Source organism: Leifsonia aquatica H1aii (genome assembly GCF_000633535.1).
GTDB lineage: Bacteria > Actinomycetota > Actinomycetes > Actinomycetales > Microbacteriaceae > Leifsonia > Leifsonia aquatica_A.
The window spans coordinates 1-57,671 of the sequence record NZ_AYMR01000022.1 but is presented as its reverse complement, the minus strand read 5'-3'; the positions used below and the strand labels follow the sequence as shown (position 1 = coordinate 57,671).

39 protein-coding genes (1 of these 39 running past the window's edge) are annotated in these 57,671 nt (G+C 71.9%); 32 read left to right on the top strand and 7 right to left on the bottom strand.

The features are described 5' to 3' along the window. The 3 genes in view from U870_RS23310 to U870_RS0118550 are tightly spaced (at most 60 nt apart) and all read right to left on the bottom strand, a layout consistent with a single transcriptional unit that may run on beyond the window. On the bottom strand, positions 1–1,338 hold the 5' portion of the coding sequence (locus U870_RS23310) for a PQQ-binding-like beta-propeller repeat protein (RefSeq protein ID WP_025158876.1). The gene continues 276 nt to the left of window position 1, outside the view; only the first 1,338 of its 1,614 coding nucleotides appear in the window; its start codon is at positions 1,336–1,338; its stop codon lies off the left edge, out of view. Then, entirely contained in the window at positions 1,335–1,934 is a 600-nt protein-coding gene (locus tag U870_RS0118555) for an RNA polymerase sigma factor (protein ID WP_025158875.1), read from the bottom strand. Before U870_RS0118555 ends, U870_RS23310 begins: the two co-directional genes overlap by 4 nt. Positions 1,935–1,994: 60 nt before the next feature. Next, positions 1,995–3,050 (bottom strand): LacI family DNA-binding transcriptional regulator, encoded by a 1,056-nt coding sequence (locus tag U870_RS0118550; protein WP_025158874.1) that lies wholly within the window; start codon positions 3,048–3,050, stop codon positions 1,995–1,997. A gap of 107 nt (positions 3,051–3,157) precedes the next feature. Between U870_RS0118550 and U870_RS0118545 the strand changes: the two genes are divergently transcribed. Further along, a complete protein-coding gene (locus U870_RS0118545) occupies positions 3,158–4,330 on the top strand; it encodes a serine hydrolase domain-containing protein (protein WP_025158873.1) in 1,173 nt (390 codons plus the stop codon). A gap of 84 nt (positions 4,331–4,414) precedes the next feature. Here the strand turns inward: U870_RS0118545 and U870_RS0118540 are convergent, their stop codons facing one another. Next, positions 4,415–7,642, bottom strand: coding sequence for a GH92 family glycosyl hydrolase (locus tag U870_RS0118540; protein ID WP_025158872.1), 3,228 nt, complete (start codon positions 7,640–7,642; stop codon positions 4,415–4,417). Positions 7,643–7,794: 152 nt separating this feature from the next. On the opposite strand from U870_RS0118540, the gene U870_RS0118535 reads away from it, so the two are divergent. From U870_RS0118535 to U870_RS0118460, 16 genes are all read left to right on the top strand, one after another. Further along, the gene (locus U870_RS0118535) at positions 7,795–9,156 is read left to right on the top strand and encodes an extracellular solute-binding protein (RefSeq protein WP_025158871.1); all 1,362 of its coding nucleotides are present in this window, start codon (positions 7,795–7,797) and stop codon (positions 9,154–9,156) included. 95 nt (positions 9,157–9,251) lie between these two features. After that, positions 9,252–10,229 carry a carbohydrate ABC transporter permease gene (locus U870_RS0118530; RefSeq protein ID WP_081815345.1) on the top strand — a complete coding sequence of 326 codons (978 nt, stop codon included), beginning with the start codon at positions 9,252–9,254 and terminating at the stop codon, positions 10,227–10,229. Next, positions 10,229–11,158: a carbohydrate ABC transporter permease gene (locus tag U870_RS0118525; protein WP_025158869.1), complete on the top strand. Its 930-nt coding sequence runs from the start codon at positions 10,229–10,231 to the stop codon at positions 11,156–11,158. The genes U870_RS0118530 and U870_RS0118525 overlap by 1 nt, the downstream gene beginning before the upstream one ends. Before the next feature lie 83 nt (positions 11,159–11,241). Next, entirely contained in the window at positions 11,242–13,269 is a 2,028-nt protein-coding gene (locus U870_RS0118520) for a right-handed parallel beta-helix repeat-containing protein (protein WP_162819188.1), read from the top strand. After that, the gene (locus tag U870_RS0118515) at positions 13,266–14,576 is read left to right on the top strand and encodes a GDSL-type esterase/lipase family protein (protein WP_052357822.1); all 1,311 of its coding nucleotides are present in this window, start codon (positions 13,266–13,268) and stop codon (positions 14,574–14,576) included. Before U870_RS0118520 ends, U870_RS0118515 begins: the two co-directional genes overlap by 4 nt. Positions 14,577–14,584: 8 nt before the next feature. Continuing rightward, positions 14,585–15,325 carry a sugar phosphate isomerase/epimerase family protein gene (locus U870_RS0118510; RefSeq protein ID WP_025158866.1) on the top strand — a complete coding sequence of 247 codons (741 nt, stop codon included), beginning with the start codon at positions 14,585–14,587 and terminating at the stop codon, positions 15,323–15,325. Further along, positions 15,322–16,431, top strand: coding sequence for a Gfo/Idh/MocA family protein (locus U870_RS0118505; RefSeq protein ID WP_430623528.1), 1,110 nt, complete (start codon positions 15,322–15,324; stop codon positions 16,429–16,431). The genes U870_RS0118510 and U870_RS0118505 overlap by 4 nt, the downstream gene beginning before the upstream one ends. 101 nt (positions 16,432–16,532) lie before the next feature. Beyond that, entirely contained in the window at positions 16,533–18,221 is a 1,689-nt protein-coding gene (locus tag U870_RS0118500; protein WP_025158864.1) for a D-alanyl-D-alanine carboxypeptidase/D-alanyl-D-alanine-endopeptidase, read from the top strand. A 58-nt stretch (positions 18,222–18,279) separates the two neighbouring features. Beyond that, positions 18,280–18,858 carry an isochorismatase family protein gene (locus tag U870_RS0118495; RefSeq protein WP_025158863.1) on the top strand — a complete coding sequence of 193 codons (579 nt, stop codon included), beginning with the start codon at positions 18,280–18,282 and terminating at the stop codon, positions 18,856–18,858. A gap of 98 nt (positions 18,859–18,956) precedes the next feature. Further along, positions 18,957–21,185, top strand: coding sequence for an efflux RND transporter permease subunit (locus U870_RS0118490; RefSeq protein ID WP_025158862.1), 2,229 nt, complete (start codon positions 18,957–18,959; stop codon positions 21,183–21,185). 68 nt (positions 21,186–21,253) lie between these two features. Further along, on the top strand, positions 21,254–22,027 hold the full coding sequence (locus U870_RS0118485) for a thiamine pyrophosphate-dependent enzyme (RefSeq protein ID WP_162819187.1): 774 nt from the start codon (positions 21,254–21,256) through the stop codon (positions 22,025–22,027). A 63-nt stretch (positions 22,028–22,090) separates the two neighbouring features. Further along, positions 22,091–22,843 carry an alpha/beta fold hydrolase gene (locus U870_RS0118480; protein WP_240183756.1) on the top strand — a complete coding sequence of 251 codons (753 nt, stop codon included), beginning with the start codon at positions 22,091–22,093 and terminating at the stop codon, positions 22,841–22,843. A gap of 48 nt (positions 22,844–22,891) precedes the next feature. Continuing rightward, positions 22,892–23,386 (top strand): Lrp/AsnC family transcriptional regulator, encoded by a 495-nt coding sequence (locus U870_RS0118475; protein ID WP_025158859.1) that lies wholly within the window; start codon positions 22,892–22,894, stop codon positions 23,384–23,386. Continuing rightward, positions 23,379–24,842, top strand: coding sequence for an NAD-dependent succinate-semialdehyde dehydrogenase (locus U870_RS0118470; RefSeq protein ID WP_025158858.1), 1,464 nt, complete (start codon positions 23,379–23,381; stop codon positions 24,840–24,842). Before U870_RS0118475 ends, U870_RS0118470 begins: the two co-directional genes overlap by 8 nt. 1 nt (position 24,843) lies before the next feature. Then, positions 24,844–26,034 (top strand): thiolase family protein, encoded by a 1,191-nt coding sequence (locus U870_RS0118465; protein WP_025158857.1) that lies wholly within the window; start codon positions 24,844–24,846, stop codon positions 26,032–26,034. Between the two features lie 19 nt (positions 26,035–26,053). Then, positions 26,054–26,827 (top strand): 3-hydroxyacyl-CoA dehydrogenase, encoded by a 774-nt coding sequence (locus U870_RS0118460; protein ID WP_025158856.1) that lies wholly within the window; start codon positions 26,054–26,056, stop codon positions 26,825–26,827. 36 nt (positions 26,828–26,863) lie between these two features. Here the strand turns inward: U870_RS0118460 and U870_RS0118455 are convergent, their stop codons facing one another. Continuing rightward, complete coding sequence (locus U870_RS0118455; RefSeq protein WP_029947832.1) at positions 26,864–28,318, bottom strand: helix-turn-helix transcriptional regulator; 1,455 nt, start codon at positions 28,316–28,318, stop codon at positions 26,864–26,866. 116 nt (positions 28,319–28,434) lie between these two features. On the opposite strand from U870_RS0118455, the gene U870_RS0118450 reads away from it, so the two are divergent. After that, a complete protein-coding gene (locus U870_RS0118450; RefSeq protein ID WP_025158854.1) occupies positions 28,435–30,318 on the top strand; it encodes a phosphoenolpyruvate carboxykinase (GTP) in 1,884 nt (627 codons plus the stop codon). Between the two features lie 110 nt (positions 30,319–30,428). On the opposite strand, the gene U870_RS0118445 is transcribed toward U870_RS0118450, so the two are convergent. Continuing rightward, entirely contained in the window at positions 30,429–32,441 is a 2,013-nt protein-coding gene (locus U870_RS0118445) for an ABC transporter ATP-binding protein (protein ID WP_025158853.1), read from the bottom strand. 57 nt (positions 32,442–32,498) lie between these two features. Continuing rightward, positions 32,499–32,714 (bottom strand): hypothetical protein, encoded by a 216-nt coding sequence (locus tag U870_RS0118440; RefSeq protein ID WP_025158852.1) that lies wholly within the window; start codon positions 32,712–32,714, stop codon positions 32,499–32,501. Between the two features lie 98 nt (positions 32,715–32,812). On the opposite strand from U870_RS0118440, the gene U870_RS0118435 reads away from it, so the two are divergent. The 14 genes from U870_RS0118435 to U870_RS0118370 all read left to right on the top strand — a co-directional run. Next, complete coding sequence (locus U870_RS0118435; RefSeq protein ID WP_025158851.1) at positions 32,813–33,739, top strand: ABC transporter ATP-binding protein; 927 nt, start codon at positions 32,813–32,815, stop codon at positions 33,737–33,739. Beyond that, positions 33,736–34,587 (top strand): ABC transporter permease, encoded by an 852-nt coding sequence (locus U870_RS0118430; protein ID WP_025158850.1) that lies wholly within the window; start codon positions 33,736–33,738, stop codon positions 34,585–34,587. Before U870_RS0118435 ends, U870_RS0118430 begins: the two co-directional genes overlap by 4 nt. A gap of 17 nt (positions 34,588–34,604) precedes the next feature. After that, the gene (locus U870_RS0118425; protein WP_029947831.1) at positions 34,605–35,414 is read left to right on the top strand and encodes an ABC transporter permease; all 810 of its coding nucleotides are present in this window, start codon (positions 34,605–34,607) and stop codon (positions 35,412–35,414) included. A 156-nt stretch (positions 35,415–35,570) separates the two neighbouring features. Beyond that, positions 35,571–36,833 (top strand): S8 family peptidase, encoded by a 1,263-nt coding sequence (locus U870_RS0118420; protein ID WP_025158848.1) that lies wholly within the window; start codon positions 35,571–35,573, stop codon positions 36,831–36,833. Beyond that, on the top strand, positions 36,830–38,149 hold the full coding sequence (locus U870_RS0118415; protein ID WP_025158847.1) for a hypothetical protein: 1,320 nt from the start codon (positions 36,830–36,832) through the stop codon (positions 38,147–38,149). Before U870_RS0118420 ends, U870_RS0118415 begins: the two co-directional genes overlap by 4 nt. Before the next feature lie 80 nt (positions 38,150–38,229). After that, positions 38,230–39,666 carry a hypothetical protein gene (locus tag U870_RS0118410; protein ID WP_162819186.1) on the top strand — a complete coding sequence of 479 codons (1,437 nt, stop codon included), beginning with the start codon at positions 38,230–38,232 and terminating at the stop codon, positions 39,664–39,666. After that, positions 39,666–40,955, top strand: coding sequence for an RDD family protein (locus tag U870_RS0118405; RefSeq protein ID WP_025158845.1), 1,290 nt, complete (start codon positions 39,666–39,668; stop codon positions 40,953–40,955). Before U870_RS0118410 ends, U870_RS0118405 begins: the two co-directional genes overlap by 1 nt. Next, positions 40,952–44,920 carry a type VII secretion protein EccC gene (locus U870_RS0118400; RefSeq protein ID WP_025158844.1) on the top strand — a complete coding sequence of 1,323 codons (3,969 nt, stop codon included), beginning with the start codon at positions 40,952–40,954 and terminating at the stop codon, positions 44,918–44,920. Before U870_RS0118405 ends, U870_RS0118400 begins: the two co-directional genes overlap by 4 nt. Positions 44,921–45,056: 136 nt before the next feature. Then, positions 45,057–46,193, top strand: coding sequence for a serine/threonine-protein kinase (locus U870_RS0118395; RefSeq protein ID WP_025158843.1), 1,137 nt, complete (start codon positions 45,057–45,059; stop codon positions 46,191–46,193). Further along, positions 46,190–52,240 carry an Ig-like domain-containing protein gene (locus U870_RS0118390; RefSeq protein WP_025158842.1) on the top strand — a complete coding sequence of 2,017 codons (6,051 nt, stop codon included), beginning with the start codon at positions 46,190–46,192 and terminating at the stop codon, positions 52,238–52,240. Before U870_RS0118395 ends, U870_RS0118390 begins: the two co-directional genes overlap by 4 nt. Before the next feature lie 49 nt (positions 52,241–52,289). After that, positions 52,290–53,255 carry an AAA family ATPase gene (locus tag U870_RS0118385; protein ID WP_025158841.1) on the top strand — a complete coding sequence of 322 codons (966 nt, stop codon included), beginning with the start codon at positions 52,290–52,292 and terminating at the stop codon, positions 53,253–53,255. Between the two features lie 5 nt (positions 53,256–53,260). Next, a complete protein-coding gene (locus U870_RS0118380; RefSeq protein WP_025158840.1) occupies positions 53,261–54,634 on the top strand; it encodes a DUF58 domain-containing protein in 1,374 nt (457 codons plus the stop codon). Next, on the top strand, positions 54,631–57,174 hold the full coding sequence (locus tag U870_RS0118375) for a transglutaminase domain-containing protein (RefSeq protein WP_025158839.1): 2,544 nt from the start codon (positions 54,631–54,633) through the stop codon (positions 57,172–57,174). Before U870_RS0118380 ends, U870_RS0118375 begins: the two co-directional genes overlap by 4 nt. Continuing rightward, positions 57,171–57,671: DUF5684 domain-containing protein (locus U870_RS0118370; protein WP_025158838.1), on the top strand; the 501-nt coding region annotated here is incomplete at its 3' end. The genes U870_RS0118375 and U870_RS0118370, both read left to right, overlap by 4 nt.

Here is a 57,671-nt window from a genome sequence, read left to right as displayed (position 1 = left end):
CCTGACCACCCCCGTGTATGCGGTCGGGACACCCAGGAAGTCGACCGGATCGCATCCCGCGAGCGGCGCGGTCCACACGCTGTCGCCGGTGGTCTGGTCGACCAGGGTGACGGAGGATCGGTCGATGACGGCGAGCCTGTCCGTCCCCACCCCGAGCGTGAAGGAACCACCCGCTCGCGATCCCGGCGACGTCACCGCGACGAGATACGAGCGTGCCACGGTCGTCCGCGACCAGACTGTTCGGCCGACGTCGTCCACCGCGATGATGCTCCGGGTGCCGTCAGCCGCCGGTGCGCGCCAGAGGGTCATCGCCCCGAGGGTGGAGTCGAACTCCCACCCTTCGGGGAGGTGGGTGAGGTCACCCGTCTCGAGATCGATCAGCGCCGACGGATACGTTGTCCCACCCGGTGCCCAGGAGGTGACGATGGCCGAACTGCTGTCACGTGCGCCGCCTCCGACGGAGACATTCTCGGTCTCCACCGTGGTCGTCCAGCGCGGATGCGCCGGATCCCGGGGATCGATACGGGAGATCGTCCCGGTGCGATCAGTCCGCGTGTCGACGGGATTCGTCGCCACGAGGAGGTCGCCGGAGTCGCCGGGCACGGGGACGCCGTAGATCAGCGCCGGCTCGATGGTGGCGACGGTGCTGCCGTCGGTCAGATCGATGACGTCGTGAACTCCGTTGATGTCGTCGGACGAGACGAGCATCGCGCGACCGGAGGTGCCGAGGAAGTGGAGCTGAGTGATCTGCGTGTCGTGGGACGGGTCGGAGACGTAGTCCCAGGTCCGTTGCCAGACGATCCGGCCATCGGTCGTATCGACCAGGGTGAGACCGATCCGCTCCTCCGGGCTGCTCTCGACGCACGGGCCGCCTTCGTACTCCTTCGGGCGCATGCCGGAGAGGAAGACGGCGAGACCGTCGTTCAGGTCGTACGACTGCGGGGACATGCGGCAGCCGTCGTCGATGCCGGGAAGATCCAGCGACCACCGTGCGGTCGCGGGGATCGAATCCACGTCGTGCGGCCGGATCACACCGGACGTCACCTGGACCCGCGGCGTCGTCGGAGTCGGTGTGGGCGTGGGAGTCGGCGTCGGCGTGACGCTCGGGGTGGGCGTCGTCGGCACGGGAGCCGGCGCCGGCCCACCGAAGTGCAGGGCTCCGGTGAGGGCGAGCGCGGCGGTTCCTCCGGCGAGGAGCACGGCGGCGCCGATGAGTCCGCCGAGGATGGCGAAACGGGTGCGCGAGGCGCGGGCGGGCGCGGTTGCGACGGTCTCGTGGAGGATGTCGCGGAGGGCGGCGCTGCGCGCCGGGTCGAAGACGGGGCCTGCGGTGGTCATTCTGCACCTCCTTCGAGGACGGGCTGGGCCGGTTCGGCCAGGGATTCGAGGGCGAGGTCGCCGAGACGGCGCTTCGCGCGGGAGAGGCGGGACTTCACGGTTCCGACGGGGACACCGAGCGTCAGCGCGGCTTCGGCGAGCGGGAGCTCCTCCAGCACGCAGAGCGTGATCACGTTCTGATCGGCGGTGGACAGGTTTCCGAACGCGTCCCGGATGCGGCGGTCGCGCTCCTGGTTGTCGAGTCCGTCGGCGACGTCGTCGGCGTGGTCCGGCTGGTGCGCGGGTTCGGGCATCCGGGCGAGCGCCTCGCGGTGGCGGCGCTTGCTCCGATCGAGGTTGTGGACGGTGTTGTTCGCCGTGACCAGCAGCCAGGCGATGATCGAGCCGTCCACCACCCGCACGGCGTCGCGGCGTCGCCAGGCCTCCAGGAAGACCATGGCGGTGACATCCTCGGCGTCGTGCGGCTGCCGCACGAGGCGCAGTGCGTGGCCGAAGACGCGGTCGCGATGCGCGTCGAAGAGTGACGTGAACGCGTCCGGATCCCCGTTCCGCGCCCGAGACCAGGCGTCGGCCTCGTCCGTTCCAGCGTTGTTCATATCTCCTAGTGTCCGATCGGCCGAAAAGGTTCCATCCGGTCGGTCGGCCCCTGCGACAGGCTAGGCCAGCAGCTGCTCCAGGACGAGCGAGCGCGGTGTCGGCAGGCCGCCGACCGTCGAGCGGCCGGTGACGAGCGTGCACTCGACGGCGGGGACGATGGCGGACGCGTCCTGGTCGTCCTCCAGCTGGGCCACGAGCCATTCGACGGCGCGCGACCCGACGGCGGCGAGCTGCGGGTCGATGGACGTCAGGAAGAGTTCGCGCTCGCCCGCCTGGCCGGCGGTGTTGTCGAAGCCGACGATCGCGAGGTCGTCGGGGACGCTCCTCCCGGCCGCTTGCAACTCGGCCGCCAGACCCACGGCGATGGCGTCGTTGCCCGCGAAGATGCCGTCGAACTCCGCGCCCGCGTCGATCAGCCGGCGTGCGGCGTAGAAGCCGGACTCGCGCGAGAAGGTGCCGTAGATCGGCTCGTGGGCCGCCTCGAGGCCGTGCGCTTCGAGTGCGGAGGCGAAGCCGTGGGCGCGTCCGGCGACGGTGGCGAGCTCGGCCTCCGCGGTGACGTGGACGAGCCGGCGCCGGCCGAGGCCGATGAGGTGCTCGGCGGCGAGGCGGCCGGCCTGCTCGTCGTCGGGGAGGAAGACCGCGTCGGCGGGGTCGCTCGACTTGCCGAAGGCGTACGCGACCGGCCCGGCGAACTCCTGGGTGATCGACTGGCTGACGCCGTCGGCGCCGTCGCCGATGACGACGATGCCGTCGACCTGGCGGGCCTGCAGCTCGCGGAAGTGCGCGTGCCGCAGGTCGACGCTGTGCGCCGCGTCGTAGAGCACGCTGGCGAGGTTGAACCGGCTGAGCGTGCGGTTGGTGCCGACCAGGACCGGCATACAGAAGGCGCCCGAGGCGTTCTCGGCCAGGATGCCGATCGTGCGGCTGCGACCGGAGGCGGTGGCCCTGGCCAGCGCGTTGGGCCGGTAGTCGAGGCGCTCGGCGGCGTCGTGCACCCGCTGACGGGTGGCGTCGGCGATCCGGCCGGAGTTATTCATGACCTGGGAGGCGGTCGCCAGCGAGACGCCGGCGGCCCGGGCGATGTCGACGAGTCTGACCGGTTTGGACTCCACGGATCGGCCCCCTTTCCTGCACTGGATCTCAGCGCATCCTATCCAGGCGCGGGTTGCGCCACCACTCGATGATAAAGCGCTTTGGCGATTTCTTGTAGAGTGACCGCATGGTCGATGGATTCGTAGCGCCCGGGTGGCGCGAAGTGCGGGACGCGTTCGCCGAGTCGTTCGGCGGTGAGCCGGACGAGGGCGGGAGCCTGAGCATCCGCCGGCACGGCGAGGTCGTCGTCGACCTCTGGGGCGGCACCGACCCGCTGTCGGGGCGGCCATGGCAGCGGGATTCCGTGACGATCGGCTTCTCGATCACCAAGGGCGCCGTGACGATCCTCCTGCTGCAGCTCGTCGACCGGGGGCTCGTCGACCTCGACGCACCGGTCGCGACCTACTGGCCGGAGTTCGCCGCCGCGGGCAAGGAGTCTCTGACGGTGCGGGACGTGCTGACGCACCGCGTCGGACTCCCCGCGATCGACCTCGACCCGATCACGCGGGCGACCGACTGGGAGGCCGTGACCTCCGCGCTGGCCGCCCAGCCGAGCCAGTACGCGCCGCGCGAGTTCGTGGTCTATCACGCGCTGAGCTTCGGGTTCCTGGTGGGGGAGATCGTCCGTCGCGTCTCCGGAATTCCGGTGGGGGAATACTTCGACCGCCAGGTCGCCGGCCCGCTCGGCGTCGACTTCTGGATGGGGCAGCCGGAGTCCGCGGACCCCCGCTTCCTGCCCGGTCTGACCCGTCTCGTGGAGGCGCCGCCGCGACCTCCCGCGCCGGTGAGCGACGTCTGCGAGGCGGCGTGGCGTTCCGCGGCGCAGCTCACCCCGATCTTCGCGCGGGTCGACGACCGTCTGGGGACCGAGCCGTTCAACCAGACCGGGTTCCGGCGGGCGACGATCCCCGCCGGCAACGGGGTCACCAACGGGCGCGGGCTCGCGGCGATGTACGCCGCGACCATCGGCGAGGTGGAGGGCGTGCGCCTGCTGTCGGAGGGCATCGTGCGGGAGGCGTCGCTCAACCAGGCCGCCGACGCGTTCCTGCCCGACTGCGTCGGCGGCAAGCCGCAGCGGGCGGTCTGGGGCCTCGGCTTCGAGATCAGCAACCCGCTCAACCCGATGATCGGGCCCGGTTCGTTCGGACACTCCGGCATGGGAGGGCGCCTCGGCTTCGCGCATCCCGAGACCGGCATCGCCTTCGGGTTCGCCAGCCAGCGGATGCTCTACCCGGAGGGCGAGCTCGACCCGCGCTGGGTCCCGATCCTCGCCGCCGTCACCGCCGTCGCCGGCCTCTGACCGCCGAGGATTTGGACCGAATGTCGTGAAAGGCGGCGCCTTTCGCGACATTCGGTCCAAATCGGCAGGGCTCAGTGGGGAGACTCAGCGGGGCGAGGCGGTGGGGGTGAGGAGTTCGAGCTGGGTGGCGGGGAGTGCGGTGAGCGCGGTGAGGCGCCACCAGGGGGCCGGAGGGGCGGACGTGCCCGGCGCCGACGCGGCCGTCGGGGAGAAGACGCGCAGCTGGTGGGCCCAGCGGTACTCCTCGTCGCGCTCGTCGGCGATGGCCCACTCCCGTCCGTCGGTCGACTTCTCGAGACGCCAGGCGTAGCGGCCGGGCTCGGAGAGGGTGAGCGTCACGAGTTCGGGAGCGACCGGAGCGCGCAGCTCCCACGTCACGGCGTCCCCGGCCGCGAGCGCCACCACGGTCGCACCGAGATCGTCGGTGAGCGCCCGCGCCCCGGCGACGGTCGAGGACGCGACGCGGGCGTCGAGCAGCGCATCGTCCAGAAGCGGCAGATCGAGGTCGCTCAGGGACGACGGCCGCGCCTGCGGCGAGGCGCCCCACGAGGACGGCTCCGGACCCATCGTGAACACGAGCCGTGCATCCCGGGCCACGACGGCGTGCGGGATCGCCAGGCGTTCCCACGGCTCGCCGTCGACGGTGAGGGACTGCACGTAGACGTTCTCGGGGGAGTGGTTCTCTGCCACGATGTCGAGCGTCCCGGCCCCCGGGATGTCGATCGTCATGCGCGGGAAGAGGGGCGAGCCGATGACGTACTCCCCGGAGCCCGGCGAGAGCGGGTACAACCCCATCGCCGAGAACAGCCACCAGGCCGACAGCTCGCCGTTGTCCTCGTCGCCGGGGTAGCCCTGGCCGATCTCGGACCCGGTGAAGAGGCGGGCGAGCGACTCCCGCACCACGGCCTGCAACCGGTGCGGCGCCCCTGCGAACGCGTACATCCAGGGGACGTGGTGAGCCGGCTGGTTCGACAGCCCGAACATGCCCATACGGATGTCCCGGGCCTCCGTCATCTCGTGGATGACGGACGGGTAGGTCCCGCGCAGCTCCTCCCGGGCGGTCTCGGGGGTCGAGAAGTAGCGGTCGAGCAGGCGGGCCAGACCGTGCGGGCCGCCGTGCAGGTGTGCGAGGCCGGCGCCGTCGTGCGGCGCGCTCACGGCCATGCCCCACGCGTTCGTCTCGGTGTATCCGCCGCCCCAGGCGGCCGGGTCGAAGGGCTCCTCCCACGCTCCGTCTGGCGTGCGGGAGCGGAGGAACCCCGTCGCCGGGTCGAACATCCTGCGGTAGGCGAGCGCCCGGGAGTGGAAGTAGCGGGCCTCGGCCTCCACGCGCGCGCGCTGCGCTCCACCCGCCGGCGCGGTCCGGGCGAGCGCTGTCGCCTGAACGTGCAGCCCGAAGTCGTTGATCGCCCCCTCGATCGTCCAGGACAGGCCTTCCTCGAGGTCGTTCGCGACGTAGCCGCGGTAGAGCGCCGACCGCAGGCCTTTCCGGCCGGTCGCGCGATCGGCCGAGTGCGCTGTGGCGTTACGCAGTGCGGCGTCGTAGGCGGTCGCCGCGTCGAATCCGGCGGCGTGCGTGGCGACGGCGGCGGCCGAGACGATGTCGAAGCTGGTGCCGACCATCGCATCGAGATAACCGGGGGCACTCCAGCGCGCCGTCCACCCTCCGTCGCGATAGTGCTGGAGGAAGCCGTCGAGCAGGTCGCCCACGCGGTCCGGCGCGAGCAGGAGATAGGCCGGCCACGAGGTGCGGTAGGTGTCCCAGAACCCGTTGTTCGCGTACATCCGGCCGGGGAGGACCGCGGACCGGCTGCGCAGCGGGCCGTCCTCCTCGGTGACGTCGACGAACGGGCTCGCGTAGCGCTCGTCGGCTCCTGCACCCTCGGTGAGGGATGTCGGGTAGAGGAACAACCGGTACAGGTTGGAGGTGAGCGTGATGAGCTGCTCGTCCGTCGCCCCCTCGACACGCACGCGCGAGAGGAGGGCGTTCCAGGCGCGCTTCGCGCTCGTCGCCACGTCGTCGAGACTGCGCGACGGCGGGAGCTCGGACTCCCGCGCGGCGCGGGCCTCCTCCGCGCCGATCCAGGAGGTGCCGACGCGCACCACGACCGTGCCCTCGGCGTCCGGTCGCACCCGCAGCTCGGCGCGATCGGGCACGCCGTCAGCGCCCCGGAGCACGGCGGCCGCCTCGACGCGCGCGTCCACGACGGCGTCGAAGTACATCCGGGGCACGCGGTCGGTGTGCGTGCTGCGGCCGTCGACGAAGCCGCGGACCGTCTGCGGCGCGGCCGGGTCGAGCACGTATGCTCCGCCGTCGAGTCGTTCGAGCAGCAGGCGCGCCTCGCTCCGCCCGGACCCGAGGCGGAACCGGAAGATCGCGGCGTGCTCGGTCGCGGCGACCTCGGCCTCGGTGCCGTCGGCCAGGCGCACGCCGTAGCGGTGCGGATGTGCCCGCTCGTCGTCGTGGTCGAAAGCGGCGCCGTGCGGGTCGGGCCCGTCCGCCCCGGCGGAGGCGGAGAGCAGCAGGACGCCGCGGTCGCCGACCCAGAGGCTCGGCGTGTGCGAGATGGCGAGTCCGCGCAACCGGGGCAGCCTCCCCTGCTCGGAATGCTGGTTCCACGCGTAGTTCCAGTGCACATTCGCGGTGTCGGTCATCGGGGTCACCAGGGTGAAGCCGTGCGGGAGGCCGGCGAAGGGCATCGTGTTGCCGCGGGAGGCGAGGGGGGAGGAGTGCGTTCCCCGGCTGGTGAGGACCAGATCGGCGGGGGTCGCGTCCGCGGCCGGGCGCACCGCCGGCCGGATCGCGATGCCGTCGAGCCAGGCGTTCAGCTCCGCCGATGCCGATGCCGAGGCCGATGCCCTGGGCGCGGGGGTGTCGACCACGACCTCGACGGCGACCACGCGGCGACCCGCGTGCGGGGCGAGCCGGACGCGGCGGACGTTCCACTGGTCGGGAGTGAGCGCGGCGCGGTCGAGTGACGGGCGCGCGGCGGCCGGGAGGCCGTACTGGTCGACAGGCGCGGCATCCAGCAGCCGGGTGCCGTCGTCGAACAGCAGATCGACGGCGATCGCGCCGGCCCGGAAGGCGTCCGTGATCCCCGCCGCGGGGTCGAAAGCGGGGAAGACCGCGTAGCGCAGCTCGTCGTCGTCGCCGAGCAGGCTGTCCTCCGCACGCAGCAGGATGCGTTCGGCGACGGCGCCGTCTGCGGGCCAGGACGCGCGCAGCGGGGCATCCGTGAACAGCCCGGCGCGGGAGGCCGCCGCGGGCGCGTGATCGGGGCCGGGCGTCGGCGAGAGGGTCACACGGGTCATCGGCGGCTGCTCCTTCGGGGCTTTTCGATCCGCCACTTGACTTGGCGGGTCGAAATCGTCATGCTTCATCTTGTCGATGATAAAGCGCTTTGGCAACACGCTCTCCGAAACACAGCCCCCGAACACCCGAACACCTATGAAAGGTTTCAATGATGAGACTGACCCGGATCGCCGCGACCGTCGCCGGCATCGCCGCCGTCGCGCTCACCGCGTCCCTCGCAGGCTGCTCCGCCAGCCCGAGCGCTGAGGACAGCGCGGTCGAGCTCGTGATCGGCAATCAGCCCGCAGCATCGCAGACCGCCGAGCTCGCCCTCTTCACGGAGCAGGTCGCCGCGTTCAAGAAGCTGCACCCGAAGTGGAAGATCACCACGAGCGAGACCGGCTGGGACTCGCAGACCTTCCAGGCCAAGCTCGCAGGCGGCGACCTCCCGACGGTGATCGGCGTTCCGTTCACCGAGATGGCCGGCCTGATCAAGCGCGGCCAGGTCGCCGACATCACCTCGTCGCTCGACAAGGCCGGGGTCAAAGACGAACTCAACGCGACGATGGTCGACCTCGCCGGTGCGAACGGCAAGACCTACGGCATCCCGACCTCGGCCTACGCGCTCGGTCTGGCCTACAACCGCGACCTCTTCACACAGGCCGGGCTCGACCCCGAGAACCCGCCGGCGACGTGGGACGAGGTGCGCGCCGCGGCCAAGACCATCGCCGAGAAGACGGGCCAGACCGGATTCTCTCAGCTGACCAAGGACAACATGGGCGGCTGGATCCTCACGGCCGAGACGTACACGCGGGGCGGGGAGATGGAGAACGCCGCGGGCACGAAGGCCACCTTCGACTCCGCACCCACGAAGGACGCCCTCGCCTACCTCAAGGACCTCCGCTGGACCGACGATTCGATGGGGGCGAACGCCCTCGTCGGCATTTCGGACATCGCGCAGGACTTCGCTGCGGGCCACGTCGGCATGTTCGTGATCCAGTCCGACGCGTTCGGGACGCTCACGCAGCAGCTGAAGATGGCGCCGGAGGCGTTCGGCTTCTCCACTCTCCCCACCGAGAAGTCCGGCGACGACCCGATCACCCTCTCCGGCGGCAACATCGAGATCGTGAACCCCAAGGCCACGGATGCCCAGAAGGAGGCCGCGGTCGACTGGATCAAGTACGTCTACCTCGACAAGTACACCGATAAGGCGAGCGCGGTGAAGGCCGCAGAGGCCGCCGCCGCGCAGGGCGCCCCGGTCGCGATCCCCGGCCTCTCCGCCGTCAGCGACGCGAAGTACACGCAGTACCTGGACTGGGTGTCCGGCGTGAACAACGTGCCGGTGGAGAACTTCACGCCGTACCTCGACCGCGCCGCGAAGCAGACGGTCAAGGCGGAGCCCGTGGCGAACGCGCAGGACGTGTACGCCGCCCTCGACCCGGTCGTCCAGGCCGTCCTCACCGACAAGAACGCCGACATCGACGCGCTCCTGAAGAGCGCCGCGACCACGGTCCAGAGCAAGCTGGGCCGCTGAGAGACGGGCTCCGGCGGCGACGCGACCGGGCTCGCCGCCGGAGCCTCCCCCATCCCATCCCGCCGCATCGCAGCGGCTCGAGAGACGAAGACGACATGGCACGAACGATCGAAGAGCGGCCTCCTCGGCAACGGCCGGCCGCCACCCCCTTCTCTGCGGGGCCCGCGCCGTCGCGCGTGCCCAGACCGGGCCGGTTCCGGCGCTGGCGCACCCGTGGCGGCCTGAGCACCCTGCTCCTCGCGCTGCCGGTCATCCTGATCTTCTTCTACTTCTCCTGGCTCCCGATCGTGCGCGGCGTCGTGATGAGCTTCCAGCGCAACAACTACGTCGCCGCCCCCGATTGGGTCGGGATCGACAACTTCACCTACGTGCTGCACGATCCGCTGCTCGGCACCGCGATCCTCAACACCCTGTACTTCGCCCTGCTGGCCATCCTGTTCGGATTCCCGCTGCCGCTGCTGATGGCCGTGATCTTCTCGACGGTGACCATGCGCCGTCGCTGGCTGTACTCGCTGCTGGCCTACCTGCCCGTCATCGTGCCGCCGGTCGTGGCGATCCTGCTCTGGAAGGTCTTCTACGATCCGTCGTCCGCAGGCATGTTCAACAGCCTGCTCGGGATGGTCGGCATCCCGCCGCAGCCCTGGCTCAACGCGGTCTCGTCGGCGATGCCGTCGATCGTCCTGGAGGCCACCTGGGCGGGCGCGGGAACGTCGATCCTCATCTACCTCGCGGCGATCGCCTCGGTGCGGCCCGAACTCTACGAGGCGGCCGAGCTCGACGGCGCCGGGATCGGCTCGCGCATCTGGCACATCACCATCCCGTCGATCCGCGGGATCGTCATGATCATGCTGCTGCTGCAGATCATCGGGGCGGCGCAGATCTTCACCGAGCCGTTCCTCTTCACCGGCGGCGGACCGCAGAACGCGACCACCACGATCCTGCTGCTGCTCTACAAGTACGCGTTCCTCGACGGCGACTACGGCGCCGCGACCGCCCTCAGTGTGATGCTCGCCGTCGTGCTCGGCCTGCTCTCCGTGGGCTATTTCCGACTGACCAGAAGGTGGGCGGACTGATGGCCGTCATCGAAACCGCACCCGGTGCCCGCCGTCGGCGCCGGGAGGCCGTGGCCGACGGATCCTTCGTCTCCCGCCACGACATGGGCCGGGCGCGCACCCGCGTCACGGTCCGGATCGTGCAGGTGATCGTCTTCGCGGGCGTGCTGATCGCCGGCGCCGGCCCTCTGCTCTGGCTGCTCTTCGCCTCGCTCAACAGCACGCAGGACGTCCTCCGCGACCCGCTCGGCGTGTGGCTGCACGCGGACCAGTGGGGCAACTACCTCGAGGCGTGGACCCAGGTGGACGTCAGCCGCTACCTCGGCAACACCGTCATCGTCGCCGTCGGGGCGTGGATCGCCAACCTCGCCGTCTCCGTCCTGGGCGGCTACGTCATCGCCGTGCTGCGGCCGAAGTGGGGCACCCTCCTGAGCGGAGCCATCCTCGCCACGCTGTTCCTGCCGAGCGTCGTCTCGCTCGTCCCGCTCTACCTCACGGTGATCGACCTGCCGCCGTTCGGCATCAGCCTCCAGAACACCTATTGGGCGGTGTGGCTGCCGGCCGCCGCGAACGCGTTCGGCGTGCTCATCGTCAGCAGCTTCTTCCGGGCGCTGCCCCGTGACCTGATGGAGGCGGCGCAGCTCGACGGCGCGGGGACGCTGCGGGTGCTCTGGTACGTCGTGCTGCCGCTGTCGAAGCCCATCCTCGGCGTGGTCTCGTTGCTGGCGATCGTCGCCGCCTGGAAGGACTACCTCTGGCCGTCCCTCGTGCTGACGGACACCTCCCTCCAGCCGATCTCGGTGGCGCTGCCCATCGTGCAGAAGACCTCCGAGCTCTCCGTCTTCCTCGCCGCGCTCTTCCTCGCCACGATCGTGCCGGTCGTGCTCTTCCTGATCTTCCAGCGCCAGTTCCTCGCCAGCGTGAGCCTCTCGTCCGGGATGAAGGACTGACGCCGCCACGCCCCACCAGCCCGGTCGCACCACGGTGCACGGCGACGATGCCGTGCGCTGACGCAGACAAGAAGGGAATCACCATGTTCCGAATGAGAGCCCTCGCGATCGCCGCGGCGGTCGGGATCGGCGCGGCGGCCGCCGTCGTCGCCGTCCCGGCGCCGGCGCTGGCCGCGGGGACCACGTACTACGTGGACGCGGCCGCCGGATCCGACACCGCCGCCGGCACCATGCAGGCGACCGCCTGGAAGTCGCTCGCGAAGGTGGACGCCACGACGTTCGCCGCGGGCGACAGCATCCTGTTCAAGCGCGGGCAGAGCTGGGCAGGGCAGCTGCACCCCCTCGGCTCCGGCACCGCCACGAGCCCGATCACGATCGACGCGTACGGCACCGGATCCGCCCCGAAGATCGACGGCGGCTCGCTGGCCGGCGGGGGAGCGGTCCTGCTGAAGAACCAGCACGACTGGACCATCCGCTCGCTGGAGGTCGTCAACGACTCGGGGACGAACAACTTCGGCACTCTCGCCGCGCCGGGACTCACCCGCAGCGGCATCCTCGTCGACAATGCGGGCGGCGGGGTGCTGAACGGCATCACCATCCAGAACACGAACGTGCACGACGTCAACGGCTGCTTCAACTGCTCCGACGTCGACGCTCACCTCAACGGCGGCATCGTCGTGTTCGCCGAGGGGGCGTCGGACAGCTTCAGCAACGTGCACATCGTCGGCAACACCGTCCACGACCTCGGTCGCACCGGAATCGTCTTCTGGGACGCCAGCTACTACACGACCACCCCGTACGCTCTGACGCAGTCCGCGCTCAGCACCGGCGTCGTGGTCGAGCAGAACGCCGTGCAGAACGTCGACAGCGACGGCATCCTGACCTTCGGCACCGACGGAGCGCTCCTGCAGAACAACGTCGTGGGCAACCCCGGTCAGAAGACGATCGTCGGTTCGACGGAGGCCGCGTCCGCCGGGCTCTGGCCGACCCGGTCGATGAACACGACCGTGCAGTACAACGAGGTCTACGGCACGCTGACCCACGACACCGACGGCCAGGGCTTCGACTCCGACCTGCTGAACGTCAACACCGTGTTCCAGTACAACTACAGCCACGACAACCAGGGCGGTTTCCTGCTCATGATGGGCGGCTACTCGTCGACCCTCGTCGTGCGCTACAACCTCAGTGTCAACGACGGCTGGGGCGGGGTGAAGGGCGTCTTCACCTTCTCCTACGGCGTGCCGACCAACACGGACATCTACAACAACACCGTCTACATCCCGTCCGGCGCCACGGCGAAGCCGATCTTCTGCGACGGCTGCGACGGGACGACGACCGGCGCCTGGAGCTTCCGCGACAACATCGTGGAGAACCACGGGAGCGGGGACTACCTGTACCCGAACGTCGCGGGCGCGGTCATCGACAGCAATGTGTTCTACGGCAGCCACCCTGCGGGCGAGCCGGCGGACGCGCACAAGCTGACGACCGATCCGAAGCTCGTCTCGCCGCCGGCGGCTGCGCCGACCGGTCTCGCCTCCGTCACGGGATACCAGCTGCAGTCGACCTCGCCTGCGATCGGCAGCGGAGCGGTGATCGCCGCGAACGGCGGTCACGACTACTTCGGTCGCACCGTCTCGGCGACGGCCACGCCGAGCCGCGGCTTCCACGAAGCGCAGAGCATCACCGAGACACCGTCGCTCGTCGACGACGCGAGCGGCTGGCTCGTCAGCGCGTCGCACACGTCGAACATGATCCTCGACACGACGACGCCGCTGAGCAACATGAACGGGGACGCATCGCGGTTCTCCCGTTCGAACGGCTCGGCGGGATCGGTGACCTGGCTCTTCGAGGGCATGAAGACGTTCTCGGCCACCGCGTACGAGTTCAGCGCCGACCTGACGAAGCTCGCGTTCGCGACGTCGCCGGACGGCACCACCTGGACCACGGTGGCGACGACGCACACCACTCCCGCCGCGACCACCAATGGGTGGGCGTCGACGACGGTGACTCCCACGGCGACCCTGCCTTCGGGCACCCGCTATCTGAAGATGACCGTCAGCGCGACCACCTCGTGGGCGATCGAGCTCGGCTCGATCACGATCACGAAGTGACCGGCGGCGCCGTGGCCGCCCGACGCGCGGCGGCCACGGCGCCCTTCCGACGTGACCGCCCCGAACTGCCCGCCCACCGAGAGGACGACGTGACCACCATCGCGACGACGGCGACCGCCGACGCCGATCTGCCCGCCGGGCTCGACACGCTCGCCGCGAGCGTCCGCGGCGCCGTCGAGCTCGAGACCCGCGAGGGCGGCTTCGCCCCGCGTCGCCTGCCGGGCTGGACGCGGGCGCATCAGGCGGGACCGGCCATCCACCTCATGGCCGACCAGACCCTCGGGGTGCGGCTGGTGCTCGTCACCGCTGCGACCCGGCTGGAGGTGCAGGTCGCCGTCGCGCGGATCGCCGCGCCCGCCGGCTACGAGCAGCGCCCCGCCTCGTTCGAGCTCGACCACGACGGCGTGACGGATCGCATCGATCTGACCGAGGGGACGCTGATCCACGGCGACCCGTCCGGCGAGGTCCGCCGCGACGAAGGAGGGGTCTCGACCCTGCGCTGGACGCTGGGCGGCGACGGCCGCACCGAGCGGCCCGTCACGCTGTGGCTCCCGCACACGGCGGAGGTCGTCGTGCGTGCCGCCCACGCCGATGCCCCGCTCCGTGCGGCGCCCGCCTCCACCGCGCCGCTCTGGCTGCACCACGGCAGCTCGATCAGCCACGGCGGCGAGGCCGACGGGCCGCGCGGGCCCTGGGCGCAGCGTGCGGCGACCGAGCTCGGGCTCGACCTGACCGACCTCGGCTTCTCCGGCAACGCGCTGCTGGACCCGTTCGTGGCGCGCACCATCGCCACCCAGCCGGCCGACGTCATCACCCTCAAGCTCGGTATCAACATCGTCAACGTGGACGGGATGCGCCGCCGCACGCTGCTCCCCGCGCTGCACAACTACCTCGACGTCATCCGCGACGCGCATCCCGAGACACCCCTGCTGGTGATCACGCCCATCACCTCGCCGTCGCACGAGGACCTGCCCGGCCCCACCCGCGAGGTCGCGCCGGGCAAGGTCGCCGGCACACCCCGCGCCTGGACCCCGGAGGACGGCACGCTCACCCTCGCCCGCATCCGCGACCTGATCGCCGCCGGCGTCTCGTCACGGCAGCCGCAGGACCCGCACCTGCACCTGCTCGACGGGAGGCTGCTGCTCGGCCCGCAGGATGTCGCGCGCCTGCCCGACGACCTCCACCCCGACGACAGCGGCCACCGGCTGATGGCCGAGCGGTTCGCCCGCCTCGCCCAGGACGTCGCATCGCCCGTCGGCACCGCCTTCGCAGGCCTCACGACCCCCGCAACCGACACCCCGAACTGAGGAGAACCGTGTCACCATCACCCCTGTCCGTCCAGCTGTACTCCATCCGGGAGGCGCTGGCCGACGACCTCGCCGGCGCGCTCGCCCGGGTGCGCGCGATCGGCTTCGAGCTGGTCGAGGCCTACGACTTCGCCACCTGGCCGGGCCTCGGCGACGCCATCGCGGCTGCGGGCCTCGCGGTCCCGACCGCCCACAACCTCGTGCTCGGACGCGACCAGGAGCAGATCTTCCGCGTCGCCGCCGAGATCGGCGTCGCGACGGTGATCGACCCCTACGTGCCGGAAGAGCGCTGGACCTCGGAGGAGGAGGTCGCCCGTGTCGCCGCGGAGTTCCGCGCGGCCGCGGCCGTGGCCCGCGAGCACGGCGTCGCGCTGGCGTACCACAACCACGCCCACGAGATCCGCAGCCGCATCGGCGGGCGGACGGCGCTCGAGGTGTTCGCCGACCAGGTCGGCGACGAGGTCTCGATCGAGCTCGACACCTACTGGGCGGCCGTCGGAGGCGTCGACCCCGTCGCCCTCCTGAACACGCTCGGAGACCGCGTCACCGCCATCCACGTCAAGGACGGCCCCGCGACGGACGCCGAGATCGACCAGGTCGCGGTCGGCTCGGGCTCCCTGCCGATCGCCGACATCCTGGCGGCTGCGCCGAACGCGCTGCACGTGGTGGAGGTCGACGACTCGCGCTCCGACCGCTTCGAGGTCATCGCCGACAGCTACGCCTTCCTCACCCAGCGGGTCCCCGCGTGATCGCCCACCGTCCCGTCGGCGTCGGCCTGATCGGCGCCGGCGTCATCAGCGCGGAGTACCTCGGAAATCTGACGCGGTTCCCGGGCGTCGACGTACGCTTCGTCGCCGACCTCGACGAGAGCCGCGCCGCAGCGCAGGCCGCCGCCTACGGCGTCCCCGCGTCCGGCTCGGTCGACCGCCTGCTCGCCGACGACGACGTGGAGATCGTCGTCAACCTCACCCTGCCGAAGGTGCACGTGGAGGTCGGCCTCCAGGCGCTCGCCGCGGGCAAGCATGTGTGGAGCGAGAAGCCGCTCGGGCTCGACCGCGCCAGTGCGCGCCTCCTGCTGGATGCCGCCGCCGCTGCCGGGCTGCGCGTCGCGGCCGCGCCGGACACCTTCCTCGGGGCCGGTGTGCAGACCGCGCGCCGCCTCATCGAGTCGGGAGCGATCGGGGTGCCGCAGTCAGCGCTCACCCTCCTGCAGTCCCCGGGGCCGGAGAGCTGGCACCCGAACCCGGACTTCCTGTTCCAAGACGGGGCGGGACCACTGTTCGACGTCGGCCCGTACTACCTGACCGCGCTCGTGCAGCTGCTCGGGCCGATCGCGTCGGTCGACGCCGCGCTCGGCACCGCGCACGCGACGCGCACCATCGGCTCCGGCCCGCGCGCGGGCGAGAGCTTCCCCGTCACCGTGCCGACCCATGTCGGCGCCGGCTACCGCTTCGCCGGCGGTGCGAGCGCGCAGAGCGTGTTCAGCTTCGACTCGAAGCTGCCGCGCACGCGGTTCGAGGTCGCGGGCAGCGAGGGCACGCTGGTCGTGCCCGACGTCAACGGTTTCGACGGCGAGCTCCTGCTCTACACCGACGGGGACGAGCCGCAGCGCATCGCCGCCGTCGGATCGACGACCACACGCGGAACCGGCGTCGCCGAGCTCGCCGAGGCTCTCCGCGCGGGGCGCCCCGAGCGCGCCACCGGCGAACTCGCCTACCACGTGCTCGACGCCATGGTCTCGACCATCGAGGCGGGGGAGGCCGGGCGCACCGTCGTCGTCGAGAGCCGCCCCGAGGTGCAGCCCGCCCTGTCGCCGGACTGGTCGGCGCTCGCCGCGGAGCCCGTCGCCGGGTGAGAACGACCCGGGCGGGAGGGAGCGCGACCCTCCCGCCCGGCGTCCTCGCCTGATACCCCCGGACGGGTGACACGTTCAGAAAAGGCAGGTACTATGCCCGGATGCACGAATCGGACCAGCCCGACTCCGGTGTGCCCGCCGACACCGAGTCAGACCCGTCGATCCCGTCGACACCCCCCGTCACCCCTGTGGAACAGGATGCTGCTGCGCACGACGCCGGCGTCCCGGTCGTCGCGCCCGCGACCCGTTCGGAGCGTCGCGCCGCCGAGCGCGAGGCCGAGGCGAGCACCGGATCGACCCCGGCCGCAGACGCCGCGACGGCCCGCAGCGGCGTCGCCGCCGGACTCGCCGGAATGACCGCGGGGATCCTGACGGCCATCCGCCGGCACCCTCGCGCGTGGATCGTGGCCGGAGGCGCCGCCGCGCTCATCGTGCTCGGCACCGGCAGCGTCGCGCTCGGTGCGACGGTCGGGTCGCCGGCCTCGGCCGCTGTGGCACCGACCCCGAGTGCGTCTGCCACGAAGACCCCCACCCCGACGCCCACTCCGACCGTCGATCCGGCCCGACCGGTCCCCGCCGCGGCGCCCGCGGCGAGTCGCATCCGCACGTGCTCGGTCGCCGGCCTCGCCCAGGACGGCCGGCTCGGGAACCTCGAGGCGCAGGTGGTCAACGCCAAGACCGGCGAGGTGCTCTTCGACCGCAACGGCGGAAAGCCCGGCCCGACCGCCTCGGTGCTGAAGACCATCACCTCGGCGGCCGCCTTGGCGACACTCGGCCCCGACTACCGGGTCTCGACAACCGTGGTCGCCGGCAGCACTCCCGGCCAGATCGTGATCGTGGGCGGCGGTGACGTGACGCTGTCCCGGCTTCCCGGAGGCCAGGGCGCGTTCTACACCGGCGCCCCGTCGATCCAGGACTTGGCCGACCAGGCGAAGCAGGCGATGGGCGGCCAGCCGATCACCTCCATCGTCGTGGACTCCTCCCTCTTCGGCGGCCCGGCCTGGCAGCCCAGCTGGGACGAGAACGAGGAGCGCGTGGTCGAGGGCTCGACCCCGTACATGACGGCGCTCATGGTCGACGGCGACCGTGACAACCCCGGCGCCGTCGAGTCGCCGCGGAGCACGGATCCGATCGGCCGCGCCGTGCAGTACTTCCAGCAGTACCTCGGGACCAGCGTCCCGGTGACCCAGGGCACGGCCCCGGCCGGCGCGCGGCAGCTGGCCGCCGTGCAGTCGCAACCGGTGACCACACTCATCCAGCAGGCGATGAAGTACTCGGACAACACGATCATGGAGGAGCTGGCGCGCCTGGTCTCGATCAAGAACGGCGCGGGCAACACCTTCGATTCCGAGAACGCCGGCGTGCTCGCCGGGCTGAAGGGCTACGGGATCGACACCGCCGGCCTGCACATCGCGGACGGGTCGGGCCTCAGTGCCGACAACGCCGTGCCGCCGTCGTACATGACCCGGCTGTTCGTGAAGGTGCTCAACCGTGAGAACGGGCTCGGCGTGATCTACGACGGGCTCCCCGTCTCCGGCCAGTCCGGAACGCTCGGCCCGGGCTACAACCGCTTCACCGGCGCGAACTCCGCCGCCCGCGGTGCTGTGCACGCCAAGACGGGCTGGATCGACAACGGCTACACCCTCTCGGGCATCGTCGACTCCGCGGACGGCACCCCGCTCACCTTCGCCGTGTACGCTCTCGGCAACGTGGGCGACAATGCCAAGCAGGCGATCGACACGCTCGTCACCGGCATCTACAAGTGCGGGGACAACCTGTCGAACACCTGACCGGCCGGTGCTGAGCCCGACCCGGTCGTCGCCGGCCGATCAGTCGAAGGAGGTCCGGATGGGCAAGGCGTTGTTCATCATCGACGTGCAGAACGACTTCACCGAGGGCGGCGCTCTCGGGGTCGACGGGGGAGCGGCGGTCGCCGCCGGCCTGACCCGCTATCTCGCCGAGCACGGCGACGACTACGCGGTCGTGCTCGCCAGCCGGGACTGGCACGACGGCGACAACGACAACGGGGGCCATTTCGCGACCGGCACCGCCCCCGACTATGTCGACACCTGGCCGGTGCACTGCGTCGCCGGGACGGCGGGGGCGGAGTACCACCCAGCGCTCGACACCGGCCGGGTCGACTACCACGTGCTCAAGGGGCAGGGTGTGCCCGCCTACTCGATCTTCGAGGGGCGCACCGAAGCGGGGTCGAGTGTCCACAACCTGCTCGACGAGCACGGGATCGACACCATCGACGTCGCCGGCATCGCGACCGACTACTGCGTGCGGGCGTCCGCGCTCGACGCGGTCGCGCACGGTCAGCACGTACGTGTCCTGACCGGACTGGTCGCCGGGGTCGCTCCGGAGTCCTCGGCAGCCGCCCTCTCCGAGCTCGCCCATGCCGGTGTGGAGCTCGTCCCCGCCTGAGGAAGCGTCACCCCGGCTCGTGCGCCGGGGCGGTCTGGCGACGGTCGCGACTCGGCGCTAAGCTGATTACTACCTTGGCTAGCTAAACGGGAGATGAAGTGACCGAGCCCGCACCGCGATCGCAGACGACGACCCGTTCGGCGGCGACCGCCCGTCCGCCCCTCTGGTTGCGGATCGTCCTCCCCACGGTCCTCATCGCCGTCTGGCTGGTGCTGGCCGGAATCGGCGGCCCCACGTTCGGCAAGCTCTCCGGCGTCTCCAGCAACGACCAGGCCGCGTTCCTCCCCGCCAGCGCCGAATCGACGGCGGTGCAGGACTGGCAGCAGAAGTTCACCGACTCGAACGCGATCCCGGCGATCGTCGTCATCCGCTCCGACACGGCCATCCCGCCCTCGGCCCTGGCCGACTACGCCGCCCTCGGAGTGAAGCTCGGGGCGGTCAGCGGCGTGCAGGCGCCGGAGTCGGGCCAGACCACCAGCGTCGCCGGGCCGATCACGTCGAAGGACGGCCTCGCTGTCGAGTTCATCGTCCCGATCGCCGACTCCGGCACGGTGAAGGCCGTCGTCGCCGACCTGCGCACCACGCTCCACGACAACCTGCCCGCGGGCGCGCAGGGCTGGGTGACCGGCCCCGCCGGGCTCACCGCCGACCTGGTCAACGCGTTCGGCGGCATCGATGGGATCCTCCTGCTTGTGGCGGTCTCGGCGGTGTTCGTCATCCTGCTCCTGGTCTACCGCGCGCTGCTGCTGCCCTTCCTGGTGCTGCTGACCTCGGTCTTCGCCCTGTGCGCCGCGATCCTGGTCGTCTACCTCTTCGCGCTGTGGGGCTGGATCAAGCTGAGCGGGCAGAGCCAGGGCATCCTCTCCATCCTGGTCATCGGGGCCGCCACCGACTACTCGCTGCTGATGGTCGCCCGGTACCGGGAGGCGCTGGAGCACGTCGACTCGCGGTGGACCGCCATCCTCCGGGCCTGGAAAGCCGCCTTCGAGCCGATCGCCGCCTCGGGCGCCACGGTCATCCTGGCGCTGCTCTGCCTGCTCTTCTCGGACCTCAACTCGAACAAGAGCCTCGGACCGATCGCCGCCATCGGCATCGTGTTCTCGCTGCTGGCGGCACTCACGCTGCTGCCGACCCTGCTCGCCGTCTTCGGGCGGGCGTCGTTCTGGCCGTTCCGGCCGAAGGTCGTCGGCGAGCACGACAGCCGGCACGAGCACGAGGCCGGGCCACGGATCGCCGGGCTCGAAGGGGTGCGCGGGATCTGGCTACGGGTCGGGCGGCTCATCGCGCGGCGTCCGCGGGTCACCTGGCTGATCTCGTTCGTCGTCCTCGCCGCGTGCGCCGTCGGGCTGACCCAGCTCAAGGCGAACGGCGTCGAGCAGACCGACCTCGTGCTGACCCAGTCGGACGCCGCCGACGGGCAGAAGGTGCTCGCCGAGCACTTCGACGCGGGCTCCGGATCTCCCGTGCTGATCGTGACGAAGGAGGCCGACGCCGACGCCGTCGTCGCCGCGGCCGAGCGGACGGACGGGATCGCGACGGCGACGCTCTTCGCCGGCAACACCCGCCCCGCGCAGACCGGAGCCCCCGCCGCGCCGGTCGTCAAGGACGGCCGCGTGCTCGTGCAGGCGACCCTCTCCGACGAGCCCGACTCCGCCGCCGCCGAACAGGTCGTGCGCACGCTGCGCAGCACGCTGACCGCCCACGACCCCGACGTGCTCGTGGGCGGCGTCACCGCGATCGCACTGGACACCAACGACACGGCGCAGAGCGACCTGGCCAAGATCATCCCGATCGTGCTCGGCGTGATCCTCCTCATCCTCATGCTCCTGCTGCGGTCGATCCTCGCGCCGGTCCTCCTCATCGGAAGCGTCGTGCTCTCCTACGCCGCCGCGCTCGGCGTCTCCGCGCTGGTCTTCAACCATGTCTTCGGCTTCCCGGGAGCGGACGCGACCGTGCCGCTGTTCGGCTTCGTGTTCCTCGTCGCCCTGGGGGTGGACTACAACATCTTCCTGATGACGCGGGTGCGCGAGGAGTCGCTGCGCATCGGCACGCGACCGGGGATCCTCCGCGGACTCGGCGTCACCGGCAGCGTCATCACGTCCGCCGGGATCGTGCTCGCCGCGACGTTCGCGGCGCTCGCCGTCATCCCGATCCTCTTCCTGGTCCAGATCGCGTTCATCGTCGCCTTCGGAGTGCTGCTGGACACGGTGGTCGTGCGCTCGCTGCTCGTGGCTGCGCTGTCCTACGACATCGGACGCGCGATCTGGTGGCCCTCCCGCCTCGCGAAGGGCACATTGCACACCGAACGAGCAGGATCCGCCGACTAGCTGGACAATCTGATCGGCCGTGTGCACCCGCGTTGCCCGGTCTCCCGTCGTGGGCGAGAGTGGTCGCCATGCCTTCGACCACGCTCGACACGGTGACCGTCGCGCCCGCGGGGCCGCCGGCACTGCTGCGCCGCCTGTACCGCACCATGGCGACCGTCCGCCGCATCGACGGCCGCCGCCGCGCGCTCGACGACCGGGACGGGCTCACCGGGCACCGTTCCGTCGCCGGGCGGGAGGCCGTCCAGGTCGGCAGCGCCGCCGCGCTCGATCCGGCGCGCGACCTGGCGTTCCCGGCGGCCCGTGATCTCGGCGTCGCGGTCACGACCGGCGCCGACGCGGCCCTCGCGCTGCACGGGCGCCCGGTGCGTGCCGCCGACGGCTCCCCGGTCACCCACGCCGTCGCCTGGGCGCTCGGCGCCAAGCTCGACCGCACCGGGGGAGTCGCGCTCGTCCTGCTCGGGCCCGGCAGCACCGCCCGCGAGGTCGACGAGGCGATGACGACCGCTGCGGTCTCGCGCCTCCCCGTCGTCTTCGTCGGGCAGGCCGCGCCGTCCCGCGTGCAGGGCATGCCCGTCGTGCTCGTGGACGGCGCGGATGCACTCGCCGTCCACGACGCCACGGCCCGCGCCCTGGATCGCGCCCGCACGGGCGGCGGTCCCAGCGTCGTCGAACCGGTGCTCCCCGAACCGGGGGCGTGGGCCGGCCGTGACCCGCTGCTGGTCTGCGAGCAGCGGCTCCGTGAGACCGGGACGGTCGACGACGGCTACTTCGCCGACGTCGCCGACACGGCCGACGCGCTGGCGGACGCCGTTCTCGACCGGGCTCGCAGCGCACGGGGCTGACGCGCGCCCGGCGTCCAGAAGAGTCCGGCCCTCCGGGCTCGAACCGAGGAGCAGGATAGGGACATGACCGAACCCGTGCGCCTCCACGTCACACGTCATCCCGGCGCCGACCCCGTCCTGCTCGTGCACGGCTTCGCCACCACCGGGGCGCTGACCTGGGAGTCGACGGGCTGGGTCGATGCGCTCGTCGCCGCGGGTCGCGGCGTGCTCGTCCCAGACCTGCGCGGCCACGGCGGCAGCGAGGCGCCGCACGATCCCGAGGCGTACTCGCCCGCCCTCCTCGGCGGCGACCTGCGGGCCGTGCTCGACGCCGAGGGCCTGGAGGACGTGGACGTCATCGGTTACTCGATGGGAAGCTGGGCCGCCCTCGCCCTCGCCGGCCTCGTGCCCGAGATCCCCGTCGGCCGGGTGCGCCGGCTGGTGGTCGGGGGGATCGGCACGGTGGAGCAGTTCGGCCACTGGGGTGTGTCGGCCGTGCAGGCCGTCCTCCGTGACGGCCTCGAGATGCCCGAGCCCGAGTTCGCCCTCGGTCCGCTGCTCGCCTCGCTGCGTCGCGCTCCCGGAGTGGACATCGAGGCGCTGGCGGCGTGCGTCGCCGGTATGGCGCAGCACCCCCTCCCGCTCGGCCCGACCGGTCGGCCGACTCTTCTCGTCGCCGGCGAGGCCGACCCGGTCGCGGAGGATGCGGAGCAGGCGGCCGCGCTCCTCGGCGCCCGCCTGGTGCGCGTGCCCCGCCGCGACCACATCACCACGCTCAGCGCCCGCGCGTTCAAGCAGGCTGCCCTCCCGTTCCTGGGGATTCCCGCCACCCTGTAGGTAACCTGGAATCGGAGTCGTACGATGTGCGAGGACCGAAGGAGGCCGATGATCGACAAGCTGGACGCCGACCTGATCGCCCTCCTGACCGACGAGCCCCGGCTGGGCGTCTTCGAGGCCTCCCGGCGCCTGGGCGTCGCCCGCGGGACGGTGCAGGCACGGCTCGACCGCCTCCAGCGCTCCGGAGTGGTGAAGGATTTCGCGCCCACGATCGACAGCGATCGCCTCGGCTACCCGGTGACGGCCTTCGTGACGGCGGAGGTCGCGCAGGGCGACTGGCGGGTGACCGTGGTCGACCATCTGAGCGGCATCCCCGAGGTGCTCGAGGTGCACACCATCACGGGCTCGGGCGACCTGCTGATCCGCGCGGTCGCCCGCTCGAACGCCGACCTGCAACGGGTGATCGACCGCATCGTGGGCGGTCCCGGCATCACCCGCACGTCCACCGTCATCGCGCTGGCCACGACGATCGGCCACCGGTCGGTCCCGCTGGTGCAGTCGGCGGCCGTCGACGACAACGGAGAGGAACCACGCTATGGATGAGAAGGCCCTGCTCGACCGGGTCCCTGACGGCCTGTTCATCGGAGGCGAGTGGACGTCCGGCGCCGCCGGCACCCTCACCGTCTCCGACCCCGCGACCGGAGCGGCGATCAAGACGATCGCCGACGCGTCGCCGGAGGACGGCGTACGGGCGCTCGACGCCGCCGTCGCCGCCGCCGAGGACTGGGCCGCGACCCCGCCGCGCGTGCGCGGGGAGATCCTGCGCCGTGCGTTCGACCTGCTGCAGGAGCGTCGCGACGACTTCGCGCTGCTGATGACCCTGGAGATGGGCAAGCCGCTGGCCGAGGCGAGCGGCGAGGTCACCTACGGCGGCGAGTTCCTGCGCTGGTTCTCCGAGGAGGCCGTGCGCATCGCCGGTCGCTACGGCACCAACCCCGAGGGCACCGGGCGGATGATCGTCTCCCAGCATCCCGTCGGCCCGTGCTTCCTGATCACGCCGTGGAACTTCCCGCTGGCGATGGCGACGCGCAAGATCGCCCCGGCCCTGGCCGCCGGCTGCACGGTCGTCGTGAAGCCGGCCGAGCTCACCCCGCTCACCACCCTGTACTTCGCCCGGCTGCTGGAGGACGCGGGACTGCCGGCCGGCGTGCTGAACGTGATCACCACCTCGACCTCCGGAAAGGTCTCGGCCCCGATCATCGCCGACCCGCGCCTGCGCAAGCTGTCCTTCACCGGCTCGACCGAGGTCGGCAGGAAGCTGCTGCAGCAGGCGTCGGAGAACGTGCTGCGCACCTCGATGGAGCTCGGCGGCAACGCCCCGTTCGTCGTCTTCGAGGACGCCGACCTCGGCAAGGCGGTCGAGGGCGCCATGCTGGCGAAGTTCCGCAACATCGGCGAGGCCTGCACCGCCGCGAACCGCTTCATCGTGCACGAGGCCGTCGCCGACGAATTCGCCCGCCGCGTGACGGAGCGGGTGAACGGGTTGCGGGTCGGTCGGGGCACCGAGGAGGGCGTGACGATCGGCCCCCTGATCAACGCCGATGCGGTCGACAAGGCCGCAGAGCTCGTGGCCGACGCGGTCGCCCGGGGCGCCTCCGTGCTCACCGGCGGCTCGCGCGTGGAAGGGCAGGGCACGTTCTACGAGCCCACCGTCGTCACCGATGTGCAGGCGGGCAGCGAGATCCTGCGTCAGGAGATCTTCGGACCGGTGCTCTCGATCGTGCGGTTCTCGAGCGAGGACGAAGCCGTGCGCATCGCGAACGACACCGAGTTCGGACTCGTCTCCTATGTGTTCACGAAGGACCTCGCCCGCGGCCAGCGCATGATCGAGCGGCTGCAGACCGGGATGATGGGCCTCAACGTCGGTGTGGTCTCCAACGCGGCGGCGCCGTTCGGCGGTGTGAAGCAGTCGGGCCTCGGCCGCGAGGGCGGTCTCGAAGGCATCCACGAGTACCTCAGCACGAAGTACACCCTCACACCGGACCCGTTCGGAGCCTGACATGCCGTCCACCGAAGCCGTCATCGTCGACGTCGTCCGCACCCCGTCCGGGCGCGGCAAGCCGGACGGGGAGTTGTCCGACATCCACCCGGCTGACCTGCTCGCCGGGGTGCTGATCGAGCTCGTCGCCCGCACGGGGATCGACCCGGCCGTGATCGACGACGTCATCGGGGGATGCGTCACCCAGTCGGGCGAACAGGCGGCGAACATCACCCGGACAGCGGTGCTGAGCGCGGGCTTCCCCGAGAGTGTGCCGGCGGTGACCATCGACCGGCAGTGCGGGTCGAGTCAGCAGGCCGCGGCCTTCGCCGCACAGGGCGTGCTCTCCGGCGTCTCCGACATCGTGATCGCGTGCGGTGTCGAGTCGATGAGCCGGGCGCCGCTCGGCTCGAACGTCGGCGGCGCCTCGCGGGGCGGCGCGCTCCTGCACGCCCGCTATCCCGAGGGGCTCGTGGGTCAGGGCGTCTCCGCCGAGCTGATCGCCGAGCGGTGGGACATCTCCCGCGCCGAACTGGACGACTTCGCCGCTGCGTCCCACCAGCGGGCGGCGGAGGCCGCAGCGAGCGGCGCCTTCGAGGGGGAGCTCGTCGCCGTGCCCACCCCCGACAGCGGGAGCGTGATCGCCGACGAGACCATCCGGCCGGGGACCACGGCGGAGAAGCTGGCGGCCCTGGCGCCGGCGTTCCGCACGGACGAGCTGGCCGCGCGTTTCCCCCAGCTCGACTGGCGCATCACGCCGGGCAACTCGTCTCCGCTGACCGATGGCGCCTCGGCCGCTCTCATCATGAGCCGGGAGGCGGCCGCGCGGCTCGGGCTGCGCCCACGTGCCCGCTTCCACTCGTTCGCCGTCGCCGGGAGCGACCCGCTGTTCATGCTGACCGGGATCCTTCCCGCCACACAGAAGCTGCTGGACCGCAGCGGCGTCCGCTTCGACGAGATCGACGCCTACGAGGTGAACGAGGCCTTCGCCTCCGTGCCGTTGTTCTGGCAGCGCGAGTTCGACGCTGACCCCGCCCGGCTGAACCCGCGCGGCGGTGCCATCGCCCTCGGTCACGCGCTCGGCTCCTCCGGGACCCGCCTGCTCGGGACCCTGCTGAACGAGCTCGAGGCGACCGGCGGCCGCTACGGGCTGCAGACGATGTGCGAGGGCGGAGGGACCGCCAACGCGACCCTGATCGAAGTGCTGCGCTGAGGCGCACGGAAGGAGACCCATGCTGATCGACGGATGCTCGGCCCTCGTCACCGGAGGTGCGAGCGGTCTCGGCAACGCCACGGCCCGCGCCCTCACCGACGCGGGCGCCCGCGTCGTCCTGCTCGACCTGCCCGGCTCGCAGGGGGAGAAGGCCGCGACCGCCCTCGGCCCCACGGCGCGGTTCGTCCCCGGTGACGTGACCGACGGCGACCAGGTGCAGGCGGCCGTCGATGCGGCCTCGGAACTCGCTCCGCTGCGCATCGTGGTCAACTGCGCGGGCATCGCGACCGCCGCTCGGATGCTCGGCCGCGACGGTGTGCTCCCGATCGAGGACTTCGAGCGCGTCGTGCGGGTGAACCTGATCGGCACCTTCAACGTCACCCGGCTCGCGGCCGCGGCCATGGTGGAGACCGAGCCGGTCGAGGGCGAGTTCGGCCCCGAGCGCGGCGTCATCGTCAACACCGCCTCCGTCGCCGCGTTCGACGGGCAGATCGGCCAGCCCGCCTACGCGGCCTCCAAGGGCGGGGTCGCGGCCATGACCCTCCCGATCGCGCGGGAGCTCGCCCGCAGCCTGGTCCGTGTGGTGACCATCGCCCCCGGCATCTTCGAGACGCCGATGATGGCCGGGCTGCCGCAGGCCGCCCAGGACTCCCTCGCCGCCCAGGTGCCGCACCCCTCCCGCCTCGGCAAGCCCGCCGAATACGCCGCCCTGGTGCGGCACATCGTCGGGAACGCCATGCTCAACGGCGAGACCATCCGCCTCGACGGCGCCATCCGCATGCAGCCGAAGTAGCGCGCACCGGCGCCGGTGCCGGCGCCGCCCGCGGCGTCAGGCGCCGGAGTGCTGCTGCAGGAAGCGGTAAACGTCGGAGTCGTCCACGCCGGGGAAGGATCCGGAGGGCAGCGGCGACAGGATGTGGGCGTGCAGGCGGGCGCTGGGCCACGCTTTGCCCGACCAGCGACCGGACAGCTCGGCCGGTGCCCGCTTGCAGCAGGACTCGTCCGGGCAGCGCGACTCGGCCCGCACGGTCGTCTCGCGCCCGCGGAACCACTTCGCCTGGTCGAAGGGCACCCCCACGCTGATGGAGTAGCCGCCCTCGGCGGTGGAACCGACCTGGGTGGCGCACCAGTACGTCCCGACGGGGGTGTCGGTGTACTGGTAGAGCTCGGTGGTGCGGTTGGTGTGCGTGAACGCACCGCGCGCGCCCCATTCGCGGCACACCACCTGGCCCTCGATCGACCCGGTGACATCCGTCGGCAGCGGCAGCCCGTCGTTCTCGTAGCCCTTGTAGAGGGCACCGTCGTCGCCCACCCGCAGGAAGTGCAGTGTCATGTCGAGGTGCGTGGTCGCCAGGTTGGTCAGCCGCAGGGCTGCCGCCTCGTGGGTGACGCCGAACGCGTCGCGGAAGTCCTCGACGGCGAGGTCCTTCTCCTTCTTCGCCTCGTCGAGGAACGCCACGGCCGCGTCTCGCGGCATGAGGCAGCAGGCGGCGAAGTAGTTGATCTCGAGGCGCTGCCGCAGGAAGTCCGCGTAGCTCTCGGGGCGCTCGTGCCCGAGCAGGCGGTGCGCCATCGCCTGCAGGGCCATCGACCGGAGCCCGTGGCCGCCGGGGATGGAGGCCGGCGGCAGGTAGATCCGTCCGTTCTCCAGGTCGGTGATCGACCGGGTCGAGCGAGGCAGGTCGCTCGCATAGATCAGCTCGAAGCCCAGCTGCTCCGCCATCACGCTCACCTCGCGGTGGGTGAGGGCCCCTCGGGTGTGGCCGGACGCGCGCACGCGCTCCTCCGCGAGCTCCTCGATCGCGGGGATGTAGTTGTTCTGGGCCCGCATCCGCTCGCGCAGCTCCGTGTTGGCCCGTCGGGCCTCCTCCGGGGTCGCGATCGCCTCGGTCGCGCGGCGCGCGAGCTCGCGGTGCAGGCCGACGAGGGCCTCCAGCGTCTCCGTCGGCGTGCCCTTCGTCGGCTTCACCGCGGGGAGTCCGAGCGAGCCGTACAGGGTGCCGCGCTGGGCCCGCGAGAGCTCGATCTCGAGGGCCGCCCGCTCGTCCGGCGGCTCGGCGGACAGCAGATCGGCCAGTTGCACGCCGAGCGCGTTCGCGAGGGTGACCAGCAGCGTGACCCGCGGCTCGCGCTTGCCGTTCTCGATCAGGGACAGCTGGCTCGGTGCGACTCCGACGACGGCGCCCAGCTCGTCGAGAGTGAGCCCGCGGGTGGTGCGGAAGTGGCGGATGCGGTGGCCGAGGGTCGCGATGTCCGCGCCCGAATCGGCGATGATCGGCTCCATGCCTTCACATTAGCGAAAGATTCGCGATTCTTTGCGCTCCTTTTCCCTCGTGAGCGAGCAGAACGTCGCGGAAGCTGGTTTCACAGCACTTCTTTCCGACCGAGAGGATGACGGGAATGACCATCGCCGACCTTCCGCTGACCGACACCGACCGCACCGACGCGGGCCGACGCGACGAGCGCGAGGACGCACGATACGGTGACGCGCCCGCCGGCCTCGCCGCGCTGCGCTCCTGGGTCGACGGCATCGCCGACCTGACGCAGCCCGACACGGTCGTCTGGTGCGACGGCTCGCTGGGGGAGGCCGACGGCCTCACCAAGCAGCTCGTCGCCGAGGGCAAGCTGATCCGGCTCAATCCGGAGTGGCGACCCAACAGCTTCCTCGCCCGCACCGATCCGGGCGATGTGGCCCGCGTGGAGGACCGCACCTTCATCTGCTCGCTCGACGAGGCCGACGCCGGGCCGACGAACAACTGGCGCGAGCCCGAGGGGATGCGGGCCGAGCTGCGCGAGGTCTTCGCGGGGAGCATGCGCGGCCGCACCATGTACGTGGTCCCGTTCTCGATGGGCCCGGTCGGCGGGCCCCTCTCCCAGGTGGGCATCCAGCTCACCGACTCGGCCTACGTGGCCGTCAGCATGGGGATGATGACCCGGGTCACGAGCACGGTCCTCGACCTCATCGCCGCCGGCCAGCCCTGGGTGCCCACCGTCCACAGCGTCGGCGCCCCGCTGATCGACGCCGCCGGCCACCGCCGTGACGACGTCGCCTGGCCGTGCAACGAGACGAAGTACATCGTGCAGTTCCCGGAGACCCGCGAGATCTGGTCGTACGGCTCCGGCTACGGCGGCAACGCCATCCTGGCCAAGAAGTGCTTCGCGCTGCGCATCGCCTCGGTCATGGCGCGCGACGAGGGCTGGCTCGCCGAGCACATGCTCATCGTCAAGGTCACGTCGCCCGAGGGGCGGGCCTTCCACTTCGCCGCGGCGTTCCCGTCCGCGTGCGGCAAGACCAACCTCGCCATGCTCAAGCCGAGCATCCCCGGCTGGAAGGTCGAGACGGTCGGCGACGACATCGCCTGGCTGCGGCAGGGTCCGGACGGCCGGCTGCGCGCCATCAACCCCGAGGCGGGCTTCTTCGGCGTCGCGCCCGGCACCGGCGAACTCACCAACGCGACGGCGGTGGAGACGCTGTGGGGCAACACGATCTTCACCAACGTGGCGCTCCGCGACGACGGCGACGTCTGGTGGGAGGGGCTGACCGAGGAGGCGCCCGCGCATCTCATCGACTGGCAGGGCAACGAGTGGACCCCGGAGTCCGGCCGGCCGGCGGCCCACCCGAACTCGCGCTTCACCGTCGCCGCGGCGCAGTGCCCGGCCATCTCGGACGACTGGGACGCGTTTGACGGCGTGCCGATCGACGCCATCCTGTTCGGCGGTCGTCGCGCGACCAACGTGCCGCTGGTGGCGCAGGCCAGGGACTGGACGCACGGGGTCTTCATCGGTGCGACGATCTCGTCCGAGCAGACGGCCGCGGCCGAGGGCACTGTCGGAGAGCTGCGGCGCGACCCGTTCGCGATGCTCCCGTTCTGCGGCTACAACATGGCCGACTACTGGGGGCACTGGCTCGCGATGGGCGAGAAGCTGGGTGCCGACGCCCCTGCGGTCTTCCAGGTCAACTGGTTCCGGAAGGGTGACGACGGCTCCTTCCTCTGGCCGGGTTTCAGCGAGAACGCACGCGTCATCGAGTGGATCGCCCGCCGGGTGGAGGGCAGCGCAGGTGCGGTGGAGTCGCCGATCGGCCGCCTCCCGCGCATCGACGAGCTGGACCTCGACGGGCTGGACCTGCCGGCGGCGGACGTCGAGGCGCTCTTCGACGTCGACCGCGACAGCTGGCTGGCGGAGTGCGAGCTGACCGACGCGTTCTTCGACCGCTTCGGCAGCCGCGTCCCGGCGGCCCTGCACGCCGAGCTCGCCTCCCTGCGCTACCACCTGCGCGCCTGACCCCGGAGGCCTCGCGCTCCTGATACGTGACCGCCGAGTACGCAGAATCTCTGCGTACTCGGCGGTTTTCGGCGTACTTTCCGCGTACTCGGCGGTTCGGGGGGAGGGGGTCAGACGAGGAGCTGATGCTTCGCGAGGTCGCGGTAGAGCGGGGTGCTGGCGACGAGCTCCGAGTGGGTGCCGACGCCCACGACGCGGCCGTGGTCGAGCACGACGATCTGGTCGGAGTCGACGACCGTGGACAGGCGGTGTGCGATCACCAGGAGGGTGCGGTCCTCCGCGACCGCGTCGATCGCCTCGCGCATGAGCTGCTCGTTGCGTCCGTCGAGGCTCGACGTCGACTCGTCGAGCAGGAGCACGGGCGGCGCGGCGAGCAGCGCGCGGGCGATGGCGAGGCGCTGGCGCTCGCCGCCCGAGAGCATGATGCCGTCTTCTCCGACCTGAGCGGCGAGTCCGAGCTCGCTGCGCTCCAGCACCTCGGTCAGGTTGACCGCGTGCAGCACGTCGATGCACGCCTCGTCCGTCGCGTACGGCGCCGACAGGGTGAGATTGTCGCGCAGCGAGCCGGCGAGCACCGGGGCGTCCTGCTCCACATAGCCGATCTGCTCGCGCAGCGCCGTGCGCTCCAGGCTCCGGATGTCGAGGCCGCCGAAGCGCACCTCGCCCGCCTCCACGTCGTAGAACCGCTCGATCAGGGCCAGGATGGTCGACTTGCCGGCACCCGACGGCCCGACCAACGCGGTCCGCTTGCCGCGCGGCACGGCGAAGCTCACCCCGTGCAGCACGCCGCCGTGGTGGGGCGAGCCGGCACCGTCCTCGGCGCCGCGCTCCGCAGCGCCGGCCGCGGCCTCCGCCTCGGCCACGACATCCACGCCGCCGAACGCCTCCACCGCCACCCGCTCGACCGTCGGCGGGGCGGACGGCTCCCGGCGGGCGGCCGGAGCGGACGCGTCGACCGTCCCCGTGTCGCCGGGCTTCTCCTCGTGCTCGGGATACGCGAAGTGCACGTCGGCGAACTCGATGGCCGGCGCCTCGGGGGCGAGTCCTTCGTTCGCCGCCCCGACGGTCCACGCGAGGGGCGCGATCTCGCGGTCGCGCTGGTCCTCGGTGGGCAGATCGAGGATCTCCTGGATGCGCCCGAGCGCCCCCAGCGCCGAGTTGACGGCTGCGATCGCGCCGAACGCCTGACCGAGCGGCAGGATCATCATGAACAGGAAGAGGATGAACGCCACGAGGTTCGCGACCGTGATCGCGCCGCTCGCGACGCGGAAGCCGCCGACGCCGAGCACCACGAGGAACGACACCTGCATCGCGATGCCCGCGACGGGGACGACCAGGGCCGAGATCTTGGCGACTCGGATCCCCATCCGGTAGGCCCCCGTCGCGTTCTCGTCGACGGCCGCGATCTCACGGTCGGTCGCGTTGGCCGCACGGATCGTGCGCACGGAGCTGATCGCGCGCTCGACGGCCGCGGCGAGGTCGCCCACCTTGTTCTGCGCCTTCTGGCTGGCGACGCGGATGCGCCCGGAGAGGAGGGTGACGACCACGATGGACACGGCGACGACCAGCACCGTGAGGCCGAGCAGCACGGGATCGATGATCAGCATCGCGATCAGGGCGCCGACGAAGGTCAGCGCTCCGCCGATCGCCTCGACCAGCCCCTGGGTCAGCACGGCGCGCAGCAGCGTGGTGTCGGAGCCGACGCGGGACACGAGATCGCCGGTCCGCCGGGTGTCGAACTCGCTGATCGGCAGGCGCAGCATCCGGCCGACGAGCTTGCGCCGCGACGAGAGCACCACGCCCTCGCCGGTGCGCTGCAGGAGGTAGTGCTGATAGCCGGAGATCAGACCCGACACGACGACCAGCGCGACGAGTCCCCACACCAGCGCGCCCAGCGGCTCGCCCTTGCCCACGATGTCGATCACCTGGCTGACCAGCAGGGGCTGCGCGAGGCTCGCCGCCGCGCCCAGCACGCTGAGCACGACGACCCAGGCGAGCACCTTCTTGTGCTCGAAGAGATAGGGGAGGAGCTGCCCGAAGCGGGCGCGGGGGCCGGCGTCGTCGGGGCGCCGGGAGAAGGGGGAGCGGCGTCGGGTGGACGCGGCGGGCTGCTCGGAGGTCATTGGTCTTTCCGTTTCGGGGCTTCGTCTCGACGAGGGTACGCAGATGTGCGGCGCGGTCTACATCCGACCGTACTTCTTGTGGACTGCCTGTTTGCTGACACCGAGGGCGAGTGCGATGAGCTGCCAGGTCGCGTTGGCGTTGCGCGCACGCCGCACGGCGACGGCCTCGAGCCGGTCGAGCTCGCTGTGCATCCGGGCGATGGCGCGCAGGGCGACGATCGGGTCGTCGGACCCGGCGTCGCCGGCGAGGGTGCGGAGGGTGCTGCTGTCCATGCCGTCAACCATAGTTGACCAAAGCCGCGCGGTCAACCTCAGTTGACCGCGGCTCGCGGTCTCCACGATGTCGCCGGCCGGGGCTACAGTGCAGAACTATGCCGACGCCCGTCATCACCGCCACCGACCTCGTCAAGACGTACAAGGACTTCCCGGCGGTGGACGGCATCAGCTTCCAGGTCGAGGCTGGGGAGTCCTTCGGGCTGCTCGGTCCGAACGGGGCGGGCAAGTCGACGACGATGCGGATGGTCGGCGCTGTCTCGACCCGGTCGGGCGGCGAGCTGAGCATCCTGGGCCTCGACCCCGACCGTTTCGGTCCCGAGATCCGGTCGCAGCTGGGTGTCGTGCCGCAGGCGGACAACCTCGACACCGAGCTGCGCGTGCGCGACAACCTCATCGTCTACGGCCGCTACTTCGGTCTGCCCTCCGCCCGCGTGCGCCGCCGCGCCGACGAGCTGCTCGAGTTCGCCCAGCTGGAGGACAAGGCGAAGGCCAAGGTCGACGACCTCTCCGGCGGGATGAAGCGGCGGCTGACCATCGCCCGCGCGCTCATCAACGACCCGCGCATCCTGCTGCTCGACGAGCCGACGACCGGACTCGACCCGCAGGCCAGGCACATCCTCTGGGACCGGCTGTTCCGGCTGAAGGAGCAGGGGACGACGCTGCTGCTGACCACGCACTACATGGACGAGGCCGAGCAGCTCTGCGACCGCCTGGTCGTCGTGGACAAGGGGCGCATCATGGCCGAGGGGTCTCCCGCCTCCTTGATCCGCGAGTACTCCACCCGCGAAGTGCTGGAGGTGCGCTTCGGCTCCGACCGCAACGCCGAGGTGGCGGGCAGCCTCGACGGGATCGGCGAGCGGGTGGAGGTGTTGCCCGACCGCATCCTCGTCTACAGCGACGACGGGGAGGCCGAGCTGGCACGCCTCACCGAACTCGGGCTCCGGCCCATCACCAGCCTGGTGCGCCGTTCGAGCCTGGAGGACGTCTTCCTGCGACTGACCGGGCGGAGCCTGATCGAATGAGCGGCGAGACCGTCGTGAGGGCGTCCGTCGAGGCGCGGGAGGCGCTCGCCGCGGCCGCGCGTCCGCGGCGGTTCGGCGCCTGGTACGTCGCCGAGCACCGGTTCCGGGTGATGCGCTCGTACCTGCAGACGCTCCTCGTCACCGGGTTCGGCAATCCGCTCCTCTACCTCTTCGCGATGGGCGTCGGGCTCGGCAGCCTGATCAGCGCGAACACCGGCCCGAACGCGATCGACGGCGTGAGCTATCTGGCGTTCGTGGCGCCCGCCCTCCTCTGCACGGCCGCCGTGACGGTCGCGAGCGAGGAGTTCACCTACCCCGTCATGCTCGGGTTCAAGTGGAATCCGACCTTCTTCGGCATGAACGCCGCGCCGATCGCCCCCGGCCAGATCATCGACGGCATCGTCATCTCGGTGGTGGCGCGGCTGCTCGGCACGAGCATCGTCTACTACGCCTTCATGCTGCTCTTCGGGGCGGTCCCCGGTCCGTGGGGTTGGGTGACCGTACTCGTGGCGACCCTGGTCGGCCTCGCGTTCGGCACCCCTGTCATGGCCTACGTGGCGACGCTCGAGCAGGACACGGGTCAGATCGCGATGCTGATGCGGTTCGTCCTGCTGCCGATGACCCTCTTCTCCGGCACCTTCTTCCCGCTGTCGACCATGCCGCCGCTCCTGCAGTGGATCGGCTGGATCTCGCCCCTGTGGCATGCGACCGAGCTCTCGCGGGTGTTCGCGTACGGTTCGTCCGAGCCGCTGTGGCTCACGATCGTGCACGTCGTCTACCTCCTCGCGCTCGCCGTCGTGTTCTGGCTGTGGGCACGCCGCATCACCGGACGGAGGCTGAACAAGTGACCGCCACCGACGACCGGATGACCGCGGACGTCCCGCGCTCGCGTCCGCTGCGCGCGCTCTACGCCGGCAACGCGACCGCGGTGATGCAGCGCGGCTGGCGGGCCACCCGCAGCACCAACTGGCTGGTCATCGTGTCGGGCTTCTTCGAGCCGATCTTCTACCTGCTCTCCCTCGGCATCGGGCTCGGCAAGCTCGTGGGCGATGTGCACACCTCCACCGGCCAGCCGGTCTCGTACGCCGCCTTCATCGCGCCGGCGCTGCTCGCGACCGCGGCCATGAACGGGGCGGTCTACGACTCCACCTGGAACGTCTTCTTCAAGATGCACTTCGCCAAGCTGTACGAGGGGATGCTCTCCACCTCTCTCGGGCCGCTCGACGTCGCCCTCGGCGAGATCCTGCTCGCGCTCGCCCGTGGCGCCTTGTATGCGCTCGGTTTCATGCTCGTGATGCAGGCGCTCGGTCTCACCCTGTCCTGGTGGGCGCTGCTCGCGCTGCCCGCCGTGCTCCTCATCGCCTTCGGCTTCGCCAGCTTCGGGATGGGCGTCACCAGCTACATGAAGACGTTCCAGCAGATGGACTGGATCAACTTCGTCCTGCTGCCGATGTTCCTCCTCTCGGCCACCTTCTACCCGATCACGGTCTACCCGGAGGCGATCCAGTGGGTCATCCGCGCCCTCCCGCTCTGGCACGGCGTCGAACTCGTCCGCGGACTGACCACCGGCGCCGTCGATGCCGGGATGCTCTGGCACGTCCTCTACTTCGTCGTGATGGTCGTGCTCGGTCTCGTGCTGACCACCCGGAGGCTGCGGGCGCTGTTCTTGGATTGAACGGCCGGTCCGCCCCATGATTGGCGGTGGACGAGCCATCCGTGATAGTTGTGAGTGGGGTCTCGGGGGCATGCCGCCGGCGTCGACGCTGCGGGCCCCGAAAGGCAGTGACCGCACGGATGCGCGGTGCGCACGACGGTTGCAGGATGGGGTGCGATGAAGTCGAGGGGAGCCCTGCGGGGCATGTTCGCGGGCGCGCTCGCCCTGGCGTTGGCGACGGTACCCGCGGTCTCCGCGACGGCAGACACGACCGACGGCAACTGGTGGTTCGACTATTACGCCGTCGGCCAGGCCCACGCCGAGGGCTGGACCGGCAAGGGCGTGAGGATCACGGTGATCGACGGTCAGATCAACCCGGATCTTCCGGTGTTCTCGGGCGCCGACCTGACCGTCGACCCGGCCACCTTCTGTGGGGCGCCCCCTGTGACCACGGACGTGAACACAGCCTCGGTTCACGGCACCTCTGTCACCGCACTCCTCATCGGAAACGGCACCGGAGCGGGTGCGGTGAAGGGCATCGTTCCCGACGCGTCGGTGCGGTTCGAAGGCTACGGAACGTTGGACTGCGCAGCGAACGTCGGGAAGCCGACGAAATTCGGGCGGGCACTCCAGGCGGCCATCGACGCGGGGAGCGATATCGTCTCGACCTCCGTCGGCCTCGGCGTCGTGACTCAGCCGGACCTCGATGTTCTCGCCGAGGCCCTGGCGAAGGGCGTCATCGTGGTCTCATCGATGCCGAACGATCTGGCCGATGAGGGGACCCTGCCGTCCGGCGCGAACGGAGTCGTCGCGGTCAACGCCATCGGGCAGGACGGCGCGATCCAGTCCCACGACGGCGCGACCAACATCCAGGCCGAGGCCACCGTCGTGGCGGCGGGAGTGGGGATCGCGACCAACGGTGATGAGCAGACCGGAAGCTGGGGGAACTCCTACCGCGGGATCGGGTCATCCTGGTCGGCGCCGCTGGTCGCCGGAATGCTGGCCGCCGCGAAGCAGAAGTACCCGAAGGCGACGTCCAACCAGCTGATCCAGTCGCTGATCCACAACACGACGGCCGACGACCACGCGTTGATGCGCGATGAGAAGACCGGCTTCGGTTACGGTCCGTCATCGCTGACCCATCTGCTGGCCGTCGACCCGGCGCAGTACCCGGACACGAATCCGCTGCTGGACAAGAGGTACGCGAAACCGACGGCCCAGCAGATCGCAGGCGCCGCCGGTGCGTCCCCGTCCACGCCCGCACCGACGAGTTCGGCGGGCGCGAGCGGACCGACCGGGCAGGGTCCCTCCGCGGCCGCGCCCATCGGGCTGTTCATCGGGATCGGTATCGCGGTCATCGTGATCATCGCTGCTGTGATCGTCCTGGTCGTCGTACGATCGCGTCGGAAGATTCCGAGCGGAAATGGGGGGAACGCATGAGCAAGGGCCCGTGGGAGAAGCGACTGGCCGACCTGGCGTCCGAGAAGGCGGACGTGTCGCTGCCGAACGCCGCGCAGCTCGTCTCGAAGCTGGAAGCCCTGAAACGCATCACCACAGACGCCCAGGGCGGCGTCGGCTTGCAGGGACGGTCGGGGGAGGCCGCCGCGTCGGCCCTCGAGTCGATGGCCTCCACGGCAGACACACTCTCGCAGAACGTGGCCTCCATCCAGACCCAGGTCGAGTCAGCCAACCGGACCCGCAAGCAGCTCGCCGACAACGAGCTCGACACCCTCGACACGCACGCACCGGGCGCGCTCTCCGGCTCCCAGGCGAACATCCTGCAGGCGGCCGTGACCGGGGCGACGTTCTTCCTCGGGCCGCTCTCCATCGTCGCCGGCCCCGGGGCGGTCGCGGCCGTCAACAACTATCTCGCGGCCAACCGAGAGTCGACGGCGCGGGCATCGGTCCAGAAGATCAGCGACACGATGGATTCGTACGAACTCACCATCAGCGACGGTTTCCAGAACAACGGCCGCCTCCCGGAGCCCGGACCCGGTGCCTCCTCCTCCGACTCCACCCCCCGCGGCACCTCCTCGGGCTCACGCAACGGTGGCAGCCTCCCGGGTGGCGGCTCCTTCGGCACCTACCCGAACGCGCACGTCGAGCCGCTCTCGCAGGTCGACACCGGCGGCTACGTCAGCGTTCCCGGCAGCCATACCGGAACCGGTCACACCGGCACGGGTTCGGCCCCGGGCACCGGCATCGACGGCTCCATCACGCCCGATGGGCCGATCTCGGGCGGTTCGACGTCGCCCGGGTGGGGTTCCGGCGGCTCGGGCAGCGGCGGAGGTTCGCTCGGCGGCGGTATCGGATCGACGCCCGGGCTCGCGGCGGGGGCCGGCGGGGCGCTCGCTCTCGGCGGCGCGAAGCTCGTGGCCGCCCGCGGTGGCTCCATGGTCGGCTCCGGTCTCAACGCGAAAGCGGGCTCGCTCGGCGCGGGTGCCAAGGTCGGCGGTCTGAACGCGGCGGCGGAGTCCGCCGGGGCGCGCTCGGGCGCGCTCGCCGGTGCGGGGCGTGCGGGCAGCGGTGGTCTGCTCGGCTCCGGCCAGGGCGGCGCGGGCGCCGCGGCCGAGGGTGCCGCCGCGCGCGGCGGCACCGGCGCGGGCGCGGGCATGATGGGCGGCGCCGGCGGCGCGGGCCGATCGGACGAGAAGCGGCAGGGCCGCGGACTCGGCGGCCCCATTGCGCCGAAGATCGACGAGGACCAGGACCGCGGCCCCCGCTCGGCTGCGGCAGGTCCCGGCGGCCGCGGCTGAGCCGCGGCCGGAGTGCTGCAGCGGCCGTGCCGAAGGAAGATGGGCGTGAACACGATCTCGACTGAACCGTGCCGACGGGCGTGACCGAGCGGCGCCGTCTGGCGATCGTCGACGGCCCGCGCGTCCACGAGATCGTGGTGCCCGCCGGCACGGCCATCGAGACGGCGCTCGACGGCATCGGACTGCGCCTCGAGCCCGGCCGGCACGTGCTCGTCGAACGCACGGGGCGCGAAGTCGCGATCGACCAGCCCGCCTGGCGGCTCGACGACGGTGCCCTGCTCGCCGTGGTGGACCTCCACGACCGCGTCGTCGCCGACCGTCGCCGCGGCGCGGAGACGAGCGCTGCGGCCACGACAGAGACCGTCGCCTGGTGGATCCTCGGCGGTGTCGGCGTCGTCGTCACCGCCCTCGCGCTCACCGGCGGGGCGTCCGTCCCGGATGCCGCCCGGCTGGCGATGGCCGTCGGTCTGGCCGTGGGCGCCACGGTCTCCGGAGTGACCTGGTCGGTGCGCGCGCGCGACCCTCGCGCACCGGCGAGCCGGACGCGCGGCGCGACGGCAGACGCGGCGCAGGCCGCGACGACGGCGGCCCCTGCCGCCCTCGGTCCGCTGGCCCTGGCGTTCGCGGCCGGGGTGGCGGCCATCCCGCCCGCCGTCCATTCCCTCCCGCTCGTCGTGCTCACCGGATTCGCCGCGGCCGCGGTGCTCTCCGCCGTCATCGCGCTCGTCGCGGGAACGGAAGGGGTCCGCGACTCCGCCGGTACTGCGGCCGTGGTGCTGCTGATCCTCGGCGCGATCTGGGCGCTCGCGCTCCTGCTCGGGCTGCCCGCGCAGGGAGCGGCGGCCATCACCCTCGGCGCTGCGCCGGTGGCCCTGCGGGCACTGCCGACGATGCTGCTCGATGTGCCGCCCGGGATGTTCATCGACTACCAGCGCTACCAGACGACCCGCTGGGCCGTCCGCGAACGCGTCCCCGAGCCGGGAGGCCCGGTCACCCTCGCCGGGGCACGGCGCATCGCCGGCCAGTCGACGGCACGGATGCGCACGGCGACCGGCTTGATCGCCGGTGCGGCGGCGGTCGCCGCACCGATCGCGCTCCTCCCTCTGCAGGCCGCCGACCCGCTGCGGTACTGGGGTCAGCTCGTCCTGGCAGCCACCGCGGGGCTCGCCCTCGTGCTGGGCGCGCGCCGCTCGTCCGTCTCCCTGCTGCGCTGGGTGCCGCGCGCCGCCGCGGTCGTCGTCGTGCTGTCGGCCGCGATCGCGGCCGTCCTGGCTTCCGGCGCCCTGGGCTCCGGGACGTCGGCCTCCGGCTCGCTGGGCCTCAGCGTGGCGGCCGGCGCGCTGCTCGTCGTCGGCATCGCAACGGCCGCCGTGCTCGTCGCGGTCGGACGCGGGGCCTCCTCGCTGTCCTGGTCGCGATTCGGCGATCTGATCGAGGCGCTCTGCGTCGTCTTCGCGCTCCCCGCCGGGCTGGTCGCCGCCGGGGTCATCGACCTGATGAGAGGGGTGATGGCGTGATGAGCGCTCTCCCGTGCTGGAACTGCGGGCAGCCGTTGCCCGACGGCACCGCCCGCTGCCCGTCGTGCGGTGTGCCGCAGACCGGCGAGCACGCCGGCAGAGCCGTCACGGCCGCATCGCCGGCTGCCGGTACCGGTGCCGCGGCGCCGGGAGCGTCCCCGCTCGGCCACGCCTTCGCCGGCTCGCCGGCATCGGTCGGTGCCCGTCTCGCGGCGCTGACGATCGATGTCGTGGCCGTCGCCGCGGTGGCCGTCGGGGTGGCGCTGCTCACCCGCTCCGTCGTGCTGACCGGCGTGGCCGTCGTGGAACTCGTCGTCCTCCTTCTGGTGTTCCAGGCGCGCGCCGGTCTCGGGCTCGGGAACGCGCTGCTGCGGCTGCGTGTCGCGCGCGATGATGCCCCGTTCTCGCCCGGGCTCGGTCGCGCGTTCGTCCGTTCGTTCCTGACCGGAGCCGGGTCGCTGGTGCTCGGGGTGGGCGCCTGGATCGTGGAGGCCTCGGCCGCCTGGGACAGCACCGCGCGCCGCCGCTCGTGGGCCGACCGGGCCGCTGGGACGGTCGTCGTCGCCGTCCCGCGCCGAGCCGTCTCGGAGGAGGCCGCCCCACTCGCACCCGCGATCATCGCGCCACCACTGCCGGGCGGGGTCTCGTTCGATCTCTCGGAGCAGGTGACCGTGCTTCCCGGAGCGGCCCCCGCCGCCCCGAGTGCGGCCGCCGCGGCCGGCCCCCTGGCTCCCGGCGGTCCGGCCTCCGGATCCGTGCCGCCCGCGCCCGCGGTCGGCGTTCTCACCCCGCCGCACGTGATCGCCTCCCGCGATGTCCGCGGTGTCGCGAGCGACACGGGCCGCGGCTCCGACACCGGCACAGGCACCGGGACCGGCGTCGCCGGCTCTCCTGGTCCGGTCCCCGTCGAGATCGGCGGGGGAGCGGTCGGCGGCGAGACCGGCGGCGAGCTGCTGCTGATCTTCGACACCGGACAGCGCGAGCAGCTCCCCGTCCCGGTCGCGGTCAGCCTCGGCCGCGCCCCCGCGGGAAGCGAGCCGGGGGACCGGCTGATCGTGGTCCGCGATCCCGAGCACACGGTCTCGAAGACCCACGCCCGGCTCGAGCACTCGTTCTCCGGCACCTGGATCACCGACAACGGCTCGACCAACGGCACCGAGCTGCTCGACGAGACCGGCGACGCGCGTCGCCTCGCCGCGGGGGTCCGCACCCTCGTCGAGGACGGCGTGCGCGTCCAGCTCGGCAACCGTGTCTTCACCATCAGCAGGCTTCTCGGAGGTGCGTCATGAGCGCTGGTCCCCGGCTCGCACCCCCGCGCGTCCCCGGCGGCAAGATCGTCGTCCAGGCCCCGCCCGAGCTCGTCCCGAGCGAGAGCGGCGGCCTCATCACCTCGCTGCTGCCGATGCTGGGCAGCATCGGCGCCATCGTCATGGTCACGATCTCGAACGCCGGACCCACCGGCTTCATCACCGGCGGGATGTTCCTGCTGTCGTCGCTCGGTTTCGTCGCGGTCAACGGGTGGCGGCAGCGCTCGCAGCGCACGTCGCAGGTGCTCGGGAGCCGTCGCGAGTACCTGGCGTACCTTGCCGAGCTCCGTGACACGGTGCGCACCGCAGCGCGTCAGCAGCGGCGGTACGGCAACTGGGTGAGCCCCGCCCCGTCCGCGCTGCCGTACATCACCGAGGACCGGACGCGGGTCTGGGAGCGCATCGCCTCGGACGAGGACTTCCTCCAGGTGCGCATCGGCGTCTCCGACCAGCCGCTCTGCATCACGCTCGAAGCGCCGGAGCTCCCTCCGCTCGCCCAGCTCGACCCGGTCGCCGCCTCCGCCGCGCACCGCTTCATGCTCACCCACGAGATGCAGCCGCGCCTGCCGCTCGCCGTGCCGCTGGACGACTACGCGCGGGTCGAGATCACCGGCGGCGATGAGAACGCCGTGCGATCGCTCGCTCGCGCCATGCTGCTCGGAATCGCGACCATGCAGTCGCCCGACGACGTGCGCATCGCCGTCCTCGCCGGCGAGGGGCAGCTCGGGCAGTGGGAGTGGGCGAAGTGGCTGCCGCACGTGCAGTCCGTCCGCGTGGAGGACCGCCTCGGCCCGGCGCGCGCGATCTCGTCCTCGATCGAGGAGCTCGCCCGGATGCTCCCGGCCGACCTGCGCGAGCGCCCGCGGTTCTCGCCGGGGGCGAAGACCGCACCGCACGTGATCCTCCTGGTCGACGGCGCACGCGTTCCCGCCGGGGACCCGCTGCTCGGCGGCGACGGCGTCGCCGGGGTCACCGTCATCGAGCTCCCCACCCGCTGGGGTGCGCTGGAGGACGCGGACGTGCTCCGTCTCGCGCTCCCGGGCGATCCGTCGGCGCCGGCCGATCGTGCGGAGGCCATCGACCTCCGCGCCGACACCCGGGTCTTCACTCCGGACATCGTCTCCGTCGTCGAGGCGGAGGCGACCGCCCGCCGCCTGCTTCCGCTGTACGCCGGTCCCGTGGCCGCCGTCGAGGGCGGCGCCACCCGCACGCAGCGTGAGCTCGTCGAGCTGCTCGGCCTGCCGGACGTGCGCGAGGTCGACTTCGACCGGGCCTGGTCCGGTCGCCTCGAACGCGACCGCCTTCGTGTGCCGATCGGCCAGGACACCGAGGGCGGCACGCTGGTGATCGACCTCAAGGAGGCGGCCCAGCAGGGAATGGGCCCGCACGGCGTGCTCATCGGCGCCACCGGATCCGGCAAGTCCGAGGTGCTCCGCACGCTGGTGCTGGCGCTCGCGCTGACGCACTCGCCCGAGCAGCTCAACTTCGTACTCGTGGACTTCAAGGGCGGTGCGACCTTCGCCGGCATGGCGGGGATGCCGCACGTCTCGGCGATCATCACCAACCTGGGCAGCGAGCTCGCCCTCGTCGACCGCTTCCAGGACGCCCTGCAGGGCGAGGTGGTGCGCCGGCAGGAGCTGCTGCGCGCCGCCGGCAACTTCGCCAACGTCTCGGACTACGAGAAGGCGCGGCGCAACGGCCGCACCGATCTCGAGCCGCTCCCGGCGCTGCTGATCGTCGCCGACGAGTTCTCGGAGCTGCTCGCCGCCAAGCCGGAGTTCGTCGAGAGCTTCGTGAGCATCGGCCGCGTCGGCCGGTCGCTGCAGATCCATCTGCTGCTGGCCTCGCAGCGGCTCGAGGAGGGCAAGCTCCGCGGGCTCGACACCTACCTGTCGTACCGGATCGGCCTCCGCACCTTCTCGGCCGCCGAGTCGCGCACCGTGCTCGGCGTGCCGGATGCCTACACCCTGCCGCAGGAGCCGGGCGTCGGCTACCTCAAAGCGGACACCGAGTCGATGACGCAGTTCCGCGCCGCCTACGTCTCGGGCGCGCCGAAGACACGGCGTCGCCAGGGGGCCGGCGACGGCCCGGTCACCGCCACGGCCGCGGACGTCGCGCTGTTCACGGCCGCCGCGCAGCCGCTCGACCTCCCTGAGCATCCGGAGGCCCCATCCGCCCCGGTGGCCATCGAATCGGCGGAGGAGCGCAGCACGTTCGAGATCGCCGTCGAGCGGATGAGCGGCCGCGGTCCGGCGGCGCACCAGGTGTGGCTGCCCCCGCTGCACGACCCGGAGCCGCTCGACCGCCTCATGCCCGACCTCGCCGTCGACCCCGCGCTCGGACTCGTGTCGCCGTCGTGGCGCGCGGCCGGCTCGCTCACCGTCCCGCTCGGCGTGGTCGACGTGCCGCTGGAGCAGCGACGGGAGCAGCTGGTCGTCTCGCTCGGCGGCGCCGGCGGCCATGTCGCGATCGTGGGCGGACCGCTCAGCGGCAAGTCGACGATGGCGCGCACCCTCGTCGCCTCGCTCGCCCTCACGGCGACGCCGCTCGAGCTGCAGTTCTACGTGCTCGACTTCGGGGGCGGCAGCTTCGTCGGCATGCAGGGTCTGCCGCACGTGGCCGGGGTCGCGACGCGCACCGAGCAGGAGTCCGTGCGCCGCACGGTCGCGGAGGTCGAGTCCGTCCTCGACGCCCGCGAACTGTACTTCCGCCAGCACGGCGTCGACTCGATCGACACGTACCGGCAGCGCCGGGCCGACGGACTCGTGGACGACGGCTGGGGCGACGTGTTCCTCGTGGTCGACGGGTGGTCGACGCTGCGTACCGAGTACGACGCGCTCGAGCCGCGCATCCAGGCCATCGCCGCTCGTGGTCTGAGCTTCGGCGTGCACCTGGTGGTCACCACCAACCGCTGGCTGGAGATCCGCTCCAGCATGAAGGACCTCCTGCAGACCCGCATCGAGCTGCGCCAGGGCGACGCGAGCGACTCGGAGATCGACCGCAAGGCCGCCGCGAACGTGCCCGCCGACGCCCCCGGCCGCGGTCTCGCGCCGAGCAAGCTGCACATGCTCGGCGCTCTGCCGCGCATCGACGGCTCCGGGGATGCCACGCGCCTCGTCGACGGTGTCGATGGGCTGGTCGACGCCGTCTCCCGCGCCTGGCGCGGCCCCGTCGGCCCGAAGCTGCGTCTGCTCCCCGAGGACATCTCGCTCGACGAGGTGCGTTCGCAGGCTCCGGCCGGCGACCGTCGCCTGCTGCTCGGCGTGGACGAGGCCCAGCTGGCGCCGTTCGGCATCGACCTGGCCGCCGAGTCGCACGTGTACCTCTACGGTGATTCGGGGATGGGCAAGTCGTCCTTCCTGCGCGGCATCGTCCAGGAGATCGGGCGGCTCTACACCCCGGAGCAGGCCAAGATCTTCGCGATCGACTACCGGAGGGCGCTGCTCGGGGAGATCCCGAGCGACTATCTCGGGGCGTACCTGACCTCCCACGACCAGGCCATGGCGGGGATGTCCGAGCTCGCGCAGTTCTTCTCGGGTCGCCTGCCCGGCCAGGACGTGACGACGGAGCAGCTGCGTGACCGCTCGTGGTGGAAGGGCGCGGAGGGCTTCGTGATCGTCGACGACTACGATCTGGTCGCGACCAGCCAGGGCAACCCGGTCGCGGCTTTGCGGCCGCTTCTCGCCCAGGCAGCGGACGTCGGCCTCCACGTCGTCATCACGCGCCGCACCGGAGGCGCGAGCCGCCAGGCGTACGACCCGATCATCCAGGGCTTCACCGATCTCGGGGTGACCGGCATCCTGCTGGGCGGCAACCCGGAGGAGGGGGCGCTGATCGACCGGGTCAAGCCCATCCCGTCGGTTGCGGGGCGTGCGCAGGTGGTGAGCCGCGAGCGCGGACTGTTCTCGGCGCAGCTGGCCCTTCCTGCGACCCGAACGGGGCGCTGAGGCGACGAGTGGATTCGATTAGGCTGATCCCGACGCCGGCGCTCCGACGACCCTGTGACCAGACCGGGGCCGCACGGACCGGTTCGTCGGGGGAGAGGGTCATCATGCGCGGTCGTGCGGAGCGGGAGGCGAAGGCATGACCAGGCGGGCCATCGCATCGCCTCCGGTGCTTCCCGGCTACGCCGTGATCCGGCCCCTCGGGTCCGGCGGCTTCGCCGACGTCTTCCTGTACGAGCAGGATCTCCCGCGTCGCGTGGTCGCCGTGAAGGTGCTCGCGGCGGAGGCGGTCAACGACGAGACGCTCCGCGCGTTCAATGCCGAGGCGGACATCCTCGCCCGGCTGAGCGCCCACCCGGCGATCGTGACGGTGCACCTCGCGAGCATCTCCTCCGACGGCCGGCCGTTCTTCGTCATGGAGTACTGCCCCGACACGATGAGCGCTCGGCTGCGACGCGACAGTCTGGCCCTCACGACGGTGCTCGAGACGGGGGTGCGCATCGCCGGTGCCGTCGAGACCGTGCACCGCGCGGGGCTGCTGCACCGCGACATCAAGCCGTCCAACATCCTGATCACCGCGCTCGGATCGTCCGTGCTCGCGGACTTCGGCATCGCGGCCGCGGGCGACGAAGACGGCGACGTGGCGATGTCGGTGCCGTGGTCGGCGCCCGAGGTGCTCCAGGAGACCACCAACGGCACCGTCGCCAGTGAGGTCTGGAGCCTCGCGGCGACCGTGTACACGCTGCTGACCGGCCGCAGCCCGTTCGAGTCGGACCGCCGGCAGGCGAACACCCGCGATCTGATGACCGGGCGCATCCTCAAGGCGGTGTACACACCCACCGGCCGCGACGACGTCCCGACGCGACTGGAGGAGGCCCTCCGAACCGGCCTGTCCAAGGATCCGTCGCGCCGGTTCTCCTCCGCCCAGGCCTTCGCCGAGGAGCTGCGCTGGGTGCAGTACGAGCTCGGCATCCCGCCGACGGCGATCGAGGTCGCCTCGCCGGAGTGGGCGCGCGCGGCCGGACTCATCGACCTCGCCGACAGCGGTCGCCGCGGTCCCGTCGTCTCCACCGTCAACCCCGATTCGCGCCGCGCGCAGCGCGAGGCGAAGCAGGCGGCCGCGGCCGCCGAGGCGAAGCGCGACCGCGACGGCCTCGTGGTCCGCGAACGCCGGTGGGCGGGCAACCCCCTCGTGCCCGCGCTGATCGGCGCCGGAGTCGCCGTGGTCGCGGTGGTCGGCATCGGTGCCGCGCTGATCGTGGGCGGAGTGCTGTGAGGCAGCAGGCACCGCGTCGCCGCTTCGGCCGTGCCGCCTCGGCGGCGGCCGTCGTGGCCGCCCTCGCCCTGGTCGTGACGGGCGCGGTGGTCGCGCAGGGCTATGACACGCAGAAGTCCGACGCGGTCGAGAGCTCGGTCTGGGTGACCAAGTCGTCGGGGAAGTACGCGCGCGTGGACACCGATCTCGGCCAGCTCAGCACGGTCAGGGACGCGGAGGATCCGAGCGGCGTCGTGCAGCACGGCTCCGACTCGATCGTGTTCACGCAGGGCTACCGCCAGGCGTGGGCGGTCGATCCGGCCGATCCCACGGCGCTGGTGGAGGGATCCTCCAGCGCCTCCGCCGGCCCGACGAGCGGCTCCGCGTCCGGGGCGTCGTCGTCGGCCGGCGCCGCCACCGGCGCTTCCACGCCGAGCGGGACGCGCCAGGTCCAGTCGGCCGGCGACTGGGCGCTCTATCTCACGGACACGGGCACGATCTACCTCCAGCAGCTCTCGGCGAAGGGGTCGGCGGCCAAGCCGGTGCAGATCGACCCGACGCAGCAGGAACGGGCGACCGCCGGCCCGGACGCGGGCTCCGGCGCGCAGGGCTACATCGCCACGGCGGCGACGGTCGGCGCCGACGGAACCGTGGCCGTGTACTCCGCGAAGGAGCGCGCGGTGCGCGTCTACGACGCGGCCCAGGGCTCGTGGACGGGTGGGGCTGCGAAACTCGCGTCGCCCCCGCCCGCCTCTGCGAAGGTCGCGCTCGCCCTCGCCGGGACCGCCTGGGTGCTCGCCGCTCCCGCGCAGAGCAAGGCCTGGATCGCGGGCACGGGCGCGCCCGTGGACGTCCGTCTCGGCGGCGATGCGGTCGCCGGATCCACCTCCGGCGACGGGACGGCGTACTTCGCCGACGGTTCGGGACTGGTCTCGGTGCAGGTGCGCAGCGGCCAGTCTGGGCGAACCGTCGAGGCGTCCGGCACGCCCGCCGCGCCGACAGAGGTGGCGGGGACGGTCTACGCTGCATGGGTCTCCACGACGACCGGGCGGCTGTGGTCGTCCGCCGGTGGCGCGAAGACGCTCGCCCTGCCGGACGGCGGACTCGAGGACGCCCGATCGATCGCACCGCAGATCCTGAGCAACGGCGAGCGGGCCGTACTCGACGAGACGGACTCCGGGACGCTGTGGACCCTCCCGGACGGCGCGCTCATCCCGCCCTCCCAGTGGAACGCGGACGACGAGAAGAAGACGCAGCAGACCGAGACGACGACCCAGGTCGAGGAGGTCACCGAGGAGACGCCCCCGGTGGCGCAGCCGTCGAGCTTCGGCGTGCGTGCCGGCGCCAGCGCCATCCTGCCTGTGCTGCTCAACGCCCACTCGCCGATGAAACGGGCGGTGCTGACGATCGTTCCCGGCTCGCTGAGCGGCCTGAGCGATCCCGGATTCGGCGACCTCTCGCTCACGGCGGACGACCAGCAGCTGGCGATCCAGGTGCGCGCCCAGAGCGGCACGGCGACGTTCAGCTACGTCGTCACGGACGGGATCATGCAGTCGGAGCCCGCCACGGTGACCCTGCACGTCGTCCCGGAGGCGGAGAACAGCGCGCCGGTGTGGTGCGGCATCGAGAACTGCATGCAGACCTGGCCGACCGTCTCGCTCGCTCCGGGTGGTACCGTCACCGTCCCTGTGCTGACGGCCTGGGTGGACCCGGACGGCGACCCGCTCGCACTCGCGGACGCCCGCAAGTCCGACGCCTCCGCGCCGATCCGCGTGGTCGCGACGGCGGACGGCCGCGTCGCCGTGCGGCACACCGATCCCAACGCGGGGGCGGGGACCTATGCGGTCACGGTGACGGTGGTCGACGCGAACGGGGCGGAGACCACCAAGGAGCTCATCGTCTCGGTGGCGGCGGATCCCGTGCTGACGACGGTGCCCGCGGCCGTCGTCACCGGCGTGGGCGAACCGCGCACCGAGGCGATCGCCGATCACGTGGAAGGGGGGTCGGGGTCGTACCGGCTCACCGACGCGGTCATCACCACGGGCGACAAGGACAATGCCACCGTGACGCCGAACGCGGCCGCGGGAACCATCCAGCTGACCGCGAAGGCGGCGGGGGAGTACCTGATCGGCTACACGGTGCAGGACGCCCAGACCACGGCGGAGCAGACCGGTGTGCTCCGCTTCAGCGTGGTCCCGGGCGGCAGGCCGTTGACCATCCCTCCGCTCGTCGCGTTCGCGCGCACCCAGGAGGACACCACCCTGGACGTGCTACAGGCCGTCCAGAACACGTCCGGCCGGGTCCTCGCCGTCCAGTCCGTGTCGTCGAGCCAGGAGCGGCTCTCCGCGAGCGTGGTCGACAACGCCCAGGTGCGGGTCAGCGGCACCACCGAGGACGGCCGACCGGGTCGCATCGGCACGGCGACGGTCACCATCGGAGACGGCGCCGGTCAGTCCGTCGTGGGCGAGATCACGGTCTTCCTCGTCGACCCGGCCACGGGTATCGGGCCGATCGCACGACCCGACGCCGTCACGGTGCGCGCCGGGACCCAGGTGGACATCCCCGTCACGGCGAACGACATCGCACCGCGCGGGGAGCGCCTGGTGCTGTCGCCGCAGATTGAGGGCTCCGGTGCGCCGGGCGAGCTCGTCTTCGCCGCGGGCGACACCGTGCGCTACCTGGCCCCGGCGAAGCCCGGGACCTACACGCTGCACTACTCCGACTATGTGGAGTCCGATCCAAGCCGGCTCGACTCGACGGAGATCACGGTGACCGTCGTGGCCGATGGCGCGAACCATGCGCCCGAGCCGACGGCGCTCACCGGCCGTGTGCGCGCGGGTGGCACCGTGACGCTCGGCATCCCGTCGGCGGGTCAGGACCCCGACGGCGACGCGACCGTGCTCTCGGCGCTGGCCCAGCCGAAGGCGGGGGCCGGAACGGCCACGATCGGCCCGGACGGCCGCTCGGTGGTCTACGCCGCACCCGCCGGCGGCGTGAGCGGAGGCCAGGTCTCCTTCGGATACACCCTGCGTGATCCCGCCGGGGCGACCGGGGACGGCGTCATCCGCGTCGCGGTCCTCGCCTCCGCGGATGCCGACGTGGCGCCGATCACCTACAGCGACGCGGTGCGGACGGTGCGCGGCTCGACGACGCCGCTGACCGTGCAGCCCCTGCTCAACGACCGCGACCCGGCCGGAGGCACGCTGAGCCTCGTGTCGGTGGTGCCGAACGCTCCCGAGCTGCCGGGGGCGAGCGAGTACAACCGCCTGAAGGGGCTGATCGCCTCGGGCACCGACCTGAAGGCGGGCACCGTGCGTCTGCTCCCGGGCGATGTGGAGGGCGTGCAGTCGTACCTCTACACCGTGCGGTCCTCGGCGACCTCCAGCACCGCCCAGGGCCTGATCGTGGTGACGGTGACCGCCGAGGCGGCGACTGACATCCCCGTCGTCACGGACACCGTCATCGGAACCCGCGACCGCAGCGAGCTGGGGAGCGGCATCGACGTCGTGGCGGGCAAGACCGTGTGGAGTTCGGGCAGCATCTCCGACCTCACGCTGTCGATCTGGGGGCCGTCGGCGTCCGGCTACACGGTGAAGGGGCACCGGATCAGCGGGCCGGCGCCCGAGCGCGGTGCGCTCGTGCCGTTCTCCCTCACCGGCACGGACCAGACCGGACGGAAGTCGGTCGGCTACGGCTTCCTGCGCATCCCCGCCTTCGACGACATGCGCCTCCAGCTCGCCGGAGGGCTGCAGGCCTATCGCGTCGGGGAGGAGCAGACCGTCTCGCTCCCTCTGAAGGAGGCCGTCGACCTGGCCTCGGGCGACACGCTCCAGATGCGCGACGACGGATCGTTCGCCGTGCAGCGCGCCAACGCCCGCTGCACCCCGTCGAGCAGTGCCGCCGCCTCGTACGCGGCGGGGCGCGAGGCGCCGTGGACCGACACCTGCACCGTGCAGGTGCGGCTGGCCGGGCAGTCGACGTGGACGGCGCTGCCGATCCCGGTCGCCATCCAGCCGAAGAGCCCGCAGGCGCAGCTCAACTCGGTCAGCCGGACCGTGGCCCCCGGGGCCTCGCAGACCATCGACCTCTACAAGGACCTCACCAGCTGGGAGGGCGGCCGCGTCGGCGACCAGAACGCGCTCGACTACGCGATCGCCTACTCCGGGACGAACTTCGCGGTCACCCAGAGCGGTCGCACTCTGACCGCGACGGCACGCGCAGACGCGCACCCCGGAGCCCGCGAGACGGTCGGCGTGACCGTGACCGCGTTCGGCGGGCTCGTCGCGAACGTGACGCTGGTCGTCGGCGCCGCGCCGCCGGACGCGCCCCGCGCCGCGACCTTCACGCAGACCTGCGCGGTGAGCAGCGGCCCCTCGTGCTCGGTCACCGTCATCGGCGTTCCGGGGGAGTACGACCCGTTCCAGGGCAAGCAGGGATCGGGGCTCAAGCTGGTCGGGCTCGGCCAGACGACCTGCGCCGTCGCCGCGATCTCCGCCTCCGGCACCACCGCCGTCACCGCCACCTGGCCGGGCGGTGCGAAGCCGGCGGGAGGAAGCTGCCTCGTGCCGTACATCGTCGCGGACGCCCAGGGACGCACCGGCGGCGGCACCCTGACGCTGGACGTGCAGGGCTACCCGGCTCCGCCCAGCTCGATCACGACCACCGGCTACACCGGGTCGAGCGTGACGATGCTCGTGACCCTGGGGGAGGCGGCGCTCGCGCACCCGGGTCTGCGCGGGGTCTCGATCGTCGAGAACGGTCAATCGGTCTCCTCCAGCTGCTCCCCGGGGGCGGCAGGCACATACACCTGCACGGTCGGCGGCCTCGTCAACGGGCAGCGCCACACGTTCACCGCGCGCGCCGTCAACGCGGTCGGCGAGTCGCTCGACACGACGCCGGTGGTCACCTGGGCCTACCAACCCCCGGTGATCAGCGGGGGGAGCGCCACCACTTCCTACGACCCGGCACGCACGACGGCGACCCAGGGCGTGCTGAACCTCGCCATCCAGTCCAGCGACGACACCAGCGCGTTCCAGATCAGTGTGGACGGGAACGCCGTCGCGCAGGTCGCACGCTCCGGCGCGACCACCACCTGGACGGGCCTGGCGGCGCCGGGCTCGCGCACCGTCTCGGTGGTTCCGGTCAGTCAGTTCCAGCCTCCGCTCGGCTCGGGCAACACCGGATCGACGTGGACGCAGACCGCGCAGGTCGCCGGCTCGCCGATCGTCACCTCCAACGGCGCCCTCGTCGCGTCGTCGAACACCTCGCTGCAGTTGCGCGACGTGGGGGTGGACGCCAACCACAGCTCCACGGGAGTCTCCGTGCTCTACGCCGTGTGGAAGAAGGGGGCGCCCCAGCCGAACTGCTCGATGGACCGCACCGGCAATCCGGTGATGGCAGGCGGGCAGAGCTCGACGGACTTCAGCGGCCTGGACCAGTACACCCAGTACGACGGGCAGGCGTGCGCCGCCAACGGCTTCGGAGCGGTTGCCTCGGGTGTCCAGTCGGCGTGGACCTTCCAGACCGCGCCGGGCGGATCGGCGACCACCTACTCGGTGGGCACCGACCCGTCGCGGACCATCACGTCGACGGGCCCGTCCGGGACCCACACGTCGGGATACGAGTTCCTGACCGTCAACGCGCCGGACGTGCCGCAGCGGGCAGCGTTCACCGTCCTGTACCGGATCAACGGCTCGCTGACGCCGAACTTCGCCCTGTCGAAGGACAGCGATCCGGGCAGCATCACCTACAGCTACTGCTTCCTCGGCTCGGCCGGCGCCTGCGGTGCGGGGTCGCCGGTCACGACGTCGACGGTGCCGACGACGGTGACGGTGAACGTCCCCACCGATTGCACGGCGACCCCGTCGCCGGACGACGTCACGTTCTCGACCGCCGTCAGGTCGGCGAACGCGTACACGGTCGCCGTCGCCACCGACGCGACGACGCTGACCGTGACCTACACGGTGACCTTCACCGGCGCGTACGCGGCGCTCGGCGAGCGCACGCTGACCCGCTGCGGGGTCGCAGCGCCGACGAACCCCGACCCGGGCGGCGGCGGCACGCCATGACGAACCGCAGCACCCGCCCATCCCCGCGACCGACGACCGAGGAAGACGCATGACCATCACCCCCGAACAGACCGCCTGGTTCCAGTCGACGTTCGCCCAGCTCGTCGACAACGTCGAGCAGGCCATCCTCGGCAAGCGGCACATCGTCGAGCTCGTCTTCGCGACCCTGCTGAGCGAGGGCCACGTGCTGCTCGAAGACGTCCCCGGCACCGGTAAGACGGCACTCGCCCGGGCACTCGGGCAGACGATCCGCGGCACCTCGACCCGCATCCAGTTCACCCCGGACCTGCTCCCCGGAGACGTGACGGGCATCACGGTCTACGACCAGAAACGCGGCGAGTTCGAATTCCACACCGGACCGATCTTCGCGAACGTGGTGCTCGCCGACGAGATCAACCGCGCCAGCCCGAAGACCCAGTCCGCGCTGCTCGAGGTGATGGAGGAGGGGCGGGTCACCGTCGACGGCGTCACCCGCCCGGTCGGCGTCCCGTTCGTGGTGATCGCCACCCAGAACCCGGTGGAGCAGGCAGGCACCTACCGCCTCCCGGAGGCGCAGCTGGACCGCTTCATGATCCGCGCCTCGATCGGCTACCCGGACGACGCCTCGACGCTCCGCATCCTGCAGGGGGCCATGCACCCCCGCCGCGAGGTTCCGGAGATCGTCGACGCGCAGATGATCGTCACGATGGCCGACCTCGTCGGGGGCGTCTACAGCAGCCCGCTCGTGCTCGACTACATCATGCGGCTCATCGCGGCGACCCGCCGGGCGAGCGAGGTCAGGCTGGGAGCGAGCGTGCGCGGGGCCCTCGCCCTCGCCCGACTCGCCTCGACCTGGGCCGTCGCCCACGGGCGCAGCTTCGTCACCCCCGACGACGTGCGCGACCTCGCGCTCCCGGTGCTCGCCCACCGCCTGGTGCTCAACCCGGACGCGGAGTTCGACGGCGTCACCGCCGACGCCGTGGTCGGGCAGATCCTGCTCGACGTCGAGGCCCCCGTGGAGAACGGGGCGGCCTGAGCCGGATGACCGAGTACGACGACACCTCCTCGCGGCTGACGCGCACCGTCACCGGGACGCGCACGCGCGCCTCGACGGTGACCAGCGTCACGAGGAGCAGCACCGGCCTCGTCGAGGACGGCGTCTTCTGGGGCCGCTCGGCCGCAGCGGCCGTCGGCTCGGCGCTGCGCGGGGCCGTGCGCTGGCTGGCGGAGACCGTCACCGCGCCCGGCTGGCTGGTGGTCTGCGTGCTCGTGGCGGGTGCGCTCGCGGGTTGGCTCGCGGGCTGGAGCATCGGCTGGATCGTCGCTGCGGCCTCCGCCGCACTCCTCGTCGTCTGCGTGCCGTTCCTGCTGGGGTCCCACGACTACCGCGTGCAGCTCGCGCTGGACCGGGAGCGTGTCGTGGCGGGCGACGACGTGACCGGTTCCCTCGTCGTCCGCAACGCGGGCACCCGTACGTCCCTCCCGGGCCGGGTGGACGTCCCGATCGGAACCGGTCTGGCCGAGGCGTACGTCCCGCTGCTCGCGGCGGGGGCGGAGCACACCGAGCGCCTGTCGATCGCCGCTGCGCGACGCGGGGTCATCGACGTCGGCCCCGTGTCGGTGTCGCGAGGCGACCCGGTCGGGCTGCTGCGGCGCGAGGCGCTCTGGCCGGAGGTCCACACCCTCCACGTGCATCCCGTCACCGCCCGGATCCCGGGCGCCAGCGCGGGGCTCATCCGCGATCTCGAGGGTCTGCCGACCAGCACCATCGTCGACGCCGACCTGGCCTTCCACGCCATCCGCGACTACGTCCCCGGCGACTCCCGCCGGCACGTGCACTGGAAGTCGACCGCCAAGACCGGCCGCCTCATGGTCCGCCAGTACGAGGAGGCCCGGCACTCGCGCATCGCGGTCACGATCGGCATCACCGCGGACGAGGAGTACGAGTCCGACGACGAGTTCGAGCTCGCCGTCAGCGTCGCCGCCTCGCTGAGCCTGCAGGCGGTGCGCGACGGCCGCGAGCTGGTCGTGACGACGAGTGCGGAACGCCCCGAGCTCGTCCGCGGCGAGGTCGTCACCATCCGCACCCTCCCGACGCGGAACGCGGCGACGATGCTCGACGGCTTCTCGGAGATCGAGCTGGCGGAGCGTGCGAGCCGCCTGGAAGACGTCGCCAAGCTCACGGCGCAGTCCCATCCCGACCTCTCCGTCGTCGTCCTCGTGACGGGCGCGCACACCCCGCTCGGCCGGCTGCGCGCCGCCTCTGTCTCGTTCGGCCCGGACACCCGGTGCGTCGGCGTCCGCTGCGACCTCGGCGCCGACCCGGCCGTCCGGCGGCTGGGGCCACTCAGCATCCTCACCGTCGGCGCCCTCGACGACCTCGGAAAGCTCATCGCCCGCGGAGCACTCCAGTGAGCGCGCCCTCGGGACCCGACGACACGCGGGCGGCCGCTCGCCGGGCACGGGCGCGGCGGACGACCTCCGTGCGGCCCGATCTGCCGCAGACGGTCCTCGCGTGCGCCTTCGTGCTCGTCGGGCTCGCGCTCGCCTGCGCGCTCGCCTGGCCGATCTACCGGACGCCGTCGCTGATCGGGGTCGCCGCCTACGCCGGCATCGTCGGCGTCGGCACGGCGATCGTCGCCCGGATGCGACGGTGGCCGCTCTGGCTGCATCTGCTCGTGGTGGCGGCGTTCTACCTCCTCGGCGTCGTCCCGCTCGCCGTCCCCTCCGCCCTCGCGTCGCCGATCGGGGTGCTGCGGGGACTGCTGGACGGGATCACCGGCATCGTCCTGGGCTGGAAGCAGCTGCTCACACTCGACCTGCCGGTCGGTTCGTACCAGGCCGTCCTCGTGCCGGTCTACGCCCTGTTCCTGATCGGAACGGCGCTCGCGGCGGCACTGGCGCTGTCGCCCGGTCGCCGTGCCGCCGTCGCCGTCCCGGTCGTGCTCGCGATGGGGGTCTTCGGGATCGCCTTCGGTGCGACCGACCCCGGGGCGCCGCTGCTGATCGCGGGCGTCCGGATCGACGCTCCTCGGGAAGTGCTGCTCGGGCTGCTCCTCGTGGCGGCCTCGCTCCTCTGGCTCACGCTGCGGTCCCGCCTGCGTCGTCGTGCCGCGCTCGCCGCCGCCCGGGGCACCGTCGGCGTCGTGCGGCAGGGGTCGGCCTCGACCGCCGTGGCCGTCCGTCGGCGCCTGCTGGGGGCCGCGCTGATCGTGGTGGCCCTCGTGGCGGGCTTCACCGCCGGCCCCGCCCTGGCGGGCGTGAGCGCGCGGGAGACGCTGCGCACCTCCACCGAGCCGCTCCTCGTCGTGCAGCAGCAGACGACGCCCCTGGGGCGCTATCGCGCCTCGTTCGAGAAGGACGCCTACGACCGCGTCCTGTTCACGGTCTCGGGGGCCGACACGAACATCGACCGGCTGCGGATGGCGACGCTCGACGACTGGGACGGCGAGCACTTCCTCGTCTCCGCCGACGCTCGCTTCTCCCGCCTCCCGGGCGGCTCGCCCGCGGCCTCCGCCCGTCCGCTCACGGTCACCATCGGCGACGGCTATTCGGGCATCTGGCTGCCGATGCCGTCGGACGCCCGCACGGCGCCGTCCTTCTCCGGATCGCGCGCGGCCGCACTGGCCGACGCCTTCTATCTCGACAAGCAGACCGGTGCCGGCATCGACGTCGCCGCCGAGGCCGATGGAGTGCGCGGGGTGAAGGCCGGCGACAGCTATGAGGTCCAGGGGACCGGGACGCCGGAGGTCGCGCTCGCCGACCCCGGCAGCAGCAGCCTGCTCGACCTCACGCAGCATCCCCAGCTCGCCGCCTGGGTGAAGGCCCAGCAGCAGCCGCGCACCGTTGCCGGGTTCGAGGAGCTGGTGAAGCGGTTGCGCGATCGCGGCTACCTCAGCCATTCGCTCGCCGAGGACGACCAGGCGTCCGCGTGGATCTCCGCCCTGCGCAGCCAGTCCGCCTACCCGTTCGAGTCGAGCTTCGCCGGACACTCGACCGCGCGCGTCGAGGAGCTGTTCAGCCAGCTCCTCGAGCAGCAGAACCGGGTCGGGAGCGCCTCCAGCGCCGACCTGCTCGTCGCGGGGGTCGGCGACGACGAGCAGTTCGCCGCCGCAGGCGCCCTGCTCGCGCGCGCCGTCGGGTACGAGTCCCGCGTCGTCGTCGGTGTGCGGATGGGAGCCGGCGAGACCGGCGGGATTCCGGCGTGCTCACGCGAATGCACGGGTGCGAACCTCGCAGCGTGGATCGAAGTCCGCGCCCCCGGGGCGGACCGATGGACGACGGTCGACGTCGAGCCGCAGTTCACCCAGGCGCCGACCCTGATCGCCGTCGACCACCAATTGCCGAAGAACCCCACCGTCCCCGAGCAACCGCAGGTCGGGACCGTGCTCCCTCCCGCGGCGCAGCACGACGACCGCGATGCGACCCGCGCGGTGGTGGCCGAGCAGCCCGAATGGGTCGCGGTCCTGCTGCGCGTGCTCGCGATCGTGGGGCTCGTCCTCGCCACGCTGGTGTTTGTGACGCTGCCATTCCTCGTCGTCCTCGTCGCCAAGCGGGCGCGTCGTCGGCGTCGACGTCGCGCCCCCGTGCCGGAGGTCGCCGTGGTCGGCGCGTGGGCGGACCTGATGGACGTCCGGACGGACATCGGAGAGCCTGCTCTCGCGGGAACCCGTCGCGACATCGCGGCGGCGTCGGGGTCGGCCGCGGCGATCGACCTGGCGGCCCTCGTCGACATCGCCGTCTTCGCCGAGCACCCGCCCACCCGGGACGCGGCCGACCGTGCGTGGGACCTGGTCGATGCCGAGCGCGCACGCCTGCGGAGCGTGCACGGGCCCGTCCGTTCGCTGCTCGCCGCGCTCACTCCGGCGTCCTTCGTGCGTGCGCTCGGCCGGCCGTGGTCGGTGCCCTCCTGGCGTTCGTTGTCAGCGCCCCGATCCCGGAAGGCGGGCGCATGACCGACACGACCGCGACCCTCCTCGTCCTCACCACCGTCATCACATCGATCGCGCTGATCGTCGGACTCGCCGTCTTCCTCTGGTACGCGGCGGCGCTGTCGCGCGTCTTCGCGCGTCGCGGGGTCGAACCCTGGCGCGCCTGGGTGCCCGTGCTCAACGAGGCGGAGATCCTGCGCCTCGGCGGCCGCCCGGCCTGGGCGGTCGTGTTCTTCTTCATCCCGATCGTCTGCCTCTACGCCGTCGTGCTGCGTGGGATGGCGGCGTACCGGATCGGCGCGACGTTCGGTCGCGGAGGCGGCGCGACCGTGCTGGCCGTGCTCCTCCCTCCGGTGTGGGCGACGGTGCTGGCGTCGACCAGGGAGCCGCGACCCGCCGATGCTCCACCGCTGGGTCGCGCCGAGCAGCTCGACGTGCGCGACGCGCCGGCGGAAGCCGTGCCTCCTGTCACGAGCGTGTCTCCTGTGGCGACCGTGCCTTCTGTCACGACCGTGCCTCCT

Excerpts from the sequence above, each read along its gene's own strand:
- U870_RS0118555 (WP_025158875.1), bottom strand. The coding sequence starts at position 1,934 with ATGAACAACGCTGGAACGGACGAGGCCGACGCCTGGTCTCGGGCGCGG.
- U870_RS0118545 (WP_025158873.1), top strand. The coding sequence starts at position 3,158 with ATGGTCGATGGATTCGTAGCGCCCGGGTGGCGCGAAGTGCGGGACGCG.
- U870_RS0118540 (WP_025158872.1), bottom strand. The coding sequence starts at position 7,642 with ATGACCCGTGTGACCCTCTCGCCGACGCCCGGCCCCGATCACGCGCCC.
- U870_RS0118535 (WP_025158871.1), top strand. The coding sequence starts at position 7,795 with ATGAGACTGACCCGGATCGCCGCGACCGTCGCCGGCATCGCCGCCGTC.
- U870_RS0118530 (WP_081815345.1), top strand. The coding sequence starts at position 9,252 with ATGGCACGAACGATCGAAGAGCGGCCTCCTCGGCAACGGCCGGCCGCC.
- U870_RS0118525 (WP_025158869.1), top strand. The coding sequence starts at position 10,229 with ATGGCCGTCATCGAAACCGCACCCGGTGCCCGCCGTCGGCGCCGGGAG.
- U870_RS0118520 (WP_162819188.1), top strand. The coding sequence starts at position 11,242 with ATGTTCCGAATGAGAGCCCTCGCGATCGCCGCGGCGGTCGGGATCGGC.
- U870_RS0118500 (WP_025158864.1), top strand. The coding sequence starts at position 16,533 with ATGCACGAATCGGACCAGCCCGACTCCGGTGTGCCCGCCGACACCGAG.
- U870_RS0118495 (WP_025158863.1), top strand. The coding sequence starts at position 18,280 with ATGGGCAAGGCGTTGTTCATCATCGACGTGCAGAACGACTTCACCGAG.
- U870_RS0118485 (WP_162819187.1), top strand. The coding sequence starts at position 21,254 with ATGCCTTCGACCACGCTCGACACGGTGACCGTCGCGCCCGCGGGGCCG.
- U870_RS0118480 (WP_240183756.1), top strand. The coding sequence starts at position 22,091 with ATGACCGAACCCGTGCGCCTCCACGTCACACGTCATCCCGGCGCCGAC.
- U870_RS0118475 (WP_025158859.1), top strand. The coding sequence starts at position 22,892 with ATGATCGACAAGCTGGACGCCGACCTGATCGCCCTCCTGACCGACGAG.
- U870_RS0118470 (WP_025158858.1), top strand. The coding sequence starts at position 23,379 with ATGGATGAGAAGGCCCTGCTCGACCGGGTCCCTGACGGCCTGTTCATC.
- U870_RS0118465 (WP_025158857.1), top strand. The coding sequence starts at position 24,844 with ATGCCGTCCACCGAAGCCGTCATCGTCGACGTCGTCCGCACCCCGTCC.
- U870_RS0118460 (WP_025158856.1), top strand. The coding sequence starts at position 26,054 with ATGCTGATCGACGGATGCTCGGCCCTCGTCACCGGAGGTGCGAGCGGT.
- U870_RS0118455 (WP_029947832.1), bottom strand. The coding sequence starts at position 28,318 with ATGGAGCCGATCATCGCCGATTCGGGCGCGGACATCGCGACCCTCGGC.
- U870_RS0118450 (WP_025158854.1), top strand. The coding sequence starts at position 28,435 with ATGACCATCGCCGACCTTCCGCTGACCGACACCGACCGCACCGACGCG.
- U870_RS0118445 (WP_025158853.1), bottom strand. The coding sequence starts at position 32,441 with ATGACCTCCGAGCAGCCCGCCGCGTCCACCCGACGCCGCTCCCCCTTC.
- U870_RS0118440 (WP_025158852.1), bottom strand. The coding sequence starts at position 32,714 with ATGGACAGCAGCACCCTCCGCACCCTCGCCGGCGACGCCGGGTCCGAC.
- U870_RS0118435 (WP_025158851.1), top strand. The coding sequence starts at position 32,813 with ATGCCGACGCCCGTCATCACCGCCACCGACCTCGTCAAGACGTACAAG.
- U870_RS0118430 (WP_025158850.1), top strand. The coding sequence starts at position 33,736 with ATGAGCGGCGAGACCGTCGTGAGGGCGTCCGTCGAGGCGCGGGAGGCG.
- U870_RS0118425 (WP_029947831.1), top strand. The coding sequence starts at position 34,605 with ATGACCGCGGACGTCCCGCGCTCGCGTCCGCTGCGCGCGCTCTACGCC.
- U870_RS0118420 (WP_025158848.1), top strand. The coding sequence starts at position 35,571 with ATGAAGTCGAGGGGAGCCCTGCGGGGCATGTTCGCGGGCGCGCTCGCC.
- U870_RS0118415 (WP_025158847.1), top strand. The coding sequence starts at position 36,830 with ATGAGCAAGGGCCCGTGGGAGAAGCGACTGGCCGACCTGGCGTCCGAG.
- U870_RS0118405 (WP_025158845.1), top strand. The coding sequence starts at position 39,666 with ATGAGCGCTCTCCCGTGCTGGAACTGCGGGCAGCCGTTGCCCGACGGC.
- U870_RS0118400 (WP_025158844.1), top strand. The coding sequence starts at position 40,952 with ATGAGCGCTGGTCCCCGGCTCGCACCCCCGCGCGTCCCCGGCGGCAAG.
- U870_RS0118395 (WP_025158843.1), top strand. The coding sequence starts at position 45,057 with ATGACCAGGCGGGCCATCGCATCGCCTCCGGTGCTTCCCGGCTACGCC.
- U870_RS0118385 (WP_025158841.1), top strand. The coding sequence starts at position 52,290 with ATGACCATCACCCCCGAACAGACCGCCTGGTTCCAGTCGACGTTCGCC.
- U870_RS0118380 (WP_025158840.1), top strand. The coding sequence starts at position 53,261 with ATGACCGAGTACGACGACACCTCCTCGCGGCTGACGCGCACCGTCACC.